The organism is Acidimicrobiia bacterium (genome assembly GCA_016650365.1).
GTDB lineage: Bacteria > Actinomycetota > Acidimicrobiia > Spongiisociales > JAENVV01 > JAENVV01.
In genome coordinates, this window is record JAENVV010000291.1 from 1 (window position 1) to 49,593 (window position 49,593).

The following is a 49,593-nucleotide window of genomic DNA, read 5'->3' on the forward strand; positions in this document are numbered from 1 at the left end:
CTGGGTCTGAACGGTGGCTCGTCTTGCCCGGTTTGGCGAGCAAGACGTCTCGGTCGGGTGATTAGTGGTCGGCCCCAGGACTGAGTTGCTGTTTCATCCAGTCCGCCGAATTATGGAAATTGGCGATGGCGCTACCCGGCGGACACAGGTCGTCGACGGCGGCGCTGAGTTCTGGGGGGAACGACATGTCGCCTACGGCGACCATGTCGTTGAGCTGATCGATGGTCTTGGCTCCGAACAGTGGAGCGACCACGCCAGGTTGGTCTTTGACCCAGCAGATGGCGAGTCGAGCCGGGTCGTACCCATGGACCCTGGCAAGGGCGGCGAACCGGTTGCCGGCGGCGACCGCCTGGCTGGTTACTCGTTCGGCATAGATGCCGCCCCGCGCGGATGCCCGCGATCCGGTCGGCGTCGGATGGTTGTCGTCGTATCTGCCCGCCAGCATGCCCATTGCGAGGGGCGACCATGGGAGGAGGCCCAAACCGAAGGTTTGGGCCATGGGCACGATTTCGTTTTCGATTCGCCGGTCGAGAATGTTGTACGGGGGCTGTTCGGTGACAAACCCCTCCCACCCGGCCGCTTCAGCAACGTTTATGCCTTCGAGAATCCGCCACGCCGGCGACGTCGAACTGCCTACAAAGCGCACCTTGCCTGCTTCAACGAGTTCGTGCAACGCTCCCATCGTCTCAGCCATGGGTACGTCGAAGTCGGGCCGATGTAGCTGAAAAAGGTCGATGTAGTCCGTGTTCAAACGGGCGAGTGAAGCGTCGCACGCCTTGAGAATTGCCTGGCGCGAGTTGCCGCGGTCGTCCGGTTCTTGGCCGGTCGGGTAGTAGGCCTTGGTCGCCACAACTGCTTCCGTTCGACGCCCGGCAATGGCCTTCCCGAGAATTCGTTCGGCGTCTCCGCCTGCATACGTATTGGCGGTATCAAAAAGCGTGATGCCGGCATCGAGGGCGGCCTGTACGAGCCGTATGCATTCGGCTTCGGGCGTTGGATTTGCGAAGTTGTCCGTCCCCAGCGCCAGGGCAGAGACCTCGATGTCGGATCTGCCGAGCCGCCGATACTGCATCAGCGAGCCCCGTATCCGGCGTCGACGCTGACGAGCGCCCCGGTCATGTAACTCGAACGGTCTGAAGCCAGGAAGGCCACTACTTCGGCGACTTCGGCAGGTTGGGCGAGCCGCCCCATCGGAACCGTTGCGGCGATGTCCTCCAGCATGTCATCCGTGACTGGACCGGTTCGTTCAGAGCGGAGCATGGGTGTGTCTACCTCTCCGGGGCAGACGGCGTTGACCCTGATGCCGCCTGAGGCGTGCTCGATAGCCAGCGCTCTTGTGAGGTTATGTACGGCGCCTTTTGAGGCGCAGTAGGCGGCGACTCCCGCGGCACCGAGATCCCCCCAAATCGACCCGAAGTTCACGATGGCACCGCCGGTTCCGGCCATGGCTCTGACAGCCGCTCGGCACATGAAGAATGTCCCGTCGACGTTTACGCTCATCACCCGGCGCCACTCGTCATCGGAAGTCGTGGCCGCAACGGAGCGGACGATTACGCCGGCGGCGTTGACCAAAACGTCGAGCCGACCGTGGGTGGCGATCGCCCCGGCGATGGTCGCGTTGCAGAACGCTGAGTCACTGACGTCTCCGATGATGGGCGAGGGGAGATGGAGTGATTCGCATACCTTCGAGGCGAGATCGTTGTTTTGATCAACGACGATCACGGTTGCCCCACGTTCGGCCAGGAGAGCAGATGTGGCAGCTCCCATTCCTGAGGCTCCTCCGGTGACGATGGCAACCCGGCCTGTGAAATCGTTCAGCATCAGGGCGAGCCTACTCGGTACCCGGTCTGGCTACTCCAGTACAATTGGCTTTCACAATATGTCAATCGGCACCACTTCATTTGGGCGGGTGTCGGCCAAACGGCAAACGCGAATCCTGGTCACGTGGGGCTAGGCTCGCTGACGCCTGCCAAGAGGAGTCGCCATGAACAAAATCAATCACTGGGTTTCTGGATCACATTGGGACGGGGTCGGCAGCGACACGGCGCCCGTGTTCAACCCGGCGACCGGGCAGCAATCGGCCGAAGTCGTTCTCGCTGGCGACGAAGATGTCAATCAGGCGGTTGCTGCTGCCGCCCTGGCCTTTCCGGCTTGGCGCGATGCGCCCTTGACTCGTCGCCAGAACATCATGTTCGAGTTCCGGCGGATTCTCAATGACCGCAAGCTCGATCTCGCCCGGCAGGTCAGCGCCGAGCACGGGAAGACCGTCGACGATGCCCTGGGCGAAGTTCAGCGCGGTCTGGAAGTGGTCGAGTTCGTCTGCAATATTGCCCATCTGCTCAAAGGGGATTACTCGGAGCAGGTTTCCACGGCAGTCGATACGTACACCATCCGTCAGCCGCTCGGGGTGGTCGCCGGAATCACGCCGTTCAACTTCCCGGCCATGGTCCCGATGTGGATGTACCCCGTCGCGATTGCGTGCGGGAATACCTTCGTGCTGAAGCCATCCGAAAAGGATCCGTCGGTCTCGATGATGGCGGCCGAGATGTTTCAAGAGGCCGGGCTGCCCGATGGTGTGTTCAACGTGGTACACGGCCAGAAACCCGCCGTGGACGCCTTATTGGCTCATCCCGACGTTGCGGCGCTGAGCTTTGTCGGGTCGACCCCGATCGCCCGGTACATCTACGAGACCGGCACCAAAAATGGCAAGCGCGTCCAGGCCCTCGGTGGAGCCAAGAATCACATGATCGTTCTCCCCGACGCCGATATGGATCTGGCGGCCGATGCCGCCGTTTCAGCCGGATACGGATCGGCCGGTGAACGTTGCATGGCGATCTCGGTCGTCGTGACGGTCGGCGATGCGGCCGACCGGCTTCTTCCCAAGGTTCGCGAACGGATGGCCGACCTCACCGTGGCTCCCGGCGATGTCGAGGGCGCCCAGATGGGTCCCCTTGTAACGAAACAGCACCTTGAGCGGGTGGCCGGATACGTCGATGCCGGAGAAGCTGCCGGGGCGACCATGCTCGAGGACGGACGGGGCTTGGTCGTCGAAGGGCACGAGGAGGGTTATTTCATCGGCCCCACCCTGTTCGACAACGTCACGCCTGACATGTCGATCTACCAGGACGAGATCTTTGGTCCAGTGCTGTCGACCGTTCGGACGAGTTCGTATCAAGAGGCCATCGACCTCATCAATGCGAATCCGTATGGAAATGGTACGGCCATTTTCACGAACGACGGTGGCGCGGCTCGTAAGTTCCAGAACGAGATCCAGGTGGGCATGGTGGGTATCAATGTGCCGATCCCGGTCCCGCTGTCGTTCTACAGCTTCGGCGGATGGAAGGACTCCAACTTCGGTGATCATGCCATCTATGGTCCCGACGGAATCCACTTCTATACCCGGGGCAAGGTCATTATCAGTCGCTGGCCCGACCCGATCCATCGTGGGGTGGATCTCGGCTTTCCCCAACACGGCTAGATCGGGGCGTCCGGGATGGCTGACGCCGAGTCGGAGCTTCACTTGCTGAGTCGATATCTTGACGCCTACCGGGGCGCCATCAGATGGAAAGTCGCCGGGTTGACAAGAGAACAGGCCGCTCGATCGATGGTTCCGTCCGGAACGTCGCTACTTGGCATTGTCAAGCACATGGGATATGTCGAGCAAGGCTGGTTCCAGGAAGTCATCGATCGGCGTGAGCTCGAATCAATCCCACCCGATGAGGAATTCACGCCAGCTGACAACGAAACCGTTGACCAGATGGTTGCGTTCTTCGATGAGCAGTGTGCCATCAGTCGTGAGATCTTGTCTTCCCGAGACCTCGACGAGATGGTTCCGTTCCATGACGGTGAGCTCTCGATCCGCGACGTGGTGGTTCACATGATTGAAGAAACCGCTCGTCATGCCGGGCACATGGACATTTTGCGCGAGCAGATCGACGGGCAAACCGGAGGTTTCCCTCCAGGTGGGCTTCCCTGGTCCTAGCCGGCCGGGGGCACCAGGTCGATCGTGCTGGCCATCGTGGCGGCTTCATAGTCATCGGCCACCGCAACCGGGCAGATCCGGTCAGGGTATAACTCGGCGGCCACCAGTGCCCCAAGAGCCAGGATCGGGTCGGCTTCACCGAGAACGATGCCAGCCGGTCCGGTCCCGGCCCGGATACATTCGGCGAGGACGCTGCTTGATGATGAAGATCCCCGACCGGTGGGCATGACCATGATGTAGCCAGTGATCGTCAACCCGGCCTGGGGGTGAGCCTGATCAATGATCATCCCGGACGCCGGATCGACTCCGCCCCAGAAGCTGAGTGGCTCGTCGAGTACGAGGGTCACGGCCGAAGCGGTCCCGGCCACCAGAAACGTCACGTCCATAGGTCGTCTCGTTTCACGAGATGACCGGCGACGGCCGATTCGACGCACTCTTCGACCGAGCCCAAGACCGCCTGCAAGCCGATGTTTCCTGGCGCGTAGTAGGCCCATTTGGCTGAATCGGTCATCGCCAAGCCACTGTCGAGAGGGGTGATCGACGTGACGTAGGTACACGTGTCGGTCACGATCGTCACACCAAGCGAGGCAAGTTCATCGTCCCGACCCCAGGTCTTCAGTACGTCTCGACCGGTACTCACATACAGGCTCAGGCGAACCGGACGTCCGCTGAGCATGTCGAGCAGGTGGTCCAGTTGGTTGGTCGAGTAGTGGGGCGTCCCGAGGTGTATGGAACCCAGGTGGCCGGCACCGCCGTCCGCACTGATCCGCTGACGGGCTGCGCGGAGCAGGTCGGTTGTGACCATGATGTGTGGCAGTTCAGAAGCGGCAAGTTGGCTGGCCGTTGGAGCTTCGGGGGTGATCCCGACCATATGAAAAAGACCAACCGACCCGGCCGATGCGGCGGCCGCTCCGAGGATCTTCAGCTGATCCTCTGTGGCGGTGTCGACCCCCTCGATCGCCGGAACCAGTCCACCGGATCGGGCGCCGACGACCAGGCCAAGGACGGCGAAGAACGCATCGCGCCGCTTGAGCCCGGCGGAAAGGCCGGAAACGTCGAACACAATCCCGGCCCGCCGGTTTTCGTCGAGGTGAAGGCCCGCGGCAGGCGCCCGTCCGGTGATGGCAGCTGCCGCGTCGATGAAGTCGCCATAACGGCCGGTCCGGGCTCCCAGCACGCTATTGGCGAAAACGATGGCGCTCGATTCGGCCCAGGCGATGTGGTCGCCAAATGCCGGTCGGGTCAGGTCCTGATAGGGGGCACATGTCCAGGTCGGGCGAGCCCCTATTGCGGTGTAGGCATCCATGAGTTGACGGGCCCGGCCCTGGGTTTCGGGGTCGGATCGAATGAGGTCGGGATGGAGGAGATCGAGGGAGGAGACGTTGAGGGTGGTCGGTACCCGCACCCGGGCTCCGGCCAGGCGTTTGGCAAAATCCAGGCTGGCTTGACCGTTATACAGGCAGCCGTCGATGTGGGCTGCTGAGATGTCGAGGAGCCTCCGGGCGCCGGATGCCCTGGCGAGGCCGGAAACGATCCGCATCGCCAATGCCACCTGGGGGCCGGCTTGGCCATGCAGCATTGCCTGGTCATCATCATCCAGCATGAGATCGTTCACCCCGCCAGATTAGGGCGGCCCGATGGGTTGCCGACTCCTCCATCGTTCATCGAACATACGTTCGATGAATTGGATATACTGCGGTGTCCGACATGGACTACGCAGAGCTACACGCCCACACCAATTTCAGTTTTCTCGACGGGGCTTCTCATCCTCACGAGTTGGTGGAAAAGGCCGCAGAATTGGGGTACACGGCGCTGGCGGTAACCGATCATCACGGCTTCTACGGGGCGGCCCACGTAGCCAATGCCGCCAAAGAGTTCGGCATGCCCATCGTGTATGGCACCGAAATCGGCCTTCCTGCTTTTGGAGAGAAAACCGAAGACGCTCCCTTCGTCGATGCCGAAGCCTGGGACCTTGATCGAGCGCCTGAGCTGCTGCTCTTCGATCTTGATCAACCGCGTCGAGGTCGTACCAAGCGTATGCACGGGACCAAACCGACTGTGCCATTGCTTACTGATCATCTGGTTCTCCTCGCCACCGGGCCGGCGGGATATGGCGATATTTCCAAGTTGGTATCCACTGCACAATTCCGCGGAGAGAAGGACCGGCCTGAATATGCGTGGGAAGATCTGGCGACGGCCGCTGAATCGGGAAACATCATTGCCTTGACGGGGTGTTGGCAGGGGGCCGTCCCTCGGTCTGCTCAGGCAGGTGATCTTTCAGGGGCCATGACCGAAGCGGGCCATCTGCGCGAGTTGTTCGGGGAACGCATGTACCTCGAACTGACTCACCATCGGATGCCGGAAGACGACATACGCAATGATGTTCTGGCAGAAGTCGGAGCCCGTCTCGGGCTGGCGACGATCGCCACCAATAACGTTCACTATGACAGCCGCAATAAGGCAGACTTGTCTGAAGTGTTGGCAGCCGTCGCTGGTCGGAGGACGCTCGGTGTCAATGATGGGTTCAGGCCGGCCACCGACGAACGCCATCTCAAGACGCCGGCCGAAATGGAGGCCCGTTTTCGACGTTACCCGGGTGCCGTGGGGAGGGCTGGGGAACTCGGAGCAGACCTCGCCTTCGACCTTGACTTGATTGCGCCCGAGTTGCCCGACTTTCCCATGCCAGGTCATTTCCGGTCTGAAATGGAGTTCCTCCGTCATCTCACCCTTGAGGGGGCTCGCCAGGTGTACTCGGATGGCTCGGGGGGCATTGATCCCCGAGCGCTATCAAGGCTTGAACACGAACTCGGGGTGATAGATCGGCTGAACTTTCCCGGCTACTTCCTCATCGTATGGGACATTGTTCAGTTCGCACGCTCACGGGATATCTATTGTCAGATTCGAGGATCGGGAGGTGACTCGGCGATCTGTCGGTGTATTGGACTGACGCAAGTAGACCCGATTCGGCTTAACCTGCCGTTCGAGCGATTCCTATCAGAAGAGCGAGGTAGAGCGCCCGATATCGACCTTGATCTGGAGGCGGATCGTCGGGAAGAAGTGATTCAATACTGCTACCGCCGGTACGGGCGAGAGCGGGCCGCAATGGTTGCCAACGTGGTTACGTATCGAGCCAGGTCCGTGTTGCGTGATGTGGCCAAAACGTTCGGGTTCACGCAGGCGCAGGTCGATGGCCTTTCCAAATACATCGACACCCGCAATCCGGCCAAGCTGCGTCTTGAAGCACCCCTCCCGGAAGGGTTGACGGCCGACCAGATCTACGACGTGTGTTGGCGACTGGACGGGTTTCCCCGTCACATGGGGATTCATTCGGGAGGCATGGTGATTGCCGACCGACCGTTGTGGCAGGTGGTCCCGTTGGAATGGGGGAGGATGGAAGGTCGATCGATTCTGCAATGGGACAAGGAGTCGTGCGGCATGATCGGCATCGTAAAGTTCGACCTGCTGGGACTCGGGATGCTCAACGCCTTGCATCTTGCGGTGGATGGTATTCGTGAAATGCACGGTGTCTCGATCGATCTGGCCACCATCGAACAGGAACCCGCTATTTATGAGTCATTGACGGCTGCCGACACGGTGGGGCTGTTTCAGATCGAATCGCGAGCTCAGATGGCCACGCTGCCCAGGATGAAACCGAAGACCTTCTATGACCTGGCAGTCGAGGTAGCGCTTATTCGACCGGGCCCCATCCAGGGTCACTCCGTGCATCCGTACCTGCGGCGCCGTAACGGTGAGGAACCGGTCAGATATCCGCATCCGCTCGCTGAACCCGTCCTCGCCAAAACACTTGGAGTTCCCATCTTCCAAGAGCAGCTCATGGAGTTGGCGCGAGTGTGTGCAGGATTTGACCCGGGTCAATGTGACCGTCTTCGCCAGGCGATGACTCATAAGCGCTCCGAACAAGCGATGGAAAAACTGAAGGCAGAGGTATACGAGGGGATGGTCGGTCAGGGAGTGGTCGGGGCAGCTGCCGACGAGATCTGGGAGAAACTTCAGGGGTTTGGATCGTTCGGATTTCCCGAGAGCCATTCGGTGTCGTTTGCCTACATCGTGTACATGTCGGCCTGGCTTCGCTATCACTGGCCGGCCGAATACCTGGCCGGTCTGCTCAATGCCCAGCCCATGGGGTTTTACAGTCCCAATTCGCTCGTCCACGACTCGCAGCGTCACGGCGTGGTGGTGAACCAACCGGACATCAACCGGTCGTGGCATGACTGCTCGATTGAGGTAGAGGACGCCGACCCCGATGACATTGTCACGTTCCTTGGCAAATCGTGGCGGCGGGGGAGAGGCCCGGTGGACGACCCGATCCGTATGGCGGTCTCGTTGCGGATCGGGTTGCGGTATGTGCGCAATCTTGGTGATGCTGAGATAACCCGCATCGAAGCGGCCCGGCAGATCGGCGGTCCTTTTAGCTCTCCAGAAGAGCTCGCCCATCGGACTGGCCTCGGAGTGGGAGCTTTTGAAGCGTTGGCGGTCTCTGGTGCGCTTGTATCCATTGGCCTTGGCAAGCGAGACGGGTTGTGGGCGGCGGGCGCTCTGGCCGACATCGGCCCTGAGCGGCTTCCGCTGGCTCCGGGAGTAGAGGCACCCACCCTCCCTGGAATGAGCCCGGAAGAGGCTTCGGCAGCCGAACGGTGGGCCACCGGTATCTCGGTAAATCATCCGGTCATGTTTATCCGGGAATGGTTGGTCGAACAGGGATGCTGGACGACGGCTGAGGCTCTTGCCAGACAGAAGCATGGGGTGATCGTCAGGATTGGTGGCATTGTCACCCATCGGCAACGACCCGGCACGGCGTCAGGGGTCATCTTCTTCAACCTGGAGGACGAGACCGGTCTGCTGAATGTGGTGGTTCTACCTGATGTATGGGCGGCCAACCACCTCATTGCTCGCCGGAACCCTGGTCTGGTCATTGACGGAGTCTTGGAGTACCGGGACGGAGTAACCAATTTGGTGGCGAGATCATTCACCCCGTTTCCGACCCTCCACACCAAGTCACGAAACTTCCGCTGAGGACCGTCAGCGAGGCGCGAACGCAGGTCCCGAGTATGGGTCCGGCGTGGGGGCACTCAGACTCTTTTCCACTTCGACGAGACAGCTTTGGGCGACCGGGCCCTGGGCGAGACCCGAAGTGCCTTCGTCGCGGGTGAGCACGTTCGGGTTGCCATGGCGGCACGCCGAACCAGGGGTTGCCGGATCGACCGGGTCATACCAGGCTCCGGTGGGCAGTTCCACCACTCCGGGACGGATACGGTCCGAAACTTCGATCCCGACGTAGCAAGTCCCCCGGTCGTTGAATACTCTGGCTGTGTCTCCGTCCGACAGCCCGCGGGCCGTGGCATCAGACGAATGCATCCGCATACGCTCGCGTCCGTCGATCTTGCGGTTGGTGCTCGTGACGCCATGGTCGAGTTGGGAGTGGAGTCGTCCGGGCGGTTGGTTGGAAATGAGTTGCAGCGGGAAGCGAGTGACCGCTCCCAGCCACTCCTTTGGTTCAAGGAATGTCGGATGGGCCGGGCAGTCTTCGTAGCCAAACGATGCCAGGGTGGACGAGTACAGCTCGATCTTGCCCGACGGGGTAGGAAGGGGATTGGCATCCGGGTCGCTCCGGAAGTCCCTCAGCAAGACCTTGAGCGCTTCCGGGGTCTCAGGATGCTGCACGTGGCCTTCGTGGACGAATTCCTCATAGGAGGGATACTCGGGAAACTCCTCCCTGAAGGAGTCGTAGAAGTGCCTGATCCAACCGCGGGCGGTCCTACCTTCGGTGAACGGCTCCTTGGCTCCGAGCCGGGCGGCGAGATCGGAGAATATGTCGTAATCATCTCTCGCTTCGCCGACTGGCTCGATAATAGGTTCCATCGCAAACAGAAAGTCTTCACGTGGCGATCCGCCAATGTCGTAACGCTCCAGAGGGGTGGTGGAGGGAAACACGATGTCGGCCCGTTTGGCCGTGGCAGTCCAAAACGGTTCGTGGACGATCACGGTTGGGGGGATCTGCCAGGCCGCGTTCAGACGGTTGAGATCCTGATGGTGGTGGAATGGGTTGCCACCTGCCCAATACACGATCTCGATATGCGGGTAGGTGCGGTCTTCGCCGTTGTACGTGTATCGTCCGCCGGGTTTCTCGAGAAGGTCGGCGATCCGGGCGACCGGAATGAACTCGTCAACCGGGTTGGGTCCTCGTTCGAGCGATGGGAAAGGTCGCCGGGTCACCCCATTTCCAATCGAGGCCACTGCCCCGTAACCCAGACCGAACCCGCCGCCGGGTAGGCCGATCTGGCCGATGACCGAGGCGAGAGCGATGAGCGTCCACCAGGTCTGCTCCCCGTAGTCTGCGCGCTGAACGCCCCAGGCGATATTCAGCATCGATCGTGAACCGGCCAGGTCTCGCGCCAACGACCGAATACGATCGGCGTCCAGGTCGGCGATTGCCGATGCCCAGGATGCCGACTTGGCCACCCCGTCGGTTTCGCCGGTCAGGTAGGCACGAAGTCGCGGCCATCCTTCGCAGTAGCGATGCAAGAATGCCTTGTCGGCCAGTCCTTCTTCGACAAGCGTGTGCATCATTCCCAGCATGATTGCCACATCGGTGCCAGGGCGAGGGGCCAGCCACTCCGCGTCAAGCTCATCCATGAGGTCATCGCGAATCGGTGAGATGTTCACGAATCGGGTACCCCGATCCTTCGCTTGGTCCAACCACCCTCGCAACGTGTGGCGCCCCATGCCGCCATTCTGAATCTGGGCGTTCTTCATGGGGATGCCGCCAAACGACACCATCAGCTCGCAATGTTCGGCGATGATCGACATTGAGGTGTGTTCCTGTTGCAGGTCCCAGTAGTTGTAGCCAACGACGTGGGGAACGATCACTTCTCCGGCCGCGTGACTGTACGTGTCACGCTTGGACGTGTACCCGCCGATGGTCGTGAGAAACCGATGAAGTTGGCTTTGGGCATGGTGGAACCTGCCGGCGCTCGACCACCCGTACGAGCCACCGAAGATCGCCTGGTTACCGTGGTCGGTGCGAACCCGGTCGAGTTCAGCAGCCGCCAAATCAAGTGCCGTCTCCCAATCCACCTCGATGAATGGATCAACCCCCCTGAGGTGACCGCGGGTGCCGGGACCTCCCTCAAGCCAGCTCTTGCGGATGGAGGGATGGAGCACCCTGCTTCTCGTCACTGCCTCGAGTGAAGCCCCGATCGGTGACGGATCGGGATCCTTGGCGAACGGTCGAACCCCGGTGACATTGATTCCATCGCTGTCAACATCGAATGCACCCCAATGGGTGACGGTTGTTTTGGATGCCATGGCGTCCATACTGGTCGATTGCCTAGGGACCCGCACAACATTTGCGAGTTAGGCTCGGACCGATGGCCTACTCGAATCGGCGCATCGTGGTCGGGTTCTCCACCGTCATCGTGGTCGCCTTTGGCTCGATCTTGTACGGGTTCAGCGTGTTTGTCACCGATCGCGCCGCCGGGGCGGATTTCTCGACCACCGTACTCTCCCTCGGCATCACGGGGGCCGGGATTGCCTCGGCTCTCGTGGCCAGGCCGCTTGGTCGGTATATGGACGCTCACGGGGTCCGCGGTGTCATCGTCCTCGGGTCTGCCCTGGCATGTGCGGGGATGGTGGCGTTTTCTTTTTCTACCGAATCGTGGCAGGTGTTCGCGGCTTGGTGGGTTCTTATAGGTCCCGCCACTGCGGCGGTCTACTACGAGCCGTCAATGGTCGGCATTGCAGGATGGATCGCTCCGATCAGCCAACCGAAGGCATACGGGGCGTTGACGCTGATTGGTGGTCTGGCTGGGGCGATCTTCATTCCGTTGACCGAACGGTTGGTATCGGCTTTCGGCTGGCGGCCAACGGCGCAGATCCTTGGAGTGGCCATCTTCCTCACGGCCCTGATCGCGGGATGGTTGGCTATTCCGGGCGGGACCGGAGCGTTTGGGGCGCACGCCAGTCCGATCCCGGCCGGCATCCGTTCCTTGCTCGCCGACCGTCGGTTTGTGTACTTCACGATGGCCCTGCTGCTCGCCTATCTGTCCGTGCAGGGCCTGGTTGCCCACCGCGTCGACCGATTCACCGAAGCGGGATTTCCCCTGTCAGTGGTCGCCCTCTGGGCGGGCCTCGCCTCGGTCATTTCAATGCCAGGACGCTATGTTGCCCCCCTGCTGGTCGGCCGGATCAGGGCCACCGTCATGACGGGTGGCGTTTTCGGGGTGCTGGCGATCGCCATACTCGTCGCGATACCAGGTAATTCAAACGTTTCGATGGTTGGCCACTTTGTCCTGTTCGGCATTGCGTTTGGCGCCATCACACCCTTGCGAGCCATGGTGATGACCAAGTGGTATGCGGGAAGCGAGTACGGAGAGATCTCGGGTACGCAGTCGTCGGTGATCTTCTTTGTGGCTGCATTCGGTGCTACGGTCGTTGGGCTTGCCAGAGATCTAACCGGCTCGTATGTCCCCGTTCTCTTGGTGCTCACCGGTGCCGTCGGCCTGGCGGCCCTCCTGACTGTTGCTGCGGGGCGGGCCGACGATCGCCTCCAAGAAGACAGATCCATGTCAAACCGGTCCTGACCTGCCAGGATGCGCGCATGGCAGGGTTCGGCACGCTCAACGAGAAATCATTGCACGCCCAGTTGAAGCAGTGGTATTCCGAACCGGGTGATCAGTTTGAGGTACCGCTCGGTGGTTTCATCATCGACATGGTGCGTGGCGATGAACTCATCGAGATCCAAACCCGCAATTTCTCGGCCATGCGTTCCAAGTTGGATCGGCTCACCGAGGACTATTCGGTCACCGTTGTGCATCCGATCGCCATCACGAAATGGTTGAACAAGCTCAGTGAACCCCCGACGAAGCCTCGTCGATCCCCGAAGCGAGGCCACATTTTTGATGTGTTTGGCGAGGTCGTGTATCTCCCACACCTCATCAATCGGTCCAACTTGACCATTGAGGTGGTTCTCATTGAGGAACAGGAGGATCGGGCGTTTGATGCGAAGAAGGAACGTCGCCGTCGGCGAGGCTGGGTGACGCAAGAGCGGCGTCTCCTGCGGGTCCTCGACACCCATCGGTTTGAGTCGGTGGGCGACTTTGTCGACTTGCTTCCGGTTCTCCCTGGAGAATTCACCACGGCAGATCTCGCCGATCGGGCCTCTGTGTCGCGAAGGTCGGCCCAACAAGCCGCCTATTGCCTTCGGAAGATGGATGCGATCACCATTACCGGAAAGCAAGGTAACGCGACGGTCTACAAGATCGCCCCAGACCCGACTTGACTGTGGTCCGGACGGGTTAGAAATTGGCTTGGGCGTCCTCGTCATCGGTCGCCCAAGCGGCGTCTTCTGGATGACTGTACGACTCGTGCCCGGGGGAACCGTCCTTCAGCACCGATGGAGGAACCGCCTCGTCTGGATTGGCGAATACCTCGGATCCCTGGGCTGCTTCTTCGGCCGTTCCATGGAACGAGAATGTCCTTTCGAACACTTCCACCCCCTCGGCGTCTTCGATGGCTCGGTCAAAGAATGGGTCGGTGGGAGGGTCAGCCGGGCGGGCCGGGGCAGGATACGGGATGGCTTTGAGATGGAGGGCAAACCAATCGCCAGCCAGTTCGCCGACCTTCGCAAGTGTTCCCGGCTCCTCGAAGAGGTGGGTGGCGCCGTCAACCACGATCAAGTCGCTTTCACATCGAATCTCCGCCATGGCATCGGTATTGAGCTTGAGCACGGTCTGGTCGTTGCCTCCCACGATCAGGCGCGTCGGAGAAGTTACCTGCCCGAGTCGTTCCGCGGCGAGGTCAGGTCGACCACCGCGTGAAACGATGGCAGCGATTCGCATTCCCGGTTCAGTCGACGCCCACAAAGCGGCGGCTGCGCCCGTGCTTGCACCGAAGTAGCCGACGGGCAGTCGGCGGGTGTCAGGTTGTGAAGTGAGCCAGATGGTGACGGCCACCAGACGGGTCCCCAGGAGTTCAATGTCGAAAACGTTGTTGCGGTTTTGCTCCTCCTCGGCAGTCAAGAGGTCAAACAGCAAGGTGGTAAATCCGGCCCTGTTGAGGCTTTCGGCAACGAAACGGTTCCGACGGCTCAGGCGGCTACTGCCACTTCCGTGGGCGAACACCACGACCCCGACAGATTGTGCGGGCGCGGTGAGCTGCCCCTCAAGGGTGACTGGTCCGGCCGGGATCTGAATCTCTTTGAACATGTCGGCGGTCTTGGAAGCGGCCGGATCATGAGGTCTGCTTCCAGAGGCCGATGGGTCCCTGTTGCGATCGAGGCAGGCGAGTACCTCGGTGTCGGGGATTTGGGAGAAGTCTTCGTACCATTGGCCAATTGACTGAAAGTCCCACGGTGTCTCCAGGCAGATGAATTCGTCTGCAACGTCTTTCAGGTCGAGCGTCCAGCCGGGTGGGGCAACCGGCACGGCCAGCACGATGCGGGAGGCTCCGTGAGCCTTGGCGACCTGACAGGCCGCCCGTGCGGTGGACCCCGTTGCTACTCCATCATCGACTACGACAGCAACGCGACCCTCAAGAGGAAGACGCGGCCAAACATCACGTAGGCGTTGGTCCCGTCGTTCAAGTTCTGCCCGTTCGTGAGCTTCCACATTGTCGAACTCATGCTTGGTCACGGCTGCCATATCGACAATCGCGGAGTTGACGATTCGAATCCCATCTTCACCGATGGCTCCCATCCCCACCTCCGGTTGGAAGGGCACGCCCAGCTTGCGCACCACGATGATGTCGAGCGGGACGTCGAGTCGCTGGGCGACTTCGAATGCGACCGGAACGCCTCCACGGGGCAGGCCGAGGATCACGAGGTCTTGGTGTCGGAGGTGCTCTAGTTGGCTGGCGAGGCGTTTGCCCGCCTCAGATCGGTTGTTGAATGGGACCCGCATAGTCCAACTCCTCTCATGGCATCGGTAATCGTCTCGCTTTCTCGGGTGATGTGCCAGGGCCAATCGCCCCGACCGGGGGGGTACGGACGGGTTCAATGGAACGCCGACGCGGGCCTAGTTGACGGTCGAGGCGAGAATCAACTGAGCCGCGTAGTAGAGCGGTAGCCCGATCAGCTTGTTTTCAAGGCCGGGAGCGACAAACCGGTGACGAGCCACCGCCAGGTCTGAGAGATAAAACAGCGCCGCTCCGGCGTAGATGACGAGATTCGACGAACCGGCGGCCGCCACGAGCATGACGGAAATGATCAGCATGTAGCCGAGTACCGGGTTTTGGAGGCGGCTGGTGACCCGCCAAAGCAGCCAGCGGCGTACCGCCAGGAATGCCACGACGGCTATGGCCGCTACGGGAACCACGACGGGGAGGTTGACCCCGGTGAACATGAATCCGGCGGCGTAGGCAAGGTGGGCGGCCGCGAACGCCACCAGACCGACCAGGAATTGGTTTTCGAATACGAGCATCACATCCCCGATGAACGACAGGCAGAGTCCCACCAGAATCAGGGTGCCCGGCAGGCTGGCTGGCAGGCCGCCGGCAATGGCGGACCAGATGAACCCGAGCGAGGCCAGGGTTTTGAACATGAGTCGAGATCGGTTGTTCAGCTTCTCGGCAACGAGCAGCCCAATGAGGGCGAACCCGGTGAGCAAGACCGGAGTCGTGACGAAGGCTGAACTCACGACACCGCGGAAAGGGCGGCTCGCCACGCCTCCGAAGCCGGGTCGATGAGGCTCATGTGGTCTACCTCGTCGAACTCGTGATAGACCACCTGATCTCCCGCTTCGCGGGCTGCCCGGGTGTACGCCTGGCTTTGCTCGACAGGTACGCTCGTATCGGCTGTTCCGTGGGCGATGATCTGGTTGATGCCGACCGGCAAGAAGTCGATCGGCGAGGCCGCGCGGTACACGTTGGTATGTGTCTGCGCCGTGGCGAGGAAGTCGTCGACGATCCCGTCGCTTAATGATCGGGCCTTGACGAGGTCGGTGACGGGAGCGAGACCGATCACGTCTGTGGCCCGTACAAGTGGGTCGGCCCCTAGCGAGTTGGTCGGTCGCCCGGCACGGGCACCCGCCCACAGGGCGAGCTGTCCTCCGGCAGAATGACCGACCAGAACCACCCTGGATAGGTCCAGGTCATGCGCGATTGACAATTCGGCGAGGTGATCGATTGCCTGGGCGACATCGAAACCGGTGTTTGGCCACCCGCCTCCGGTGCTCAATCGCCGGTATTCGATGTTCCAGGTCGCCCATCCTGATCGGGTGGCGTCGATGGCCACTCGGTCCATGAGGTCCCGGGTCCATTGTGGACGCCAGAATCCGCCGTGGATGAACACCATGACGGGGCTCGCTGGGCCAGGCACCCGCAGGTCACCTATCTGATCGGGTTCTTGTCCATAGGCGATGGTCGTGGCCGGCATCGCCAGGTGGCTGGCCAGGTGGAAGATGGCGTCGCGATATCCATCGACCCCTCGCCCATAGATCGTGTATTCGCAGGCCGGACCAATGACCGAATTGGCCCGCCACGGTTCCCGTTCCTTGATGTTGGATATGTGTATTTCGACGCTTGGCACGGTGGCGTCGAGCAGGGCGTCGTGAAGCGCATATGAGTAGTGGGTGAGTGCCCCGGGGTTGATGACAATGCCATCGGCCCCCCGTTGTTGGATGGCGTCGATCAGGTCGCCCTCATGGTTTGATTGCATCGCGTCGAGTTCACAGTCGACCGATCTTGCCCAATCCCGGCACTGCTTCTCGACATCGGACAATGTGGTTGTCCCATATGTCTCGGCGTCGCGATACCCGAGGCGATTCAGATTTGGACCATTGATTAGCAGTATCTTTGCCATGTCACTCTCGGAGGCTGTGTCGCAAGCCTAACGGCCTGCGGGCTGATGGTTGGGCACGAGGAGAGCTGCCTGGGAGATCAGATCCGCCGGGAGCGCCAGGTCGAACAAGTCCAGCCGTTTCCCCAATTCGGCGATCACCTGGCTAGCCACCTCTGACGTGTTGATCGGGCGATGGTCGGCGAGCGCTCCGGTCACCCCGGGTTCCCAGGTCAGGTCCAGGGCTCGATAGACCGGGTCGAGGACCCGGTTTATCGAGGTGCGGTCGTCAACAACGATGACGCCTCCGACATGGGCGGCGCCATCGACGAGGCGCTGTCCAATCCCGATCACCTTCTGCCCGGACACATGGATGCTGTACCGACCGGGGCAGTATTCGCCAGGGATCTCTCCGACCTCTGCCTCGAAGCCCAACGAGCCCAACGCCGCCACGAGAACGCCGGTGATGAACTCAAATCGCTCGGAGATGCCGAGTTTGGGTTGGGTCGTCCTGGTCTGCCACGAGAACGCCAGAGTTGCCTCGTGGAACACCGCGGCCCGGCCTCCCGCCAACCGAACGACGGGGGTGAAGCCCTCCTCTTCGCAGGCGGCGACTGCCTCCTCATACCCGGGTGAATGGGTGTCCTGGCGCCCGAACGCCACGATCCTGGCAGGAGTGTGGATGCGGAAAAGGTCTGGCAGGCGTCTGGCCGCGACTTCTTTCAAGCTGGCATACGACACGGCCGTGTCGAGTTCAGGAGGGTTCGAGAAGGCGGATACGACAAGGCCGGTTCGGGTCACCGGTCGATCTTATCTCGCCGAGGAAACCGTTTTGGAGCAGCTAGCGTTAGACCTGTTGCATGGTGATTGTTCGGATCGGATTCGTGGCGCTGCTTGGCGCCGTACTTTTGTCGGCCTGTGGCGACAACCCATTGGGCGGCCTTGGCGTGACCGAAGATTGGTTGGGCGATCCGGGTGATGGGATCGTTCGGACCGTTACTACGGAGGCCGCCGCCACCCGACCCGAAGTGGGTTCTTTGGATTGGTACAACCCACCGGTAGCTTTTGTGGAGGGTGACCCGGCTGCCGTCGTAGAAGAGATATGGGCCCGATCGTCGGGGACCGACGCATTCGTTCAAGCCGCTCCAAACGAAATCAGTGCGGTGGTGCCTGCCATCAAAGTCCCCCAATTCCTGCCGGTGGGCACCGCCCACGTGACGTCGCAGTTGGTCTTTGGTGTTTCGACCGGACAGTTAACGAACGCCTATGTTGCCGCTTTCGGCTTCTGGAAGTCGACCCCGTACCGTTCCAGCCGGTCGGTTTCTCAGCTTCTTCAGCTGAAGGTTGCCGAGGATTCGTCGGATCCGGCTCCGAGCGCCGATGACGACTCGCTGGGATGTAACCGATTCAATGACCTTGACATCACGGCCTGTGAGCCGGTCAGTGTGTCTGCGGCCGTTGCCTGGTGGATTACCACCCGCGACGGTCCGGTTCTTACCTGGTATGACACCGGACTTCGATATGAGCTGCTCGATCGTCAGAAGTTTGGCATGGAAGTCCTGGTTGAACTCGCTCGATCTATGATCCTGCTGAGGAACGTCGAAATCGCGGAACAATCCGATTCCTGATCGGGTCTACGAAGCCCGGGGAGACTATTCATGTTTCATGGTGGTGGCTGGTATGCCCGGCTGCAATATGACGAAGATCAAGACAAACCGAAAGTCGATCGCGGTCTGCTGAGGCGGGTCTTTGCATACGCCCGGCCCTATCGGCTCGCCCTGGCCGGCGTGTTCGCCACCATCCTGGTGATCTCGGGTCTCACTGTGTTGCCCGCCATCCTGATTCGCGAACTGCTGGACAAGGCCATCCCCGACAAAGACTTTGGCTATCTCACCGTGCTTGGACTGTCCATGGTTGCCGTGCCGTTTGGGAATGCCATCATCGGCGGATTCCAGCGATGGTTGTCTGCCAGGGTCGGCGAGGGGATCATTTTTGACTTGCGGAGACAGTCGTACGCTCACCTGCAGGCAATGTCGCTCAGATTCTTCACGAACACGCGCACCGGTGAACTGATTTCTCGTTTGAACAACGACGTGGTGGGTGCCCAGTCAGCCATTACCGGGACGTTCGTGACAATCGTGTCAAACCTCGTCTCGGTCATCGTGATCCTCGTTGTCATGCTCGGTACCGAGTGGCGTCTTACGCTGCTGGCGGTGGCCGCGTTGCCCCTATTCGTGTACCCCGCCCGTCGAGTTGCCAAGGTGCTGCGGCGAGTCACCGAGCAGGCGATGGAACACAACGCCAACATGTCGAGCATTCTCCAGGAGACGTTCAACGTGAGCGGGGCGTTGCTCGTGAAGCTCTTCAATCGTTCTCAGTTGGAACAAGACAAGTTCGCGATCGAGGCTGCGGCCGTCAGGGACCTCGGCGTTCGGCGGGCACTGGTCGGTCGTTGGTTCTTTGCTGCCTTGGGTCTCGTCACGGCGGTGGGGACGGCCGGTGTGTTCTGGGTAGGCGGCGCCATGGTCATCAATGGGGTTATCGAGGTCGGCGAACTCGTTATGTTCTCGACCTTGACAGCCCAGTTGTATGGCCCGCTTTCTGCGCTCTCGAATGCCCGGGTTGAGTTCGCCACGTCGCTCGTAAGTTTTGAACGGGTCTTTGAGGTACTTGATTTACCTCTTGATATCGCCGAGAAGACCGATGCCGTCCATCTGACCGATCTACGGGGCAGGATTTCGTTCGAGGATGTGTCGTTTCGGTATGACGCCGGCGAGGGGCTGGAGGCCGTGAAGCGATTCCGGGCGTTCGGGGGTGGCGCCTCCGACGAAGGAGAATCGGCGGTTGGCCCGATCGGACGGCCCTGGGCGGTGCGTAACGTGTCGTTTGAAGCCAAACCCGGTCAGATGATCGCGCTGGTCGGGCCGTCGGGGGCCGGTAAGACCACGATGTCCTATCTCGTGCCGAGGTTGTATGACGTTACCGAAGGCTCAATTCGGATTGACGGCCATGATGTGCGAGACCTCACATTGGGATCGATTGCCGATGGCACCGGCGTCGTCACCCAGGAGAGTTATCTGTTCCATGACACCATCGGAGCGAACCTGCGATATGCCAAGCCTGATGCGACCGAAGCCGAACTTGTGGAGGCGTGTCGCGCCGCGAATATTCTCGACTTTGTCGAATCTCTGCCGAATCGGTTCGACACCCTGGTTGGTGAGCGCGGGTACCGGTTGTCTGGCGGGGAGAAGCAGCGGATCGCCATCGCCAGGGTGATCCTCAAGAATCCTCGTATGTTGATCCTCGACGAAGCCACTTCGCACCTGGACTCTCAGGCGGAGGCGCTCATCCAGGATGCGCTTGAGCGAGTGATGGAGGGCAGAACCTCGATCGTTATTGCTCATCGGTTGTCGACTATTTTGGCCGCTGATCGAATCCTCGTACTTGACGAGGGTCAACTCGTGGAGTCTGGAACCCATGCGGAATTATTGGATGCCGAGGGACTGTACGCCTCCTTGTTTGAAACCCAGTTTCGGCATCAGCCGATCCCTTGATGATCAGCCGTTCTGACGTTCTCGCCGCCGCAGAGACAATCAGGGGCCACATTCGCAGGACTCCGGTTGTCGACCTCGATGGGATAACTCTGAAACTCGAGTTACTCCAACACACCGGGTCTTTCAAGCCTCGGGGGACGTTCAACAAGGTTTTGCGAGATGGCTGTGGCCCAGAGGGCCTCATTGCCGCCTCGGGTGGGAATCACGGCCTGGCAGTAGCCTACGCCGCCAAGCAGCTTGGGGTACCGGCCGAGATTTTTGTGCCGACGATCTCATCGCCGACAAAAGTGGCCCGGCTTCGTTCATTGGAGGCCACAGTTCATGTGGGTGGTTCTGTATATGCCGAAGCGCTTCTCAAGGCACAAGCCCGGCAGGCCCAGACCGGGGCGCTTGCCGTGCACGCCTATGACGATCCGTTGGTGATCGCCGGCCAGGGCACGGTTGGCGCTGAGCTACATGAACAGGCGGGAGACCTCGACGTGGTCCTGGTGGCGGTTGGCGGCGGGGGCTTGGCATCTGGGATCGCCGCCTTTTACGGATCTGATGTGCAGGTCGTCGCCGTTGAGACCGAGCACACCAATGCGTATGCGGCTGCCGTCGCCGCCGGGCGGCCGGTCGTCGTTGATCGTGTGGATGGTCCGGCGGCCGGCTCCCTCGGCGCCAGTTCCATTGGTGTCCTGGCCTTCGATATTCTGCAGGCCAACCAGGTTCCATCTTTGTTGGTGAGCGACCGATGGGTACTGATCGCCCAGCAAATGCTGTGGACGGACTTTCACCTTGTCGTAGAGCCCGGCGGTGCGGCGGCGTTGGCAGTGGTGTTGTCCGGTGCATATGTTCCTGAGGAATCGCGCAGGGTTGGGGTGGTTGTCTGCGGATCGAATACCGATCCGCAGACGGTGATCGCCTAACCGAGCGCCTGCAGATTGCGCGAAACCGCTGGGTCGACGGGAGCTAACAAGAGGTTCGCACCATCCTGACTGGCGAAGAGGTCTGGATGAATCTCGATCCAGGTGCCGAACGGCAAGACCTCGAGGCGAGAACGGAACCTCCGCGGGACCTGGTAGATGAACGCATGGCCCCCCGGGGCGCCGATATAGGGCAGAATGCCGGCCAGGATGAAGGAGCCGTAGGCGATAGCGATTGCCTCGCCCGGATCCAGAGTCACCCCACTCTTATCTGTCCATTCATAACGACGGCAGTCGGCACAGACCGCCAAATTGACCGATCCGAGCGAGGTGGGGGAGTTGTCGCACTGGTGCATGAGGTCATCATGGCAACGGGGTGTGACAAAAATGGGTATTCGACAAACGGATCCAAAGAAAAGACGCCCTGGAGGAAGGGCGCCTTTTCTGGTTGTAATTTGAGTGGACTAGCCCCAGGTTGATCCGCGGAGCGAGTAGCTGGAGGTCTGGATCTTGACCGTAACTCCGACCTCTGCCTGGTTAAGAGTCTTCTTGGCGGCTTCTATGTTGGAGGCTGCCGGAGCGAGAGCCATCGTGACGGCGATCAACAACAAAACAATGGCGGCAATCAGCTTCTGTTTTCCATTTTCCCACGACAATCCAAATGTCTGCTTCATGTCAGTCCCTTTTCCCCGGTTTTGTGTCTTGTCTCTGATATCGGCTGCAGCCACGATTCCTCGAGAACCAAAGGTGCGGACCTCCAACTAACTAGTCACTCGATCGGCGGGTCGGCGCCGCCTCGTCGCTACAGACGAGGAAAAGGCGCCCCGGAGGAAGGGCGCCTTCTCTAGTTGGATCTGGATTGTCAACCCCAGGTTGATCCCCGGTGGGTGAAACTGCCGGTATTCGAGTGGACGCTCACACCAGAGTCGATGGATCTGGAGGCTTGGAGGCTTGATGCTGCCGGTGTGGCGGCGAGGGTGATAGCAATCAGCAGAAGGGCAATGGCGGCGACCAGCTTGCGCTTGCTGTGTTCCCAGGACAGTCCGAAAGTTCGCTTCATGTTGGTGCCTTACCTCCGTTTTGGTGTGTTGTGTCTGTTATCGGTAGCAGGCCTGAAATTCTCAAGTTGCAATGAAGGATTTTTGGCCGACACAATCGGCAGTCGGGTAAGAAAGAAAAGACACCCCGGAGGAAGGGCGCCTTTTCTGGTTGTGATCCAAGGGGCTTAACCCCAGGTTGATCCACGGAACGAAACGCTCGTGCTTTGAATCTGGACCTTTGTGCCGGCATCAAGTGGTTCGGAGGCTTCGAGGCTTGAGACAGCTGGCGTGACAGCCAGGGTGATGGCGATGAGCAGAAGAGCTACGGCGGCAGCAAGTTTTTGCTTCCCGTGCTCCCATGAAAGTCCAAGTGTGTGCTTCATGTCAGTCCCATTACCCGGTGATGGTGTGTGCTATTGGTATCGGCCGCAGGTGCGGGTTTTCTGAGAATCAAAGCCTCGCCTCCTGAAGTGACTAGTCCCAAGCGGGGCGGGTATGATGTGGGCTGCGAGGCGCCATCGTGCGCTCTAAGGTGATGGCGTGCACATTCTCATCGCAACTGCGGGGGCGCTTCCTCCGGCAGCAGTCGTAGAGCTCGTTGCCGGGTTGTGGTCTCCGGGCAGCACCATCACGGTCATGACCAGCATCGAAGTGCCGCGTTCATTTCTCGAGGAACTTGATACCGAGGAGTGGCGACCGTTCTCTGACGCCGTGATGAGTCCGGAATCGGAGCGTCAAGTTGCCCGGTATGTCGAGGAGCGTGGTCGGCGCCTCGTCGAACCTATTCTGGCCGGTCTCGACGCGGCAGGATTGGCTGCTCAACCGTTATTCGTCGATTCGAGTGCGCCTGCCAGGGCCATCATCGAGACAGCTACCGAGCGAGAATCCGATCTGATCATCATGGGGGCGACCCGGCCGATCTTTACCGAGGATGTTTGGCAGAGTGTCGCCGTGAAGGTCATGCAGGCATCATCTATTCCGGTGGTGATGGTGCCGGGCTTGTCGAGGACCGCTGACGATACCACCGACGCCGAGCGGTCAGGGTGATGGCGGCGGCCGAGCTCATCAATCGGATCACCTGGAAGATCCCCAATGCCCTGGCATTGGTTGGTTCACGTTCGGGCGATGAGTGGAACGCCATGACGACGTCGTGGGTCACGCAGGTGTCCATGAAGCCAGTCCTCATCGCGGTGGGAGTCGACAAAACGGCCGTCACGCACCGTTTGATCTCGGAGGGCGGGTCGTTCTCGGTCAATCTGTGGTCGGCAGACGACACGACGCCTTTCCGCAAGTTTTCCAAACCAGCTGTCAAAGACGGGATGACGCTCAACGGGTGGGCGATCCGGGAGGCTCCGTCGGGTGCCCCGATTTTCGTGGAGGCCATCGCCTGGATGGACTGCACGGTGCGCCAGGCCGTCGATTGTGGGACCCACACGCTGTTCCTCGGGGAATTGCTCGATTGCGAACTCCTCGATGATGACGCCCGCCCCGCTTCGATGGCAGACACCCGGATGAAATATGGGGGCGTTCCTCGGGGCGGCCACGAAGTGGAGTGACACTCGTCGGTTTAGGATCGGTCCCTGGAGGTATCGGCGATGGACGCACGGGTAGATGACAAGGTAGCGATTGTTACGGGTGGTTCGCGAGGAATCGGACTTGCCACGGCTGTAGAGCTCATCAACTCGGGGGCCAGGGGAGTTGTCATCACATCTCGCAAGGCAGACAACGTTGCCGAAGCGGTCGAGGAGATAGCCGGACGTACGGGCCGCCGCGAGGCCATCTACGGGATTGTAGCTGCCGCAGACGACGCCGAACGCGCCAGGGAAGCCGTTGCCGAGACGATCGCCCACTTCGGCGCGTGCGACATTCTCGTCAACAACGCCGGCACCAATCCGGCTCCCGGAAACCTGGCGGACGTCGATCTTGGAGCGATGGACAAGACCTGGTCGGTGAACCAGCGCGGCCCCATTTTGTGGGCGGCGCAAGTGTGGAAGCAGTGGATGGGTGAGCACGGCGGGTCGATCGTCAACGTTGCGTCGGTAGGGGGGATCCTGCCAGCCCCGGTAATCGGTGCCTATAACGTTGCCAAAGCAGCGCTCATTCACACGACCCGGCAACTGGCCCTGGAGATGGCTCCCACCGTGACGGTGAACGCAGTTGCCCCGGCGGTCGTCAAAACCCGCATTTCGCGAATGTTGTGGGAGTCCAACGAAGAGGCGGCGGCTGCGACCCATCCGCTTAAGCGACTTGGTGTCCCCGAGGATGTCGCCAATGCCATTGTCTTTCTGTGTTCCGACAAAGCGACCTGGATCACCGGGGTGATTCTTCCCGTTGATGGCGGCGTGACCGGAGCCGGAGGCATACTTGGTTAGACGGGGGCTAGCCCTGGCTTGCCTGCTAGTCGTTGCCTGTGTGCCGGCGACCAACCCCGATGAGGCGTCGCTGATTGAGCCCGGACTGCGATTTGCAACCACGTACGGCGACGCCGATGGCAATCGTTATGTAACGGGCGTCGGGTCCATACAACCTGACGACCACGTTGAGCAGACCGTATCGGGGGTGCCTGCCTGGCTGGTCGGGATCGCCGATGGCCCTGACGTTGTCCTGGTCATGGCTGATACCGAGGGTGCCTTATCCGGCTTCACGATCGGCGCCGACGGCGTTTCTGATCGAGAATTGAATCTTGCGGTGGCCGCTCCGGGGACGCCACCATCGTTGGTCGCCGGCCACGGGGTCCTGGTGATTCTGCCGCCTGGCGCCTCCGGTTCGCCCGATTCGAATGCTCTGGCCCTCGAGTCAGGTGGACTGGCGTTCGTTGGGTCGGACGGGGCGGTCATCGTCACCGACAAGGTGGGTAACCGGCGCATTGAATTGAATGCGGTTACCGATGGCCGGCTCACGCTGTCATCGGATCGGCGACTCGGGGTCCTGGTCGATCCAACCGATCGTTATGACCACGGTGTGGTTGGCGATCGGTTCGAGGCTTCCGGTGTTGCATTTGTGTCGCTTGATACTCAGGAGGTGGTGCGCGAGTTGATTCTGGAGGGCGATGTGTTCGAGGGAATGGTCGGGATGTTCGCGGATCTCGACGGTGACGAGGTCGACGAATACATCATGACGGTATCGAATCCAGAAACGGGAGCCCGGTTGGTGGTGCTTGACGACAACGCCGACCTGGTAGCCGAGTCTGATCCGATCGGTGAGGGGGGTCGCTGGCGCCACCAGATCGCCGCGGCTCCTTTTGGTCCGAATGGTGAGGTTGAGCTTGTCGATGTGCGAACCCCCCACATTGGAGGGGTGGTCGAATACTTCGCGATGCGCAACGGGCAGCTGGAACTGGTGGCCTCGCTCGAAGGGTTTTCGTCGCACACCATCGGCAGCCGGAATCTCGATATGGCGGTGGCGTTCGATGTTGATGGTGATGGGCAGGTTGAGCTGGTCGTGCCCAACACGCCCAAAGATGCGCTGGCAGTGCTGAGGAGGGTGGGGGACTCGGTCGAGGTCGTCATGACCCTGCCTCTGGGCGGGGTGTTATCGACCAACCTGGTGGCCGTTGAAGTCGCCGGCCACGTCGTTCTTGCCGCCGGCACCGCCGACGGTCGATTGCTCATCTGGAGGTAGCTACCAGCCGCGCGTGCCAGGTGCTCCTTTGAATGGGCCGACGACCTCCGGGGTCACCCAGCCACCGTAGAAGTCACCCTGCTGGCTCTCGACCACGATGCCATCGACCGTGCACCGGTCCATTTTGGATGGATAGAACGCAAACCGGCCTGCGAGTTCGGCGTACGCCTCGACGGGTGTCGGGTATCCCCAGACCGCATCGATGGCTTCCCGGTCGCCAACCGCCACGGTCCAGTAGTCGGCCCGACCCTTGAACTCGCACCACGAGGTAGATGTGGTCGGATACAGATAGGCCAGATCAATGTCAGACCCGGGGATATAGAAAACCGGCGGATGCGATGTTTCGAGCACCTTCACGGCTGTGATCGAGTCGGCGACTACTTCGCGGTTGTATTCGACGATGATTCGCCGCGAGTCGCCGACGATGGAGGGCGGACGGGGGTAGTCCCAGACAGACTCCTGACCGGGTAGTGGCTTGATTCGTTTCACGGTTCGATCGTAGGACCGGTTACGAATTACCGGAAACGTCGTAGCCGGGTCGACCTTCAGCCACCCAGCCGACATATGCTTGTCGCGTGCCGACGTCGGTCCCCGCCGCCTGAGAAGCGAGATAGCGATGGTGTAGGACGTCGCAAAACGCTTGAAGCGGATCCAGCACCCCGTCGGTCTTGCGGAGTTGTTCCATCATCGGTTCGAATTCGCTCACCCGCCATCGCACCGCCGCGACCGACTTCCCGGTGGATCCCGGACCTTTCATTCTTGCCTGGTAGTAGTAAACGTCCGACAGAATCTGGCGAGCCTGGTTTTCCAACGCATCGATCCCGGTTAGCTCACGAAGTCGATCGTGGTGATAGGTACGGCCGACTACCTTGGCCCGAACAACCATCCGGTGCTCGTCTGGCCGAACTTCGATCTCATCGACGGTGAAACCGAGGCTGTTGAGGCGCTCGATTCGTTCGTCGATGTGGTGACGCTCATCAGGTCCGATTGAGATCTGAGTCGTAAGTTCCTTCCAGAGCCCCCGATATCGAGCTGAGATGTCCTCGCCGAGCGCCAGGTCTGCCACGTCAAGGTCCGTGCCTGAAGCGGCGGCGATATCAGCCATGCCGCCCGCAACATTTAACTCCATGATCGAGAGGTCCTCCTCCCGACGTCCGGTACTGAGGTTCTCGTATATCGAGGCGGTTTCGCCGTCGACCATGATCGTCTCGATCGCCGGCCCGTCGTAGCGATACAGAACGTTCGACAGGGAACAGTCACCCCAGAAACAGCCAGCCAGATGGAGCTCGACGAGGAGGTTGGCGAAAGCGTCGAGCATCTGATTGCGTCTTGTCCCGAATCCAGGGCCCTGGAGAAGTTCCCGGTACGAGAACGAAAAGTCGACGTACCGGGTGATCAGGGCGGCCGACCGTTCTTCCGTCGGGTCGTCGGTGCGCCGTTCAACGAGACCCACCGCGGTCACCGATGGCACCGACAGCGGTTCCAACGCCCGGAGGATCTGGTAGTCCCGCTTGGCCGGTTCCGTAGGGAGTTCCTTGATGGCGTAAATCCCATCGTCGTAGGCAACGAACCGGACTGTATGGCGCGAGATTCCCTTCGGGAGCTCGACCAGGTGTTCAATGTCCCAGTCTCCAAGTGGGGTCTCCCAAGGGAGATCAAGGAAATCCGGGTTTCCCGGTCGAACCGTCAGCTCTGCCATTGGGACACACTACCGGTAGTCTGGCCAGGCTTTGGATGTACCTGTGCGGATAGAAGTAGGCGGCGAAGGCTCCACGCTCTCGATGGAGTGGGCGGACGGGGCGATCGATACCTGGCCGGCATCGTCGATTCGAAATGCCTGCGGGTGCGCTGACTGCCGCTCGAAGGACCCCAACCCGCTCCGTCTCATGGCCCCGAGTCTGACCCGGATCGTCGACGCACAGCTGGTGGGCAGTTATGGGATCAACTTCGTTTTTCAACCGGATGGCCATTCCACCGGAATCTTCACGTTTGCCCAGCTCCGGGGCCTGGCCAAGCCGGCCTAGCCACCCGGTCTCTTTTCGATAGATCGTTGAGATTGGGCTAGGTGTCGTCTACCTGGCCGGCGGTTTCGTCAATGGCATACTCAACAGCTCCGGCTTCGAAGATGGCGATGGTCGTTTTGTCGGCCGCCTTGATGGACAACCAGCTCCCTTCGGCGCTCAATGTGGCTCCTTCGATCCGTATCGCTCGACCTGAACTGCGGGACTTGACCCGAAAAACTGTCATGGCGCTCCTTGAGTTGATGGGGCCAGGTTACAGACCGCCGGGTGGCACCGGTCGGCCACCGGTCAGGGTCACCCCGGCCGGCGCCTCCTGACGTCCCGGGACCGGTCTAGGTACCTTGTTGACATTCAGGGCACCAGTACGTGATGCGTTCGGCGTTGCCGATCCAGGCTGCTTTGATCCTGGTGCGACATCGTCGACAGGGTTGACCGCCCCGTCCGTACACCCACAGCTCGGCGCCGCGGCGGGTTTCGCCGGTGGTTATCCGGTTGGGCCGCCGTCGGTTCAACATGAGTAGCTGACGCGACCGGTCGACGACTCGTTCGGTTGCCTCGGACTCCAGAAGCGGAGAAGCCTCGGGGTGTAGACGCTCAAGGAACAGAATCTCGGACTTGTACACGTTGCCAACTCCCGCCATGATCCGCTGATCGGCGAGGTGCTCTGCGAGCGTATCCTTCCAAGGCCCAGCCATGCGCCGGATCGCTTCGTCGCGATCGAAAACGTCGGCGCAGAGGTCGGGGCCAAGGTGAGCCAGTTCGACTTGTGCCGCTTGAGGTGTGTCTACGGAAATGTCAGGAGCGCTGAAGCACACCGTCACCGCCGCGGCGGTTTCCAGTACGACCCGGGCGGCACCTTGCGGGTGGAGCCAACGCCGGCCGGGCTCGTACACCTCCCAGGTACCCGACATCTGCAAATGGGTCCGAATGACCAGATCGGCGTCGGTCTCGACAAGTACGTGTTTGCCGATGCTCCGGACGTCAACAACGGAAGTGCCGGTCAACCGGGCGGAATTGGCCCGGATGGGTCCGGAGGATCCCGAAACGGCGGTGAGTGTTTGCCCGGAAAGTACGGCTCCGACCCGTTCGGCCGTCAGGTAGATCGTGTCGCCCTCAGGCATGTCGGTACGTGAGGCCCCGGTGACCGAGTACGAAGCCTGATTCTTTCAAAAGGCCCCCCAGGGGGGTTTGGCTGATCGGCTCATCGTCGGACGTCAGAAGCCTCAAGCCGGTTCTGCGCCGGCCGGCTTCAGCGATTTGCCCGGCTGCCGCGCCGAGTTGGTTGACATCCGTCGTAAACGTGAGAACTTTGCGGTTCTCGACGTAGGCGATCAACTTGCCTGCCGACAGGACCACATATGCCCCGGCCGACCGCGAAGCCTGGCCGTGCTCGTGGGGCGGCCAGTCGATAGCTGCCCCGTACGGGTTGGCTGGATCGGTAGCTGCTACGAGAATCGGTTGGTCGGCCGGGTCGGTGCGGAGCCGATCTACGGCGCCTGGAAGGGCGAACTGTGACCCACCCAATCCCTCGACGAAGTAGCCGCGGCGCACCTTTCCAATGTCCTCCATGTGGCTGAGCACCGGGTACAGCGCCGAGAACCCGCCGGGGAAACCTTCCCCGAGCACCGCCCGGCGAGTCAGGACCCCGTGACGGTCGAGGAGCTGATCCGCCCAGGAGGTCGCCCGGGCGGTCGGTTCTGGCAACTTGCCGATGAGGTCGGATACGAGATACCAACGTCCGGCCGACGACGGTGGGAACGAACTGGACACCGACGGTCGGCCCTTGGCGGCTTTGCGGGGGCGAGACGACAACAGGGCTCTGACCGGAGCGAGGGTGTCGTTGGTGATCTCGCCGTGCCAGACGAGGTCCCAGAGGGCCTCGACGGACTCTGAGGGGTCACCACCCCCAACCGCTTCGTATATATCTCGAAAGAACGACGCGCCCCGATCGGTGAGGTGCTGGCGGATCGCCTCGTGCAGTTGGCCGGTTAGTGGCTCGTCGGTCGAAGGTAGCGCCAGCAACGGCAACTGTTGACGCAGATAGAGGGCCAGTTTGCCGTCGCGGCTCCCCAGCGTTCCCCGGCCCATCCACACCACATCACCGGTCATCATGAGCTGATCGAGCACGCCGGGGGAGTAGTCGACCCTTCCGGCCAGCACGTCGGTTTCCAACACCGACGCGGGGATGACCGCCCCCTGAAGTCGGCGTACTGCGTCGAGCAGCGGCCCGGCACCCGGCCGACGCCTGGTCGTCAAGCCATTCCACGTGACTGAGAGACGGGCGAGGGCGGCTGGCTCGGTCGGCTCGATCTCCTTGCGTAGCACCGCCAACGAGCGCCGCTTGAGTCGCCTCAGTACGTCATTGTCCACCCATTCACGATCACGCCCGCCTGGTCGGAATTCCCCCGCCGTGACCCGTCCGGCCGCCTCAAGACGTTGCAGGGTCGTGTCGACCACCGCGATTGGCAGACCCAGCCGCTGGGCAACGTGCTCGTTCGTGAAGGGTCCGTGGGTTCTGGCGTAGCGACCGATGAGATCGCCGAGCGGATCGACGACCGGCTCCAGGAAGGTGTGGGGGACCCCGGGAGGCATCTGTACGCCGAGACCGTCACGGAGCCGAGAGGCATCTTCGATAATCGCCCATTGCTCCGTGCCGGCGATGGTGACGGGAATGATCCGCCGTGCCTCTTGAAGGGTCGCCAGAGTCTCAATTGCGGCGTCTTCGGTGCGCACATCGACTTCGGTGGTTGTCAGGGGTCCGAGCATTCGCAGTAGGTCTGCAACTCCTTCGGCCCCTTTGGTCCGATATCCGTCGGCCAGTCGTTGTAACTCCAACTCGATGGTGGCCACGACATCTGCCGATAGGAGTTCCCGAAGCTCACCCTCCCCGAGAAGCTCCCGAAGCAAGTCCCGGTCGAGAGTCAGAGCAGCTGCCCGTCGCTCGGCCAGAGGCGTGTCTGCTTCGTACAGGTAGGCGGCGATGAACGAGAACAACAGTGAGGCCGCAAACGGGGAAGGAACGTCGACATCCATTTCGACGACCCGAACCCTGCGGGAGCGGATGTCTCCGAGGACCTCGATGAGGGCAGGGAGATCGAAGTCGTCCTGGAGTATCTCCCGGTAGGTCTCCAGCATGATCGGGAATGAGCCGAACTCGCGGGCGACCGACAAGAGGTCAGCCGACTTGCGGCGTTGCAACCACAAGGGGGTGCGGCTCCCTGGCCGTCGGCGGGGGAGGAGTAGGGCGCGGGCCGCCGCCTCTCGAAACCGGGCGGCGAACAACGCGGACTCGGCCACCCGATCAACCACCATCGCTTCGATTTCTTCCGGGTCGATGAGCAGGTCTTGCGGGTTGGGAGGCTCATCGGCATCGGGAAACCGGAACGCGATCCCATCGTCTGCCCAGATGACGTTGGGATCGTGGCCGTACTGTTCGGCGAACCGTTTGCCGAGCGCCATCGCCCACGGGGCGTGAACCTTGGCACCGAACGGTGACAACAGCACGAGTCGCCAGTCGCCGATCTCGTCGCGGAACCGTTCGATGACGATGGTGCGGTCTGTGGGGAGCGCTCCGACGGTTTCTTTTTCTTCTGTGATGTAGGCCACGAGGTTCCTGGCGGCGAGGGCGTCGAGTCGATATTCGGTTTGCAGGCGTTCCCCGGCGTCCTTCGGGTCGGCCGCCCCGATTTCACGGACGAACGCTCCCAATGCCCGGCCGGTGGCTAGCGGACGCCCTGCCTGATCGCCATGCCAGAACGGCATCTTGGCTCCAGGAGCGCCGGGGGCCGGAAGCACGATCACCCGGTCGTGGGTGATGTCGGTGATCTTCCAGGCGGTGGTCCCGAGAAGGAAGACATCGCCTACCCGGGACTCGTAGACCATCTCCTCGTCCAGTTCGCCAACTTTGCCTCCCTCGGGCAACGTCACGATGTATAACCCCCGGTCAGGGATAGTGCCGGCGTTCTGAACCGCGAGTCGTTGAGCGCCCGGTCGAGCTTCCAACGCGCCGGTCACGCGGTCCCAGGTGATGCGCGGTCGGAGTTCGGCAAATAGATCGGAGGGGTACCGCCCGGCGAGCATGTCGAGGGTTGCTTCGAAGGGTCCCCGACCCAGGTCGGCATAGGGAGCCGCCCGGCGGACCACCTCATAAACCTCATCGACGGTGGCGGCGTCGATGGCGACCATGGCCACGACGTGCTGGGCGAGCACGTCGAGCGGGTTGCGGGGGATCTTCGTAGCTTCTACCAATCGCTTTCGCATAAGGTCGGCCACCACTGTGCTGACCAGCAGATCACCGCGATATTTCGGGAAAATGGTCATGGCAGAGGTGGCGCCGACATGGTGACCGGCCCGGCCGACTCGCTGAAGGCCGGACGCCACGCTGATGGGTGCTTCCACCTGGACCACATGATCTACGGCTCCCATGTCGATACCGAGTTCGAGTGTCGAGGTGGCCACAACCGCCGGAAGGGTGCCTCCCTTGAGGGCCTCCTCGATCTCGACGCGTTGCTCGCGGGCCACCGAGCCATGATGGGCTCTGGTCAGCGGTTCGTCGGCAATCCGGTTCAGTTCGTTCGACAGTCGTTCGGCCAATCTGCGGCTGTTGGCAAACACGATCGTTGACGTGTTCTTCCTGATGGTTTCAAGAATCCGTGGATACACGGCCGGCCAGATCGATCGGCTGTCTTGAGGTTCGCCCGGTTCCCCGTCAGGCGGGGCGGGAGCGGTCATATCTTCGACCGGGACCACGATGTTGATGTCGAGTTCCTTCTCGCTTATGTCATCGACGATCGTCACCGGCCGAGGTCGCCAGATGTCGTCGGTAACCTCGCCGCCGGCCAGGAACTTCCCGATGGTCTCAAGCGGACGCTGGGTGGCGGAAAGCCCGATTCGTTGGGGTGGTCGGTGGCAAATCTCTTCGAGGCGTTCCAATGACAACGAGAGGTGGGCGCCACGCTTGGTGCCTGCCACTGCGTGTACTTCGTCGACGATGACCGTTTCGACCGATCGCAGGAATTCGCGGGCTTCGGACGTCAACAGCAGAAACAGCGATTCGGGGGTCGTGATAAGGATGTCGGGTGGCGTGCGCCGCATCCGTTGGCGCTCGTTCGCCGGCGTGTCACCGGTTCTCAACGAGGTGGTTATTTCAGGGAGTTCGCCCAACTCGAGCCGGGTGGCCGCGTGGCGAATACCCCGAAGGGGGGCTCGCAGGTTTCGCTCGACGTCATACGCCAGGGCCTTGAGCGGTGAGATGTAGAGAACCCGGCACCGGTCAGCCCGTGCAGGAACCGGAGCGTGAAGTAACCCGTCGAGTGCCCAGAGGAAGGCGGCGAGGGTTTTTCCCGACCCGGTTGGGGCATGAATGAGCGTGTGGGCGCCCTCACCGATGGCTTTCCAACCGTCCGATTGGGCAACAGTGGGTGCCTGAAAGGAAGCCTCGAACCACGCCGAGGTCGCAGGACTGAACGGAAGATCCATGCTCGTATCGTAGAAGGATCCGCCGGGTTGGCGACCGGGACGACCACAATGGCCGCATGGATATTGCAGTTAATCTCGTCGAGTCCTACCTGCGTCTCAATGGGTATCTCACGTTGAGCGAAATGGAAGTCCAGAAAAAGACGCAATCCGGACTGTATGAAACGCTCACCGACGTCGATATCGTCGCTCTGCGGTTCCCCGGGCAGATCTTTGCCGCCGATCCTCACGACGAAGACGACTGTCGCATGCTGCTCATCAACGATGACGTCCTCGAACTCGTACCTGAGACCATCGATGTCATAGTCGGTGAAGTCAAACAAGGTGAAGCCGTGTTCAATCCTGGTCTCACCCGCCACGAGGTGCTTCACACGGTGTTGCATCGGGTCGAATGGATCTATGCCGCCGAGCTCGACGAGGTGATCGGTCAGGTGACCGAATCCGGCGTTTCGATGGTGGCGGCCCGGTCCGGTGGGCTCGTCCGTACGCGGTTGGTGGCGTTTGGAAGGGCAGATGCTTCGAACCTCAATGCGGTTTCGTTATCGCACATCGTGGAGGCCATGGTTCGGTTCATGGACGAATTCGACGATGTCTTGCGTCCGGCCCAGTTCAAAGAGCCGGCCCAGGCGTTCCTTCGACTGCTCGCCAAGACAGGATTCAGCGTGACCAAGGAGGGTTAGCGGGCTGCGGCCACGAACGCCCTGGCCAAACCGGCGTCAACCGGCCCGGTGACGGGACCCATTTTCAAGGCGGAGCCCACGATGAAACCGGTGGCCCACGGTGTGAGCTCGGCAACCGAATCTGGCGTGGCTCCCGAGCCTATGAAGATAGGCGCATCGGGGATCGCCACCCGAACCCGCTGCAAATCTTTCGGGTCGGTGGCCGACCCGGTGCCGGTCCCCGATACCACGACCCCGTCAGCTCCTGAGCGCTCCCACAGGTCGATGGCGGCTTGCTCGAGCGTCAGACCTTCCGGGGGGACGGCATGTTTGACATAGACGTCCGCCAGAACGGCGATCTGTGGGCACAGTTGGGCTCGTAAACGTCCGATCTCGGCCGCCCGGCCTTCGATGATCCCCTGATCGGTGAACATCATGCTCGAGAGCACATTCACCCGGACAAAGTTCGCACCCGTGACTGCCGCGATCGCCAGCGCTGCCAGGCCATCGTTACGCAGCACGTTGACGCCGATAGGAAGATCGACCACCCGCCGGACTGCGTCAACCGCGCTGGTCATCGCCGCCACGGTTGTGGCCGGAACATTGTCCTTGAAAAAGGGAGCGTCGCCGAAGTTTTCGACCATGACCCCGCCAAAACCGGATTCGGCGAGAACCACGGCGTCAGCTTGTGCCTGGGCTACGACAGACGCCATATCACCACCGAATGATGGAGACCCCGGGAGTGGTCGCAGATGGACCATCCCGATCAGCCGGGGGAACGTCACAGTTGGACGTTGACGAGCTCAAGAGCCGTGGCGGCCATGTCGCCTTCGGTCTTGATCGTGGGAGCATCTTCGGGCTGGATGAATCCGACGGCGATCCTGCACCAGTCGGAGGCCTGGCCGCGGATTACCTGGTCCGAGTCGCGTGGCCCCAGGACCCACTTGGAGTATTTCGGGCCCATGACTTCGAGCCTGACCGTCCCGTCATATTCGACGCCGGCCTTACGAAAAGCGTATGGGAGACTCGCCAGGGCGAACCAGGCGACATGTCGGAGTCGCAGAGTGTCCTCCATCTCTTCCTCCGCACCGATGGTTTCGTCGATCTCAAGTGCGAACGACCAGGCCTCAACAAGTTTGGCGGTGGCAAACGTCCGGGCGCTCATGGTCCCGTTGAACGTTGGCACTCGAACGGAGGGGTTGGCTCGGAAGAGTTCCTCGATGACTTTCGCCCGAGCTCCTCGCCACACCTCGATGATGTCCTGGGAGCGCATTCCGTCTCCCACCCTGATCGCCTTCTTGCGGACGCCTTCAATCCCGCCGAGGGTTTCGAAGTCGACGAGCTGAGAGCCTCCTTCGGCCAGGGCGTTGTACGCGTACCGTTCGGATTCGGAGAGGTAGCTGACCAATTCATGGATGGTCCATCCATTACGGATCTTCTTTTTGTGCCAGTCGCGCGGATTGATCCGCTGTAACAGCTGATCAAGTGCCTGTTCTTCGGCCACCAGGTCGGAAAGTATTTCTCTCAAAGCAGGAATATGGTAGCTGGATTGGCTGCGGCCCGTTGGAAGATGGTCACCACGGTCGGTCCTGCTGTTCGTCAGTGAAGGGTGTGCCGGGGTGGATGATCGCGGGAGTCGCCACCCAGTCATTGACGGTATTGACCAGCGAGCGAAGCCGCCCGTAGTGGCGGCGATCAAAGTGAAGCTGAAGTCGGCTGGCTGATACATCATCGTTGTCCCGCAGCTCTGCGCTGCTCGGCTCGACGGTCTCGATTTTGCCCGACACGAGGATGTCCGAGAATCGGTCGTTGAGATCTGAAAGCTGGTCCCTGGTCGGGCCGTGGGTGATCCGCAACATCAGTTTGCCGTCCACATATCGCTGGGATCGATAGTTTGCGTAGAAGTGACAGATCTCGTCGGCCGCCGTCGTCGGATCGGTGGTGATGAGGTACAGATTCTGGTCGTCGGGCGAGATCAGTTCAGAAGCCACCAACTCATCGACGACGAATTCGTTCCATTTGGCCCAATAGTTGGATTCGCCAGAACTGACCATCACAATCGGATACAGATCAGCCTTGCCGGTCTGGATGAGCGTGAGCAACTCAAAGGCTTCGTCCATCGTGCCGAACCCTCCGGGAAAGAGGGCGAAAGCGGAAGATTCCTTGACGAATCCGAGTTTTCTGGTGAAGAAGTACTTGAAGTTGATGAGCCGATCCGGCGACACGAACGGATTGGCTTCCGACTCGAAAGGAAGTCGAATATTGACGCCATACGATGCGTCCATCCCGGCCCCTTCATTACCTGCTTCCATGATGCCAGGGCCGGCCCCGGTGATGACAGCCCAACTGCGAGCCACCATGATCTCGGCAAACTGTTTCGCCAATTGGTATTCGATCGTGGTGCTCGCGGTGCGAGCCGACCCATACATGGTCACCTTGGGCCGGTCGCGATCACGCGAAAAGACGAGCATGGAATAGCGCATCTCTTTCAGAGCCGTGTTTACGAGTTTCAGGTCACCACGTGTGGCGCCGTCCCGATAGAGCTTGAGGGCCGTGGTGATGATCTCGGCAGTGATGTCCTGGTTGGGATTCTCCCCGGCCTGGGCGACAAGAGCCACGACGGCCGCGTCGATGGCCTCGTTCCCGGTGTCGTATTTGCGCATCGCCCTACGCTCGCCCGGTATACGGTTTTTCCGATGGGCCCTTGCGCACCACGGCATTCCATACGGTCTCGTAGTGATCCTGGTCGTATTCATCAACATGGGGTAGGACGAACTCTTCCCAGGCGCGTCGCAGCGGGTCGTCCGAGTCCGAAAACATTTGTAGGCCGGTCGGGAGCCGGTCGAGGGTGCCTCGCAAACTCATCGGGGTCTCAACCCTGGTTCCGGCGTCGGTCTGTTCGAATGACTCGTTGATTTCGCTGGCGAGGCGGGCGATTGCTTCGACGAACGGATCGGCCAGGGTCGGATAGCGCATGGTGATCATCGTCCGAAGCTGCTCGGCGTTCGGGAACCGCTTATGCCAGATAACCCATCGGTCGGCGAACGCCTTGTTGAGCGTCTGGGTACCGGCGTAGTCCCGCAGGTCGGTCGGGTTCATCGTTCCGAAAAGGCGGACGTCGTCGCGTAGCTCGACATTTTCACCGTTCGGTAGGTCGATCGCCTGATAACGATCGAGGAGGCCGTGCAGCGCAAAGAGCGTCTCGGCTCCGGCGGCGTTGAGCTCGGAGAGGTTGACGAGAGCAGGTCCGCGCAGCGCCCGGGTGATGTCCCCGTCCTCCCAGCGGGATTCCGTTCCGCCTTTTCCATCACCGTGAAGTTTCGTCGAGCCGATCAGCGTTATGTCACGAACTTCGCCGGTGAGTGGAATGCGGTAGTACGGAAGCTCGATCAGGGCTGCGAACTGCTCGATGTCGTGATCTTTACCCGTACCCATATGGCCACGTACTGCGACATGGAGCGGGACGAAGGAGTCGGAACTTTCCCGACGGACCTTCTCGACCTGCGCAAACCGGTAGAGCATGCCGAGGTCCACATAATGTGGGTCAGGATCCGGGACCTTCTTGATACGGTGCTCGTAATCGGGGATTGACTTCGGCACCGTGAAGGTGGCGAGCTCGATTGGTGAGCCCTCTCCGGTGGGATCTTTGAATATGACCGTTTTAGACATGAGTCGTCTCCTTCCAATGGAAGTCGGACGAGAATGTCCGACTTGAAAAACCTTCTGCGTGGAGGGTCCGTCGCAGCGAACCCTTCACGCCTTCGATAACCGAGCGGGCCAACGTTTCGGGCCGTTCGACGATTTGGTACCGGGAGTAAACCGTCTCGACGGTGTCCTCACCAATTCCGATACCCAACACGATGGTCCCGTTGGCTTCCGCCCTTGCCACGGCGGCTTGAAGCTCATGGCTTGAGCCCCGGGTCATCCCATCGGCGAGGACCACCAGAACTCGCACAGTCGCTCCCAGGCGGGCCATGCGCTCGGCGGCGTGAGTCACGTTGAACTCGTCAACGTTGGCGCCTTTGGAGAACATCGAGATCGGGGGAGATTGGCGGGGTTCGCGGCGAGCATATTCGGCTGCGGTCCTGGCATCGGCGGCTGAGAAAAACAGGCCGGCCATCACATCGCTTACTGATCGCCAGCGCTGTTGGAACGACTTGATCATGTAATGGTTGACGGTCGAGGCGAGTCGGTCGGCATTGGAACCCTGCGTCCGGCGCAGCCCGCTGGTCGTCCGTGTCGAGCGGCGAGAATACTCCCATTCGGTGTCCAAGGGCTCTGCCGCAAACGAGCGGTTGAATAAGGCCACCTCGAAGTCGATCTGTAGCTCGTCACACAGATGGGCTAGCGACCAGGCGCCCAGGGTGGCGGCCGCCAGGCCCCATGGCGATTTGCGACTCGTACCATCAATCGATCGTGGTTGGAGCATCGACGCCGAGCCATCGATGAGCAAGCTCACGGCGTATGACCTCCGGGTGCGCCGGGCCCGGCGCTCGTACATTCGCTCGTAGAGGCCGCCGGCGAGCAGGAGCGGGGCGTGCGGTGACAGATCTCCCGCATCGAAGCCTGATTGCAGGCCGCGCCTCTGATTTGCCGCGAATAGCGGAAACAGCTCTCCAGAAATCCGGCCCTGGGCCATGTTCCATCGCCGGGTAGCTTCCTTGAGGCTCTCACGCCCCTGTGGGCTCCACTGCCGAAACCGTTCGGGGAATGGGGCAACGATGAGCTTGCCCGCTTGACCCGAAGGCAGATACACGGTCGGCGCCTGAGAAACCTTGAGGATCTGGTCGGTTGATTCCTGACTGGCGACCTCCGACGGCGCCCGCCGCATGGATTCACCAGCCCGGGCATCAGACGCCTTACGCGTCCTTTCGTACGTTTCGCTGTCCTGGAGAATTGGCGTGAGCAATCGGACTTCGTCGACGCCTTCGGCGATCGAGGATTCGTCCTCGTCCTGGCGGGTCTTCTTCTGCCCGGCAGTCTCCGTTGCCGAAGACGGTGTCACGATCTTGTGGAGTTTGGCGACGTTGAGGAGCTGCAAGGCGAGGGTTCCGATTTCCCATGGGTCGGTACTTTCTGCGGCCGCTTCGATGAAGGGAGTTGCGTCGGCGAGGGCCACCGCCACTCGGCCGTCCGTCTTTTTCTCAAGGTAGTCGCGGTCAACATGTCCACCGAGCAGCATGAAACAGGCGATCCCGAACTGGGCGAGCGGTTTGGACCCAGCGAGGGCCTGGCTGAGGGCGGCTACGTACATATCGGTGAGAACCGATCGGGCGCCCGGATAGACATTGAGTCCCTGGCGTTCCTGGCGGGCGTCTTCCAGGGCGAAGAACAGTGCCTCGGCGGCGCCGCCACCCGCTCTCCCGAGCGCATCGAGCAGGTCGAACTCGCCGTCAGGAATCTCGTCGTTCTCCGCGAACCATTGGCGCGGGAGCGGGCGCCGTTCGTCAAGGTTGGTCGACACCAGATGGACGACTTCATGTAGGGCCGATGCCAGCGCAACCTCTTCGGGCGTGACCGGGGCACGCCGTGAGTAGGCCGCCTGGAAGATTCCCGGGTTCACGACGATCTCGTTTGGTGAGCTCTTGGCCTCTGACCCCAGCCGCACCCGGAGCTCCTGGTTGCCACATAGCGTCCTGGCAAACCGGGTCACGGCCGGTGCCACCCGTTGGTAGCGTTCGACCACCTTTTCGATGGCCCGTTCCTCCGGAGGAAGTATCTCGGTAAGCATGGATCGGTCGCGCATTAGTCGCCCATTGTCTCATGCGCGTCAAATTGAATCGGTCGCTTTCACAATCAACCGTTTTCGGGCCACTACCCGCGCCGAGCGTACATCCAACCTGGCTATCCCGGACCGTTTGTACCATCGATCGAGCGGGTCGGCCAGACGGGAGGCATAGGTCCCGATCGGTGGTGGACGCTGAGGTGAACAGTGCCTCTATCATGGCGAGCCATGTATTACGACCTTACGACGCTCCCGAATGGTCTGCGCGTCATCACCGAGACCATGCCCGGCATTCGATCCGTTGCCGTAGGTGCCTGGGTTGACACGGGCACGCGGGACGAGTTGCCCAACGAAGCCGGTGCTTCTCACTTTCTCGAACACCTCCTGTTCAAAGGATCCGAACGGGTCTCTGCGATCGAACTTTCCCGCTCCTTTGATCGAATGGGTGCCGAGTCAAATGCGTTTACGTCCAAGGAGTACACGTGTTTTTGGGCGCGACTCCTTGATGATGACCTTGATGACGGCATGGAGCTATTGGGGGAGATGCTTCAACAGCCGGCCTTCCGAGCCGATGAGATCGACTCTGAACGCCATGTCGTGATCGAAGAGATCAACATGTCAGAAGACGACGCTCAAGATGCGGTCTTTGAGCGTTTCACCGAGGCAGCTTTTGCCGGGCACGTTTTGGATATGCCGATCCTCGGGAGTCGCGAGTCGATTCTCGGCATGACTCGTGATGACATTGTCGGCTATTGGAAACGCCGGTATGGAGCCGGCTCGACGGTATTCGCCATCGCCGGTGCGGTGGAGCACGAACAGGCCGTTGAGCTCGTCAGTCGACATTTTGGCGAATGGAGCGGGGCGGCGGTTCCGCACGAGTTCGCCGAGCACAAATGGGATTCGGCCCTAAAAATCGAGGTCAAAGATACCGAACAGGCCAATCTGGTCATGGGCGGTAAGGGATTGGAGCGCGGAGACGACCGCCGGTTTGCCTTTGACGTCCTGCACCACATTCTCGGTGGTGGGATGTCGTCACGGCTATTCCAGACGATTCGCGAGGAACGGGGCCTGGCCTATTCGGTGTACAGCTTTGCCCTGCCGTTTGCGGATGCGGGCGCCTGGGGCGTGTATGTCGGAACGACCCCGGACCAAACCGAGACGGTTATGGACCTTGTCAACGTCGAACTGGAGAAGATGATGGCTGTAGGAATTACCGCCGAGGAACTCGACCGGGCCAAGTCGAACATGCGGGGAGCGATGGCTCTCGGGTTCGAAGACGCCAATTCCCGGATGGTGCGGCTCGGTAAGCGGGAATTGACCGGCCAGGAACACATCTCGATCTCCGAGCATATTGCCCGGGTCGAAGCGGTCACCGGTCAGGACGTGCTCGATGTTGCGCAGTCGGTTCTTGGTGGCCCCCGGGTTATCGGGGCAGTAGGCCCGTTCGAAGAATCCAATCTTAGGAAATATCTGACATGATGCGGGTGGCGGTATCTGGTGCTCACGGGCGGATGGGGCAGCTCGCCTGCTCGGTCATCGAGGCCGCCCCCGATCTTCTACTTGGCCCGTTGTATGCTCCCGGCCACGGAGGAGAGAAGCTATTTGATCAAGCTCTGATCGAAGATCCGGCTCGCGTCGCCGACGCCGATGTTGTTGTCGAATTTTCGACCCCCGGTTCGGTGATGGGCAACCTGGCCCTGTGGCACGACATGGGCGTTCACGCGGTGGTAGGCACCTCCGGGTTTGATGAGGAGCGGGTTGAAGAGGTAGTCGGGATGTGGATTGACGCAACCTCCCGCTGTCTTATCGTTCCGAATTTCGCCATCGGAGCCATCCTCATGATGCGGTTCTCCGAAATGGCGGCTCCCTACTTTCCCGTTGCGGAGATCATTGAACTGCATCACGATCACAAGGTGGATGCGCCGTCTGGTACGGCTCTCAGTACCGCCGCTCGGATTGGCGCTGCTCAGCCCGACCAGCGGCGGGCGGGAGTCTCCCAGACAGCCAGTGGTGCCCTCGGCGTCGATGTGGATGGCGTACGAATCCATTCCGTACGGCTTCCCGGCCTCGTGGCCAACCAGGAAGTTATCTTTGGGGGAGCCGGGCAAACGTTGACGATTCGCCATGATACGACTGACCGGTCAGCCTTCGGCCAGGGTATCGAGTTGGCGATTCGCCGGGTCGGCGGTCTTTCCGATCCCGTCACCTTGGGCCTCGACGCGCTTCTATGAACTCAGAGAATTGACCCGGTCGGTTCGACAAACTGGCTGAGTGTGAACCCGTAGATGAGGGCGGCGGTCAAAACGATGAGAACGGCCCGGAGGTAGCGGCTCGGGGGCACCCGGGTACCGACCATCCAGGCAGCCGATATCCACAGCAGTGCATCTAGCGGCCAGGCGAGCACGAGTTCGGACCCGAAGAGGGTGAACAGCCCTGAGGTCGGAAGGCCGGCGAAGTACAAGGCGAGATTGGTTGTGCCAATCCCGATCCAGGTCGCTCCCACGGCGAATCCCACAAAGGACAAGAGGACAGCTACCGCTGAACCGCAGCCTCCTGGCTCGTTAGTAGCTTCGCTTGGTTCTGGAGCTAGTGGCTCAGAAATTCGAAAAGTCCGACAGCGAAACGCCGATGGCGATGAAGACGATGGCGCTTATGAGAATGCTCAGTGCCGTCATGATTGTGATGATGGCGAAATAGGTGTTCAGATTGCTCGCCGCCTTCTCGAGTGACTCGAGCGACCCGGTTCGTCGAGCGTTCTCAAGCGATGTGTTGGCTTTGAAAAGCATGACGGCCATCCAAATCACTACGACGGCGAAGGGGATTGTGACAATCCCGAGCACGAGCAGTAGGCCCGACAGGCCAGTCACGATGCCGTTGATCACCAGCCAAAGCGGTTTGGGCATTTTGGCTGCCACTCGTTGCACGGTGCCGAGATCGGAGCCGGTCGCTGAAGATGAGACTATGGATGTCGTCGACGGTGTCTCCGGATCTGGCGACCAGCGGGCAGTCGGTGTGGAAACAGTTGGCTGATCGATCGAGCTTAGGCTTTCGAGGTCTGCAGGGTCGGCCAGGGTTGACGGGGTGGAAAAAGTCGATTCTGCCACCGTATCGCTCGCCGCGTCTGACGGCGGTATGCCGGTATCGTGCGGAACTGAAAACAGCTCGGAGCTGGCTATGGTCGCCCAGTCAGCCATTCCCGTCGTCCAGTAGTACTCGGTCCCCTTCACCTGACCGGACGTCACGAGGTCCTGTAACTCGACGAGGTCAATCGGCCCGTGTCGGTCTTTTCCCTGTGTGTGGTAGTACTCAGCCATGGGCACAGGTTACGCGTTCAAGCGAGCAAGAACACGCATTGTTACGGGCCGGTGACCGATATCGATCCAATGACCACATCCGTCGTTGGCCGATCGCCCGCTCCGGTGGGGATGGCGGCAATGGCGTCTACGACCTCCATACCGGCGGTTACCTCACCAAAAATGGTGTACGAATAGGGGAGACCATAATCCTCTTGCATAATGAAGAATTGGCTCCCGTTGGTGTTTGGCCCCGAGTTGGCCATGGCCACAATTCCCCGGTTGTACGCTCGGGGAGTGGTTAGCTCATCGGCGAACGAGTATCCCGGTCCGCCTCTCCCGGTCCCGGTTGGATCGCCGCCTTGGATCATGAAGCCTGGTATGACCCGGTGGAAAATCACCCCGTCGTAGTAACCCTGTTGTGCCAGAAACAGGAAGTTGTTGACGGTCTGGGGCGCCGAGTCTGCGAAAAAGTCGAGCACGATGTCGCCGAGATTGGTCGTGATGGTCGCCGTGTACTGTGCGGAGGGATCGATGGCGAGCGCCGGCGGGCTGTCATAGGACAACCGTTCCGCCTCCCGGATGGTTGCTGGGGAACGAGCCGGTACCGACGGCACCGTGGTGTCTGTCGAATCGGCTGGCACCGATGAACTCGTCGAAAACTCGTCAGCTGCCAAAGTGTTTGACGTCGACACACCGTCGGAGGCATAGCCTTCAACCGAGGTTGACGGGCCACACGCCGACACGAAAATGGTCAAGACCAGCGCGGTCAGGACCATGAATGTGGACCGCATTAGTTTTCGAGGATCTCCACTGCGGTGATCACACAATCCTGGTGCGGGCGGTCGCCTGGCCCCGTGGAGGTCGTAGCAATCGAGTCGACCGTGTCGAGCCCCTCAAGCACCTTCCCAAAGATTGTGTAGTCGTTGGGCAGCCCGGCATCTTTGTGGACGATGAAGAACTGGCTTCCGTTGGTGTTGGGTCCGGCATTGGCCATGGCCAGCGTACCCCGGCTGTACATGCCGCCTCCGTCGAGTTCGTCACGGAATTTGTATCCTGGCCCGCCGCGGCCGGTGCCAGTGGGGTCGCCACCCTGGATCATGAATGACTCGATGACGCGATGGAAAATCACCCCATCGTAGAAACCATCCCTGGCAAGGAAGATGAAGTTATTGACGGCCAGCGGGGCACTGATCGCGTCAAGTTCGATTGTGATATCACCGTGGCTGGTGGTCAGCTTGGCTGTGTATGACTTGTCGAGGTCAATCGTGAGTGCCGGAGCGGCATCGTACTGAGATGGCATGGTGGGAACCTTTTCATAGGGTTGACTGGTCGGTCGAATCCGAGTCCGGCACAATAGCCAAGCCGGGCGCGCTTTGGGAAACCCTCAGTAGAGGGCGTTGGCGAGTCGTTTGCGATAGATGCCGACGACCGGATGGTCGTTCCCGAGCATGTCGAAGATCTCGATCATCGCCATCCGGGCTGTGTCACTGTCGTCATCGCGTTTCTCGATCGCCTCCAGCAATTCGTCGAATGCAAGTTCGGGTTCGCCTGCCCCGGCTAGAGCTTTTGCGTACGAGACCAGGTTTTCGACTGTCGGATTCTCCGAAAACGCCACTCTGAACTCTTCCAGGTTGGCGCCCGCAGATGCCATTACGGCCAGAGCGCTGAGTCGTTTGGTCTCCTCGTCGGCTGGCAGCGTCGAGAGTACTTCGAGAGCTTCTTCCATACGGTCGGTGTCGATGTACAGCATCGCCAGAGTCTTGGCGGCGTCTTCGCTGGTTCGAAGCGTCAGGATGTTGCGGAGGGCGGCTTCGGCACCGGCGACATCGCCGGTATCGAGGAGGTCGAGGGCTGCTTCGACATCGGGATCAGTCAGCGGTCCCACAAACTGTTCGATGAATGATCGAAGTTCGGCCTCGGAAATGGCTCCGGAGAACTGCCCGACCGGTTTGCCGCCGACGAAAGCCACCACGGTGGGGATGCCTTGAACCTTCATTGATTGAGATAGCGCCTGGTTGGCGTCGACGTCGACCTTGGCCAACTCGAACGCTCCGCCATAGTCTGCGGCGGCGGCCTCGAGCAGCGGACTCAAGGTCTTGCAGGGTCCGCACCATTCCGCCCAAAAGTCGACAAGAACCGGAACCTGGGTCGAGCGATCGACCACTTCGGTCATGAATTGCGCCTCAGAGACATCTTTTACATAAGGATTTGGCATGGGGAAATCCTAGTTGCGGTTTGCGGGTTAGAACCCGCATGAAGTTCGAGCCAATGCGTGTAACCTCATACCAATGCCAACCGGTACCGGAACATCGATGCAAGCCCCGTTTGGAGCGGTCGTCACTGCGATGATTACTCCATTCGATTCTGACGGTTCGGTGCAGTACGACCAGTTCCATCGGTTGTGCCGATTTCTCATATCGCACGGTTCCGATGCCCTCTTGGTGACCGGTACAACCGGAGAATCGCCCACCCTCACCTCATCGGAAAAACTGGCGTTGTATGCCGCGGCCGTTGAGGCCGTCGATGGCAAGGCCCCTGTGATAGCGGGAACGGGGACGTATGACACCCGCGCTTCGGTCGAGGCATCGAAGGCGGCTGCTGATCTGGGCGTCGACGGTCTATTGGCGGTTACTCCCTACTATTCGAAGCCGAGCCAGCGGATGCTCATCGCCCACTTCACTGCCATTGCCGATGCCACCGACCTGCCGGTGCTTATCTACAACATTCCGGGTCGTACGGCGAGGCTCATCGAGATTCCAACTCTCGTCGAACTTGCCCAACATCCTCGAATTATCGGCACCAAGGATGCCGTCGGGGACGTGGGATTTTCCTCACGAACCAGACAGCAGGTTCCAGAGGACTTTGCGATTTACTCAGGAGATGATTCGATGACACTGCCCATAATGTCGGTGGGAGGGTGTGGAGTCGTCTCGGTGGCAAGCCACCTGGTCGGGCCCCAGATCAAAGCAATGGTGACGGCGGCAGGTTCAGGCGATCTGGCTGAGGCAACCCGGCTTCACGATGCACTGATGCCGACGTTCGAAGGTTGTTTTTTGGAGCCGAATCCGGTACCTCTCAAGGGCGCCATGTCGGCCCTGTGGGAGCCGATGGGTCCGCCCCGTCTTCCGTTGCTTCCAGCGCTTGCGGGGACGACTGCCACGTTGGTTGCCGCTGTGGGAAAGGTGCAATCTCTGTGAGCGTCAAGATCACATTCCTCGGGGGGTTGGGCGAGATTGGTCGCAACTGTGCCGCCATCGAACATGATGGGAAGATCGCCCTCGTTGACTGTGGGCTCATGTTCCCCGAAGCGGACATGCTCGGTGTTGACCTGGTTTTTCCGAACTGGGAATGGCTCATCGAGCGAAAGACAGACGTCGAATGCGTCATCGTCACCCACGGACACGAGGACCACGTCGGAGCCCTCGCCTACTTTCTTCAGGAGTTCCCGGGTCTACCCGTGTATGGCACCGAGCTATCGGTGGCACTGGCGAGAGGCCGGGTCGACGAAATAGGCGTCGAGGCCGATTTCATCGGTTGTGAGGACAACCGATGGGTTGAGCACGGGCCGTTTGGCTTCATGTTTGTTCCGGTCTCGCATTCCATTCCCCAAGGGGCCGGGATTGTATTTGACACGCCGGAAGGTTTCGTCATTCATTCGGGTGACTTCAAGCTTGACCCCACCCCGGTCGATGGCCGCCCAACGGATCTTCAACAGTTTGCCCACTTCGGACGCGAGGGTGTTCGTTTGTTGATGGCCGACTCCACCAATGCCGAAATCCCTGGTTTTGTCCCTTCCGAGACGTCACTGGCGTCAGAGATCGGCGAGATCGTCAGTCACGCCGAAGGTCGAGTCGTCGCGGCCTGCTTCGCTTCGCACGTCCATCGGGTGCAGCAGATTGCCAATGCCGGGATTGCCGCCGGTCGCAAAGTGGCATTTGCCGGTAGGTCGATGCACCGGGTCTCGGCGGTCGGAACGGAGCTGGGAGTCCTCGATATTCCCGCCGAGAACATCATGGACATCCAGGACCTAATGAAACTTCCCCCCCACGAGCAGCTGCTCATCACGACCGGTAGTCAGGGTGAGCCATTCGCGGCCCTGTCGCTCATGGCCGCCGGGCGTCACAAGTGGGTCACTCTTGAACCGGAAGATACCGTTCTCATTTCGGCCACACCGATTCCTGGGAACGAAGCAGCTGTCTCGAAAGTCATCAGCAAGCTGAACCGGACGGGTGCGCGGGTGTATCACGGTCGCAACGCCAAGGTGCATGTTTCCGGGCATGCCGCCCGCGACGAATTGACCACATTTCTCAATGTCATTCGTCCTAAGAGCTTTGTCCCTGTTCATGGTGAGTACCGCCATTTGCGCGCCCATGCCGAACTGGCCGAACAGATGAAGGTGCCTGATGTCCACATTCTTGAGGATGGGGACGTGATCGAGATCGTCGGAGACAAAACCATCGTGTCTCGTCGGGCGGTCGATGCCAGCTATGTCTACTTTGACGGTACGGGAGACGTGAACAATTCGGTGCTGCGGGCCCGCGGGCATCTCTCCGATGATGGAGTGGTCGTGGTCACGGTCGGGGTGCAGCGATCAGACAGCAGTGTCATTCTTGGACCCGATATCGATTCGCATGGGTTTGCCGATGACCCTCGCCCGATCCTCGCCAAAGCGGCCGAGGCGGTTCGAGCGGCGGTTTCCGAGTTGAGCCCTCAGTCGGAGCTTGGTCAGTATCAAAAGGCGGTCCGTTTGGCTGCCCAGCAGGTGATCAGGGCCGAGACGAGTCGCAAGCCAGTGGTCATCCCGGTTGTCCTCGAGGTATAGGTCCGGTTGGGCGCTCGCCTGATTCGCGCGCTCCGCGCGATTGATCGCGCGGAGGTGGTTGGTGCAGGGGCCATAACCGTGTATCGTGAAAACCAATGGCAAAGAAGACACCCACCCGTCCAGGGGCTAACGGTCGGAAACGGGTGTCTCCCACCACGAACAAACGAAAAACTCCGGTCAAGAACAGGACCACGCTGGCTTCCCTGTTCGAGTCGCTTAGGCGTCGGCTGGGGTCCCAAACCGACGATGTCTGGGGCGTAGCCCTGGTCGTTTTGGCCATGCTCATCGGCCTGGCCTTCTTCGGGAATGCCGGACCGTTTGGTTCATGGATCACCGCCGGACTGACGTTCTCGTTCGGTCTGTGGGCGTATCTGATACCGGTACTTTTCACAACGGTAGGCGTGATTCTCATTGTCGGCAATCCTCGCACCGACTACCCGAAGATCGGTATTGGCACCACGGTGTCCTATCTCGGGGCGTTGTCACTGTTCCACCTTCTCACCGGAGCTGTGGAACTATTCGGCAACGCCGAGCTCATTCGAGCGCGGGGCGGGGCCATCGGTTCGCTCGTTTCCTTTCCGATGAGCCGGGTCATCGGATTCTGGGGCGCCTTCGTCGTGTTATCCGCTCTGACATCGATGGGTATTCTTCTCGCCACCAGAACGAGTGTTCGCGAACTGTTCCTTGGCTTCAGGGCCGTCGGCAAGCGGCTCAAGACCTGGGCTGGTGGCCTCAGGATTGATCTACCAGACAAGGCCCCCGCCCAACGACCCCGTCACGTGGCGAGCAAAGCGCCTTCGGCCCATCGACCCAAGTTGAAGAAGCCGGCGTCGGCGCCAGAAAAGTCGCGGCCCGAGCCGGTGAAGAAGGCCAAGAAAGAGGCGATTCCTGCGGTAAACCGGGTGGCAGACAAGGCCTACCAATTGCCTCCGATCGAACTGTTGCGAGAAAGCAAGGCGGAGAGCCATAATCGGCGGGCCCTCGAAGAAACTGCCGCCGACCTCGAAGAAACACTCCGCCAGCACGGGGTCGATGCCAAGTTGACCAAGATCGTCCCCGGACCGACGGTGACCCGGTACGAAATCGAGCTGGCTGCCGGCGTCAAGGTTTCGCGGGTAACGAACCTGGCGACCGACATTGCCTACGCGATGGCAACGCCCGACGTTCGGTTGCTTGCCCCGATTCCCGGCAAGTCCGCCATTGGGGTTGAGGTGCCGAATCGTAAGCGTCGCATGGTCACGCTTGGAGACATTCTGCGTACCCAGGAGGCTCACGACGAAACCCACCCGATGACAGTCGGGATCGGCATGGACATCAATAGTCGGGCCGCTCTCGTGAATCTGTCCGAGCTACCCCACGTTCTCATTGCAGGCGCTACCGGAGCCGGAAAGTCGTCTTGTATGAACTCGCTCATCACTTCGATCCTCATGCGAGCGCATCCCGACGAGGTCCGCATGATCATGGTGGATCCGAAACGAGTGGAGCTGGGCCAATACAACGGCGTCCCGCATCTGCTGACCCGGGTCATCACGAATCCCAAGAAGGCCAATGAGGTCCTCAAGTGGGCGGTTGACGAGATGGACCGTCGGTACGACCTTCTGGCCGACTCGGGAGTACGCGATATCGGCGGCTACCACGAGAAGTGGGATGCAGGCGGTATCGACGAGGAAGGGTTTGACCGATTCCCGTACCTCGTCATCCTC

Annotated in this window: 47 protein-coding genes; 19 read left to right on the forward strand and 28 right to left on the reverse strand. The window is 60.8% G+C overall.

The genetic code is table 11. The features are described from left to right. Positions 1-61: 61 nt before the first annotated feature. Together JJE47_16255 and JJE47_16260 are read right to left on the reverse strand one after the other, a co-directional pair. Complete coding sequence (locus JJE47_16255) at positions 62-1,072, reverse strand: aldo/keto reductase (protein MBK5268973.1); 1,011 nt, start codon at positions 1,070-1,072, stop codon at positions 62-64. Beyond that, positions 1,072-1,821, reverse strand: coding sequence for an SDR family oxidoreductase (locus tag JJE47_16260; GenBank protein ID MBK5268974.1), 750 nt, complete (start codon positions 1,819-1,821; stop codon positions 1,072-1,074). Before JJE47_16260 ends, JJE47_16255 begins: the two co-directional genes overlap by 1 nt. A gap of 163 nt (positions 1,822-1,984) precedes the next feature. On the opposite strand from JJE47_16260, the gene JJE47_16265 reads away from it, so the two are divergent. Together JJE47_16265 and JJE47_16270 are read left to right on the forward strand one after the other, a co-directional pair. Continuing rightward, positions 1,985-3,478 carry a CoA-acylating methylmalonate-semialdehyde dehydrogenase gene (locus JJE47_16265; GenBank protein MBK5268975.1) on the forward strand — a complete coding sequence of 498 codons (1,494 nt, stop codon included), beginning with the start codon at positions 1,985-1,987 and terminating at the stop codon, positions 3,476-3,478. A gap of 15 nt (positions 3,479-3,493) precedes the next feature. Further along, on the forward strand, positions 3,494-3,982 hold the full coding sequence (locus JJE47_16270; GenBank protein ID MBK5268976.1) for a DinB family protein: 489 nt from the start codon (positions 3,494-3,496) through the stop codon (positions 3,980-3,982). On the opposite strand, the gene JJE47_16275 is transcribed toward JJE47_16270, so the two are convergent. Both JJE47_16275 and JJE47_16280 read right to left on the reverse strand, forming a co-directional pair. After that, positions 3,979-4,368 (reverse strand): DUF126 domain-containing protein, encoded by a 390-nt coding sequence (locus JJE47_16275; GenBank protein MBK5268977.1) that lies wholly within the window; start codon positions 4,366-4,368, stop codon positions 3,979-3,981. The two genes, JJE47_16270 and JJE47_16275, sit on opposite strands and share 4 nt — an antisense overlap. After that, a complete protein-coding gene (locus tag JJE47_16280; protein MBK5268978.1) occupies positions 4,359-5,585 on the reverse strand; it encodes an aconitase X catalytic domain-containing protein in 1,227 nt (408 codons plus the stop codon). Before JJE47_16280 ends, JJE47_16275 begins: the two co-directional genes overlap by 10 nt. Before the next feature lie 95 nt (positions 5,586-5,680). Between JJE47_16280 and JJE47_16285 the strand changes: the two genes are divergently transcribed. After that, on the forward strand, positions 5,681-9,016 hold the full coding sequence (locus JJE47_16285; protein ID MBK5268979.1) for an error-prone DNA polymerase: 3,336 nt from the start codon (positions 5,681-5,683) through the stop codon (positions 9,014-9,016). A 6-nt stretch (positions 9,017-9,022) separates the two neighbouring features. Here the strand turns inward: JJE47_16285 and JJE47_16290 are convergent, their stop codons facing one another. Further along, on the reverse strand, positions 9,023-11,308 hold the full coding sequence (locus tag JJE47_16290; protein MBK5268980.1) for a molybdopterin-dependent oxidoreductase: 2,286 nt from the start codon (positions 11,306-11,308) through the stop codon (positions 9,023-9,025). Between the two features lie 62 nt (positions 11,309-11,370). Between JJE47_16290 and JJE47_16295 the strand changes: the two genes are divergently transcribed. Both JJE47_16295 and JJE47_16300 read left to right on the forward strand, forming a co-directional pair. Then, on the forward strand, positions 11,371-12,582 hold the full coding sequence (locus JJE47_16295; protein MBK5268981.1) for an MFS transporter: 1,212 nt from the start codon (positions 11,371-11,373) through the stop codon (positions 12,580-12,582). Between the two features lie 17 nt (positions 12,583-12,599). After that, positions 12,600-13,280: a hypothetical protein gene (locus JJE47_16300; protein ID MBK5268982.1), complete on the forward strand. Its 681-nt coding sequence runs from the start codon at positions 12,600-12,602 to the stop codon at positions 13,278-13,280. A gap of 16 nt (positions 13,281-13,296) precedes the next feature. Here the strand turns inward: JJE47_16300 and JJE47_16305 are convergent, their stop codons facing one another. The 4 genes from JJE47_16305 to JJE47_16320 form a co-directional block, all read right to left on the reverse strand. Then, the gene (locus tag JJE47_16305; GenBank protein ID MBK5268983.1) at positions 13,297-14,898 is read right to left on the reverse strand and encodes a dienelactone hydrolase family protein; all 1,602 of its coding nucleotides are present in this window, start codon (positions 14,896-14,898) and stop codon (positions 13,297-13,299) included. Positions 14,899-15,012: 114 nt separating this feature from the next. Further along, positions 15,013-15,633 carry a hypothetical protein gene (locus JJE47_16310; GenBank protein MBK5268984.1) on the reverse strand — a complete coding sequence of 207 codons (621 nt, stop codon included), beginning with the start codon at positions 15,631-15,633 and terminating at the stop codon, positions 15,013-15,015. Next, positions 15,630-16,796 carry a type II 3-dehydroquinate dehydratase gene (locus JJE47_16315; protein ID MBK5268985.1) on the reverse strand — a complete coding sequence of 389 codons (1,167 nt, stop codon included), beginning with the start codon at positions 16,794-16,796 and terminating at the stop codon, positions 15,630-15,632. The genes JJE47_16310 and JJE47_16315 overlap by 4 nt, the downstream gene beginning before the upstream one ends. 27 nt (positions 16,797-16,823) lie before the next feature. Next, positions 16,824-17,573, reverse strand: a complete 750-nt coding sequence (locus tag JJE47_16320; protein MBK5268986.1) for a lipoate--protein ligase family protein — start codon at positions 17,571-17,573, stop codon at positions 16,824-16,826. Positions 17,574-17,632: 59 nt separating this feature from the next. On the opposite strand from JJE47_16320, the gene JJE47_16325 reads away from it, so the two are divergent. Genes JJE47_16325 through JJE47_16335 form a run of 3 tightly spaced genes read left to right on the forward strand, consistent with a single transcriptional unit; the run spans position 17,633 to position 21,234 of the window. After that, positions 17,633-18,400: a hypothetical protein gene (locus tag JJE47_16325; GenBank protein ID MBK5268987.1), complete on the forward strand. Its 768-nt coding sequence runs from the start codon at positions 17,633-17,635 to the stop codon at positions 18,398-18,400. 30 nt (positions 18,401-18,430) lie between these two features. Continuing rightward, positions 18,431-20,326, forward strand: a complete 1,896-nt coding sequence (locus JJE47_16330) for an ABC transporter ATP-binding protein (protein MBK5268988.1) — start codon at positions 18,431-18,433, stop codon at positions 20,324-20,326. Then, entirely contained in the window at positions 20,326-21,234 is a 909-nt protein-coding gene (locus tag JJE47_16335; protein ID MBK5268989.1) for a threonine/serine dehydratase, read from the forward strand. Before JJE47_16330 ends, JJE47_16335 begins: the two co-directional genes overlap by 1 nt. On the opposite strand, the gene JJE47_16340 is transcribed toward JJE47_16335, so the two are convergent. The 4 genes from JJE47_16340 to JJE47_16355 form a co-directional block, all read right to left on the reverse strand. Beyond that, the gene (locus JJE47_16340) at positions 21,231-21,491 is read right to left on the reverse strand and encodes a hypothetical protein (GenBank protein ID MBK5268990.1); all 261 of its coding nucleotides are present in this window, start codon (positions 21,489-21,491) and stop codon (positions 21,231-21,233) included. The genes JJE47_16335 and JJE47_16340 overlap by 4 nt on opposite strands. A 204-nt stretch (positions 21,492-21,695) precedes the next feature. Then, positions 21,696-21,905 carry a hypothetical protein gene (locus JJE47_16345; GenBank protein MBK5268991.1) on the reverse strand — a complete coding sequence of 70 codons (210 nt, stop codon included), beginning with the start codon at positions 21,903-21,905 and terminating at the stop codon, positions 21,696-21,698. Between the two features lie 188 nt (positions 21,906-22,093). Continuing rightward, entirely contained in the window at positions 22,094-22,291 is a 198-nt protein-coding gene (locus tag JJE47_16350) for a hypothetical protein (protein ID MBK5268992.1), read from the reverse strand. A 165-nt stretch (positions 22,292-22,456) separates the two neighbouring features. Further along, a complete protein-coding gene (locus JJE47_16355) occupies positions 22,457-22,654 on the reverse strand; it encodes a hypothetical protein (protein MBK5268993.1) in 198 nt (65 codons plus the stop codon). A 157-nt stretch (positions 22,655-22,811) separates the two neighbouring features. Between JJE47_16355 and JJE47_16360 the strand changes: the two genes are divergently transcribed. The 4 genes from JJE47_16360 to JJE47_16375 are packed head-to-tail and all read left to right on the forward strand — an operon-like array spanning position 22,812 to position 25,892. Continuing rightward, on the forward strand, positions 22,812-23,318 hold the full coding sequence (locus JJE47_16360) for a universal stress protein (protein ID MBK5268994.1): 507 nt from the start codon (positions 22,812-22,814) through the stop codon (positions 23,316-23,318). Continuing rightward, positions 23,318-23,827: a flavin reductase gene (locus tag JJE47_16365; protein ID MBK5268995.1), complete on the forward strand. Its 510-nt coding sequence runs from the start codon at positions 23,318-23,320 to the stop codon at positions 23,825-23,827. Before JJE47_16360 ends, JJE47_16365 begins: the two co-directional genes overlap by 1 nt. Positions 23,828-23,866: 39 nt before the next feature. Beyond that, positions 23,867-24,643, forward strand: a complete 777-nt coding sequence (locus tag JJE47_16370) for an SDR family oxidoreductase (GenBank protein MBK5268996.1) — start codon at positions 23,867-23,869, stop codon at positions 24,641-24,643. A gap of 40 nt (positions 24,644-24,683) precedes the next feature. Beyond that, on the forward strand, positions 24,684-25,892 hold the full coding sequence (locus JJE47_16375; GenBank protein ID MBK5268997.1) for a hypothetical protein: 1,209 nt from the start codon (positions 24,684-24,686) through the stop codon (positions 25,890-25,892). Here JJE47_16375 and JJE47_16380 read toward each other — a convergent pair whose 3' ends face one another. Both JJE47_16380 and JJE47_16385 read right to left on the reverse strand, forming a co-directional pair. After that, positions 25,893-26,456 carry a DUF427 domain-containing protein gene (locus tag JJE47_16380; GenBank protein ID MBK5268998.1) on the reverse strand — a complete coding sequence of 188 codons (564 nt, stop codon included), beginning with the start codon at positions 26,454-26,456 and terminating at the stop codon, positions 25,893-25,895. Then, on the reverse strand, positions 26,401-27,591 hold the full coding sequence (locus JJE47_16385) for a DUF4032 domain-containing protein (GenBank protein MBK5268999.1): 1,191 nt from the start codon (positions 27,589-27,591) through the stop codon (positions 26,401-26,403). The genes JJE47_16380 and JJE47_16385 overlap by 56 nt, the downstream gene beginning before the upstream one ends. Positions 27,592-27,634: 43 nt before the next feature. On the opposite strand from JJE47_16385, the gene JJE47_16390 reads away from it, so the two are divergent. Beyond that, positions 27,635-27,916 carry a DUF971 domain-containing protein gene (locus tag JJE47_16390; protein ID MBK5269000.1) on the forward strand — a complete coding sequence of 94 codons (282 nt, stop codon included), beginning with the start codon at positions 27,635-27,637 and terminating at the stop codon, positions 27,914-27,916. A gap of 37 nt (positions 27,917-27,953) precedes the next feature. Here JJE47_16390 and JJE47_16395 read toward each other — a convergent pair whose 3' ends face one another. The 3 genes from JJE47_16395 to JJE47_16405 all read right to left on the reverse strand — a co-directional run bounded on the left by JJE47_16395 (position 27,954) and on the right by JJE47_16405 (position 33,391). Beyond that, on the reverse strand, positions 27,954-28,139 hold the full coding sequence (locus JJE47_16395; GenBank protein MBK5269001.1) for a hypothetical protein: 186 nt from the start codon (positions 28,137-28,139) through the stop codon (positions 27,954-27,956). Between the two features lie 106 nt (positions 28,140-28,245). Next, positions 28,246-29,034: a hypothetical protein gene (locus JJE47_16400; GenBank protein MBK5269002.1), complete on the reverse strand. Its 789-nt coding sequence runs from the start codon at positions 29,032-29,034 to the stop codon at positions 28,246-28,248. Continuing rightward, complete coding sequence (locus tag JJE47_16405; protein ID MBK5269003.1) at positions 29,027-33,391, reverse strand: DEAD/DEAH box helicase; 4,365 nt, start codon at positions 33,389-33,391, stop codon at positions 29,027-29,029. Before JJE47_16405 ends, JJE47_16400 begins: the two co-directional genes overlap by 8 nt. 56 nt (positions 33,392-33,447) lie before the next feature. Between JJE47_16405 and JJE47_16410 the strand changes: the two genes are divergently transcribed. Then, complete coding sequence (locus JJE47_16410; GenBank protein ID MBK5269004.1) at positions 33,448-34,068, forward strand: hypothetical protein; 621 nt, start codon at positions 33,448-33,450, stop codon at positions 34,066-34,068. Here JJE47_16410 and JJE47_16415 read toward each other — a convergent pair. The 5 genes from JJE47_16415 to JJE47_16435 are packed head-to-tail and all read right to left on the reverse strand — an operon-like array spanning position 34,065 to position 39,793. After that, positions 34,065-34,808 (reverse strand): BtpA/SgcQ family protein, encoded by a 744-nt coding sequence (locus JJE47_16415; protein ID MBK5269005.1) that lies wholly within the window; start codon positions 34,806-34,808, stop codon positions 34,065-34,067. The genes JJE47_16410 and JJE47_16415 overlap by 4 nt on opposite strands. Positions 34,809-34,828: 20 nt before the next feature. Then, positions 34,829-35,575: a maleylpyruvate isomerase family mycothiol-dependent enzyme gene (locus tag JJE47_16420; GenBank protein MBK5269006.1), complete on the reverse strand. Its 747-nt coding sequence runs from the start codon at positions 35,573-35,575 to the stop codon at positions 34,829-34,831. Between the two features lie 46 nt (positions 35,576-35,621). Next, positions 35,622-36,710 (reverse strand): LOG family protein, encoded by a 1,089-nt coding sequence (locus tag JJE47_16425; protein MBK5269007.1) that lies wholly within the window; start codon positions 36,708-36,710, stop codon positions 35,622-35,624. A 4-nt stretch (positions 36,711-36,714) separates the two neighbouring features. After that, positions 36,715-37,716: an AAA family ATPase gene (locus JJE47_16430; protein MBK5269008.1), complete on the reverse strand. Its 1,002-nt coding sequence runs from the start codon at positions 37,714-37,716 to the stop codon at positions 36,715-36,717. Beyond that, on the reverse strand, positions 37,709-39,793 hold the full coding sequence (locus JJE47_16435; GenBank protein MBK5269009.1) for a hypothetical protein: 2,085 nt from the start codon (positions 39,791-39,793) through the stop codon (positions 37,709-37,711). The genes JJE47_16430 and JJE47_16435 overlap by 8 nt, the downstream gene beginning before the upstream one ends. Positions 39,794-40,000: 207 nt before the next feature. Here JJE47_16435 and JJE47_16440 point away from each other — a divergent pair, with 207 nt between their 5' ends. Both JJE47_16440 and JJE47_16445 read left to right on the forward strand, forming a co-directional pair. After that, positions 40,001-41,251, forward strand: coding sequence for an insulinase family protein (locus JJE47_16440; protein MBK5269010.1), 1,251 nt, complete (start codon positions 40,001-40,003; stop codon positions 41,249-41,251). Next, on the forward strand, positions 41,251-42,003 hold the full coding sequence (locus tag JJE47_16445) for a 4-hydroxy-tetrahydrodipicolinate reductase (protein MBK5269011.1): 753 nt from the start codon (positions 41,251-41,253) through the stop codon (positions 42,001-42,003). Before JJE47_16440 ends, JJE47_16445 begins: the two co-directional genes overlap by 1 nt. Before the next feature lie 2 nt (positions 42,004-42,005). On the opposite strand, the gene JJE47_16450 is transcribed toward JJE47_16445, so the two are convergent. The 5 genes from JJE47_16450 to trxA all read right to left on the reverse strand — a co-directional run bounded on the left by JJE47_16450 (position 42,006) and on the right by trxA (position 45,283). Then, positions 42,006-42,275, reverse strand: coding sequence for a hypothetical protein (locus JJE47_16450; protein ID MBK5269012.1), 270 nt, complete (start codon positions 42,273-42,275; stop codon positions 42,006-42,008). Positions 42,276-42,366: 91 nt separating this feature from the next. Next, on the reverse strand, positions 42,367-43,086 hold the full coding sequence (locus JJE47_16455; GenBank protein MBK5269013.1) for a DUF4339 domain-containing protein: 720 nt from the start codon (positions 43,084-43,086) through the stop codon (positions 42,367-42,369). Between the two features lie 41 nt (positions 43,087-43,127). Then, positions 43,128-43,859, reverse strand: a complete 732-nt coding sequence (locus JJE47_16460) for a peptidylprolyl isomerase (protein ID MBK5269014.1) — start codon at positions 43,857-43,859, stop codon at positions 43,128-43,130. Next, entirely contained in the window at positions 43,859-44,368 is a 510-nt protein-coding gene (locus tag JJE47_16465; protein ID MBK5269015.1) for a peptidylprolyl isomerase, read from the reverse strand. Before JJE47_16465 ends, JJE47_16460 begins: the two co-directional genes overlap by 1 nt. An 84-nt stretch (positions 44,369-44,452) precedes the next feature. Beyond that, complete coding sequence (gene trxA / locus JJE47_16470) at positions 44,453-45,283, reverse strand: thioredoxin (GenBank protein MBK5269016.1); 831 nt, start codon at positions 45,281-45,283, stop codon at positions 44,453-44,455. 97 nt (positions 45,284-45,380) lie between these two features. On the opposite strand from trxA, the gene dapA reads away from it, so the two are divergent. From dapA to JJE47_16485, 3 genes are all read left to right on the forward strand, one after another. Continuing rightward, positions 45,381-46,265 (forward strand): 4-hydroxy-tetrahydrodipicolinate synthase, encoded by an 885-nt coding sequence (gene dapA, locus JJE47_16475; GenBank protein ID MBK5269017.1) that lies wholly within the window; start codon positions 45,381-45,383, stop codon positions 46,263-46,265. Next, on the forward strand, positions 46,262-47,890 hold the full coding sequence (locus JJE47_16480; GenBank protein MBK5269018.1) for a ribonuclease J: 1,629 nt from the start codon (positions 46,262-46,264) through the stop codon (positions 47,888-47,890). Before dapA ends, JJE47_16480 begins: the two co-directional genes overlap by 4 nt. Positions 47,891-47,985: 95 nt before the next feature. Further along, the coding region (locus JJE47_16485; protein ID MBK5269019.1) for a DNA translocase FtsK 4TM domain-containing protein at positions 47,986-49,593 on the forward strand (1,608 nt) is incomplete at its 3' end.

Excerpts from the sequence above, each read along its gene's own strand:
- JJE47_16255 (MBK5268973.1), bottom strand. The coding sequence starts at position 1,072 with ATGCAGTATCGGCGGCTCGGCAGATCCGACATCGAGGTCTCTGCCCTG.
- JJE47_16260 (MBK5268974.1), bottom strand. The coding sequence starts at position 1,821 with ATGCTGAACGATTTCACAGGCCGGGTTGCCATCGTCACCGGAGGAGCC.
- JJE47_16265 (MBK5268975.1), top strand. The coding sequence starts at position 1,985 with ATGAACAAAATCAATCACTGGGTTTCTGGATCACATTGGGACGGGGTC.
- JJE47_16270 (MBK5268976.1), top strand. The coding sequence starts at position 3,494 with ATGGCTGACGCCGAGTCGGAGCTTCACTTGCTGAGTCGATATCTTGAC.
- JJE47_16275 (MBK5268977.1), bottom strand. The coding sequence starts at position 4,368 with ATGGACGTGACGTTTCTGGTGGCCGGGACCGCTTCGGCCGTGACCCTC.
- JJE47_16280 (MBK5268978.1), bottom strand. The coding sequence starts at position 5,585 with ATGCTGGATGATGATGACCAGGCAATGCTGCATGGCCAAGCCGGCCCC.
- JJE47_16290 (MBK5268980.1), bottom strand. The coding sequence starts at position 11,308 with ATGGCATCCAAAACAACCGTCACCCATTGGGGTGCATTCGATGTTGAC.
- JJE47_16295 (MBK5268981.1), top strand. The coding sequence starts at position 11,371 with ATGGCCTACTCGAATCGGCGCATCGTGGTCGGGTTCTCCACCGTCATC.
- JJE47_16300 (MBK5268982.1), top strand. The coding sequence starts at position 12,600 with ATGGCAGGGTTCGGCACGCTCAACGAGAAATCATTGCACGCCCAGTTG.
- JJE47_16305 (MBK5268983.1), bottom strand. The coding sequence starts at position 14,898 with ATGCGGGTCCCATTCAACAACCGATCTGAGGCGGGCAAACGCCTCGCC.
- JJE47_16315 (MBK5268985.1), bottom strand. The coding sequence starts at position 16,796 with ATGGCAAAGATACTGCTAATCAATGGTCCAAATCTGAATCGCCTCGGG.
- JJE47_16325 (MBK5268987.1), top strand. The coding sequence starts at position 17,633 with ATGGTGATTGTTCGGATCGGATTCGTGGCGCTGCTTGGCGCCGTACTT.
- JJE47_16330 (MBK5268988.1), top strand. The coding sequence starts at position 18,431 with ATGTTTCATGGTGGTGGCTGGTATGCCCGGCTGCAATATGACGAAGAT.
- JJE47_16335 (MBK5268989.1), top strand. The coding sequence starts at position 20,326 with ATGATCAGCCGTTCTGACGTTCTCGCCGCCGCAGAGACAATCAGGGGC.
- JJE47_16345 (MBK5268991.1), bottom strand. The coding sequence starts at position 21,905 with ATGAAGCAGACATTTGGATTGTCGTGGGAAAATGGAAAACAGAAGCTG.
- JJE47_16350 (MBK5268992.1), bottom strand. The coding sequence starts at position 22,291 with ATGAAGCGAACTTTCGGACTGTCCTGGGAACACAGCAAGCGCAAGCTG.
- JJE47_16355 (MBK5268993.1), bottom strand. The coding sequence starts at position 22,654 with ATGAAGCACACACTTGGACTTTCATGGGAGCACGGGAAGCAAAAACTT.
- JJE47_16365 (MBK5268995.1), top strand. The coding sequence starts at position 23,318 with ATGGCGGCGGCCGAGCTCATCAATCGGATCACCTGGAAGATCCCCAAT.
- JJE47_16370 (MBK5268996.1), top strand. The coding sequence starts at position 23,867 with ATGGACGCACGGGTAGATGACAAGGTAGCGATTGTTACGGGTGGTTCG.
- JJE47_16380 (MBK5268998.1), bottom strand. The coding sequence starts at position 26,456 with ATGTCGGCTGGGTGGCTGAAGGTCGACCCGGCTACGACGTTTCCGGTA.
- JJE47_16385 (MBK5268999.1), bottom strand. The coding sequence starts at position 27,591 with ATGGCAGAGCTGACGGTTCGACCGGGAAACCCGGATTTCCTTGATCTC.
- JJE47_16395 (MBK5269001.1), bottom strand. The coding sequence starts at position 28,139 with ATGACAGTTTTTCGGGTCAAGTCCCGCAGTTCAGGTCGAGCGATACGG.
- JJE47_16400 (MBK5269002.1), bottom strand. The coding sequence starts at position 29,034 with ATGCCTGAGGGCGACACGATCTACCTGACGGCCGAACGGGTCGGAGCC.
- JJE47_16405 (MBK5269003.1), bottom strand. The coding sequence starts at position 33,391 with ATGGATCTTCCGTTCAGTCCTGCGACCTCGGCGTGGTTCGAGGCTTCC.
- JJE47_16410 (MBK5269004.1), top strand. The coding sequence starts at position 33,448 with ATGGATATTGCAGTTAATCTCGTCGAGTCCTACCTGCGTCTCAATGGG.
- JJE47_16415 (MBK5269005.1), bottom strand. The coding sequence starts at position 34,808 with ATGGTCCATCTGCGACCACTCCCGGGGTCTCCATCATTCGGTGGTGAT.
- JJE47_16425 (MBK5269007.1), bottom strand. The coding sequence starts at position 36,710 with ATGCGCAAATACGACACCGGGAACGAGGCCATCGACGCGGCCGTCGTG.
- JJE47_16430 (MBK5269008.1), bottom strand. The coding sequence starts at position 37,716 with ATGTCTAAAACGGTCATATTCAAAGATCCCACCGGAGAGGGCTCACCA.
- JJE47_16435 (MBK5269009.1), bottom strand. The coding sequence starts at position 39,793 with ATGCGCGACCGATCCATGCTTACCGAGATACTTCCTCCGGAGGAACGG.
- JJE47_16440 (MBK5269010.1), top strand. The coding sequence starts at position 40,001 with ATGTATTACGACCTTACGACGCTCCCGAATGGTCTGCGCGTCATCACC.
- JJE47_16445 (MBK5269011.1), top strand. The coding sequence starts at position 41,251 with ATGCGGGTGGCGGTATCTGGTGCTCACGGGCGGATGGGGCAGCTCGCC.
- JJE47_16455 (MBK5269013.1), bottom strand. The coding sequence starts at position 43,086 with ATGGCTGAGTACTACCACACACAGGGAAAAGACCGACACGGGCCGATT.
- JJE47_16460 (MBK5269014.1), bottom strand. The coding sequence starts at position 43,859 with ATGCGGTCCACATTCATGGTCCTGACCGCGCTGGTCTTGACCATTTTC.
- JJE47_16465 (MBK5269015.1), bottom strand. The coding sequence starts at position 44,368 with ATGCCATCTCAGTACGATGCCGCTCCGGCACTCACGATTGACCTCGAC.
- trxA (MBK5269016.1), bottom strand. The coding sequence starts at position 45,283 with ATGCCAAATCCTTATGTAAAAGATGTCTCTGAGGCGCAATTCATGACC.
- dapA (MBK5269017.1), top strand. The coding sequence starts at position 45,381 with ATGCAAGCCCCGTTTGGAGCGGTCGTCACTGCGATGATTACTCCATTC.